We start from the raw sequence: 54707 nt of genomic DNA on the forward strand, positions 1-54707 counted from the left end.
GCGATTAGCTCAGCGGGAGAGCGCTTCCCTGACACGGAAGAGGTCACTGGTTCAATCCCAGTATCGCGCACGCAGAACAACCGAAGATCCGGTCCACATGGACCGTCCCGCGCGATTAGCTCAGCGGGAGAGCGCTTCCCTGACACGGAAGAGGTCACTGGTTCAATCCCAGTATCGCGCACGCAGAACAACCGAAGATCCGGTCCGCACGGACCGTCCCGCGCGATTAGCTCAGCGGGAGAGCGCTTCCCTGACACGGAAGAGGTCACTGGTTCAATCCCAGTATCGCGCACCACCAGGAAACCCCCGGCCGCATCTCGCGGCCGGGGGTTTTCTCGTCCCCGGTCAGGAGGAGAAGAGCATCCGGCCGAAGCCGCGCTGACGGTAGTGACCGCCGCCGTGGTGGCCGCCGTGCTGCGGGGCACCCCAGGCGGGGGCGGCCGGGGCGGGCTGCGCCGGGTAGGCCTGCGGGGCCTGCGGCGCGGGCGGGGCCGGCTGGACCCACTGCGACTCCAGGCGGGTCAGGGCCTCCAGCTCGCCGTAGTCCAGGAATATCCCGCGGCAGCCGCTGCACTGCTCGATCTGGACACCGTTGCGGTTGTACGTGTGCATGGCCGCATGGCACTTGGGACACTGCATGCTCGGCTCAACTCCCTGACATCGCCGTTCGAATGATGCTTCACCCTATGCGGACGCGGACGCGCCCCGGTCGGTTCGCTGTGCGGCGATACGGGCACAGGTGTCGATCATCACGCCCTCCACCTCGTCGAGCGGCCGGCCCTCGGCCGTCGACTTCGCCAGGGCCAGGGCGGCGGTCTGGACCGTCAGGGCGCGGGCGGGCACGTCGAGTCGGGGCCACGGGTCGGCCCCCACGGCCGGGCCGCCCGCCTCCTGGTACGCGCCGAGGAAGCGGGACCAGACCTCCGGCGGGAGGATGCCGGCGGCGAACCAGGCGGCGGGGCGGGCCAGATCCCAGGCCGGGTCGCCGAGGCCCGCGTCGTCGATGTCGATGAGCCGCCAAGGGCCGGCGTGCCCAGGCCGGGCGCCGGGAGCCGGTCCCCCGCCGCGGGCCGGCTCCCCGACGGGGGCGCGGACCAGTTGGCCGAGGTGGAAGTCGCCGTGGCACAGCATCCGGGGGGCCGCCGGGGCAGGGCCGGGTATCGACCGCCAGGCGGCAAGGACCGTCGCGAGGGCCGGGTGGCCTGGTGCCGTCCGGAGCATCCGGTCCACGGCGAGGCTCACCTTGACCGGGGCCCGCATCTCCGGGAGCCGGTCGGACCACCCGGGCGGCGGTGGAGTCCGGTGGAGCAGGGCGAGCAGCCGCGCCGCCTCCTCCCAGGGAGCGGCGTCGGGGTCCTCGGGGTCGACGGGTGGACCGTACGGCCAGACGGTCACGGGTCGGCCGTCGAGCTCGTCGGGCGCGGGCGCGGGCGGCGGGAGCGGCGGGAGCGGCGGGAGGAAGACACCGGCGACGTCCGGGTGGGCGGCGAGCGCCAGCCGTGCGCGGTGCGCCTCGGGGTCGGTGCCGGGGGCGTGCGCCTTGGCGACGAGCCGCCCGTGGCGTACGACGGTTCCGTCGTCCCGGTCGGCGAGCACGCCTACGGCACCGCTCGCGCAGCGGCAGGGCGCGCCCGGACCGTGGGCTGCGGCGGAGGCGAGGGCGGCGAGCCGGTCGAGCGGGGGCCGGGGGGTGGAGTCCACGGGTGGAGCGTACGGGGCGGGCGGACGGGTCCGTACGGGGCCGGGCACGCGGCCCGGCTTCCGGCGGACGCGCCCGTGCGAGGCGGGACGCAGGGGGAGGCCGGGCGCGGGGCCCGGCTTTCGGCGGACGCGCGGCGCCCGTACGGGGCGGGCTGCGGTTCCGGCTGTTCACGGACGTCCTGCGGGGAGGAAAGCGCGAGGGCCGGTCAGCTCCCCAGCTGACCGGCCCCACGCTGCCGTCCGCCGCACCCCCGTCCCCACGGGGTTGATGGCCGGATGTCCCGACCCGGGCCGCTCTCCCGGGTCCGGGGCGCTGCTCAGCGCCCCAGCATCACGCCCACGGACGACGCCTGTGTGACCACCGCGTCCCAGCCGCCGAAGACGACTACGAGCAGGGCCGCGAGAGGGAGGACCATGGCGGTGGCCACCAGGGGGTGACGCTGGCTCGAAGGCCGGGTGGTCGTCCGCGGTGCCGTGTAAGCCATGGTTCCTCTCCTGTCGTGAACTGGCGCGGCGGGTGCGTGACCTCGGGGGACGAGTGCTGCACCCGCCGCTTGACCTCAACACTAGGGAGCGCGGCGCGCCTGGGCGTCATGCCCTCGTACCGACTTGCGGGCCTCCCGGAGGATGACCCCCACCCACGCGGTGTACTCCCCTGGGTGGAGACGGAGGCCCGGAACCCCGGGTCTTCCCGGAGGGGTTCCGGCAGCAGGCCGGGACCCGGCCGGACGGGCGGCAGGGCGCGTGACATGGCTCACTTCGCCGGATGCCGCGCGAACGCCCTGCTCCGGGGCGTCCGGGCGCGCCCCTTGAGCCCGCTCACGGCGTTCTCGACCGTTCGTCAAATGGTGCGCCGCAGAAGGGGGTTGGGGTGCGCGCCGCGGACCGGCCTCCGGCCCCCGTCCCCCTCAGCACTGACAATCGATCCTGGCGCGAGGGCGCGGCCTATGAGCAGGCGCGGGCGGCACTACGTAAGCTGTGCCACGTCGAACGGACGAGGGGACGGACATGGCGATGATGCGGCTCCGGCGCGAGGATCCGCGGATCGTCGGGTCGTTCCGGCTCCACCGCAGACTGGGCGCCGGCGGGATGGGCGTCGTGTACCTGGGGTCCGACCGGCGTGGCCAGCGGGTGGCGCTGAAGGTGATCCGGCCGGACCTGGCCGAGGACCAGGAGTTCCGGTCGCGGTTCGCCCGTGAGGTGTCGGCGGCACGCCGCATCCGCGGCGGTTGCACGGCCCGCCTCGTCGCCGCCGACCTGGAGGCCGAGCGCCCCTGGTTCGCCACCCAGTACGTACCCGGCCCCTCCCTGCACGACCGGGTCGCCGAGGAGGGCGCGCTGCGCGCCGCCGACGTCGCCTCGATCGGGGCGGCGCTCTCGGAGGGACTCGTCGCCGTCCACGAGGCCGGGGTGGTGCACCGGGACCTCAAGCCCTCGAACATCCTGCTCTCCCCCAAGGGCCCGCGGATCATCGACTTCGGCATCGCCTGGGCCACCGGCGCCAGCACCCTGACGCACGTGGGCACCGCCGTCGGTTCGCCCGGCTTCCTCGCCCCCGAGCAGGTGCGCGGAGCGGCCGTCACCCCCGCCACCGACGTGTTCTCGCTCGGTGCCACCCTGGCGTACGCGGCGATGGCCGACTCCCCCTTCGGGCACGGCAGTTCCGAGGTCATGCTCTATCGGGTGGTGCACGAGGAGCCGCAGCTGCACGGGGTGCCGGACGCGCTCGCACCGCTGATCCGGGCCTGTCTGGCGAAGGACCCCGAGGACCGTCCCAGCACGCTCCAGCTGTCGATGCGGCTCAAGGAGATCGCGGCGCGCGAGGCACAGGGGCTGCCGGTCTCCCGGCCGCCCGTACAGCGGGAGCGGGCCGAGGAACGCAACACCGTACGGCCGACCGAGCGGTACACCGAGCGGGACGTGCCCGGCCGTGGCCAGGAGCGGGGTGCCGATCGGGCCGCCGAGCGCGGTGCCGGTGGCGGGGAGCGCGGCTCCGAGCGCGACCGGGGGCCGGGGCGTGGGCCCGGACCTTCCTCACGTCCTTCCGGCGGGCCGCGGACCGGGGGATCCCGGGGAACGCAGTCCCGTACCGGTGCCGGGACGAGGCCGGGTGGGCGCACGACGTCGACGGGCCGCCGTCCCGCCAACCCCCGGCTGCTGCGGCAGCGACTCTTCGTCTTCGTCGTGGTGACGCTCGTGGTGGCCCTGGGCATCGCCGCCGCCCAGGCCCTCCAGGGATAGGCCCCGACTCGTCGTGAGGACCGGCGGTCAGGCCTCCGGGCGGCCCGTCGCCACCGCGTAGAAGGCGACCGCCGCCGCCGCGCCCACGTTCAGCGAGTCGACGCCGTGGGCCATGGGGATCCGGACCCATTCGTCGGCGGCGCGCAGGGCCTGCGTGGACAGGCCGTCGCCCTCCGCGCCCAGCATCAGGGCCACCCGCTCCAGGCGGTGCGGGGCGGCCTCGTCGATGGAGGTCGCCTTCTCCGCGGGAGTGAGCGCGAGCAGCTTGAAGCCCGCCTCCCGTACCGTCTCCAGACCACGCGGCCAGGTGTCCAGGCGCGCGTACGGGACGGAGAACACCGCCCCCATGGACACCTTCACCGAGCGCCGGTACAGCGGGTCCGCGCAGTCCGGCGAGAGCAGTACGGCGTCCATGCCGAGGGCCGCGGCGCTGCGGAAGATCGCGCCGATGTTGGTGTGGTCGTTGACCGACTCCATCACGACCACCCGGCGGGCACCGACAAGCAGTTCGGCGGCGTCCGGGAGCGGCTTGCGCTGCATGGAGGCCAGGGCGCCCCGGTGCACGTGGTAGCCGGTGACGCGTTCCGCCAGGTCCGGCTGGATCGCGTACACCGGTGCCGGGACCTCGTCGATGACGTCCCGCATCACGTCGACCCACTTGGCGGAGAGCAGCATCGACCGCATCTCGTACCCCGCCTGCCTGGCGCGGCGGATGACCTTCTCTCCCTCCGCGATGAACAGGCCCTCGGCCGGTTCGCGTCTGCGGCGCAGCTCGACGTCGGTCAGGCCGGTGTAGTCGCGCAGGCGCGGGTCGTCGGGGTCGTCGATCGTGATGAGTTCGGCCACGAGGTGATACTGCCTTGTCCGGGGTGTGGTGCCAATGAGTGCGACGCGGGGGGAGGCGGGGTGGTCGCCGGCGGTTACTTCACCAGTCTGCCGGGGCCCTCGGTGACGACCTCTCCGATGACGATGACCGCCGGCGGGCGGACCTCCTGCGCCTTCACGGTCTCCGCGACCGTCGCGAGCGTGGCGTCCACCCGGCGCTGGGACGCCGTCGTGCCCTCCTGGACCAGCGCCAGCGGCGTCTTCGGGTCCTTGCCGTGGGCGATGAGCGCCTCGGCGATCTTCCCGATCTTGTCGACGCCCATGAGGATCACGAGGGTGCCGGTGAGCTTCGCGAGGGAAGCCCAGTCGACGAGGGAGCGCGGGTCGTCGGGGGCGACATGGCCGCTCACCACCGTGAACTCGTGGGCCACTCCGCGGTGCGTGACCGGGATGCCCGCCGCGCCCGGGACCGAGATCGAGCTGGAGATGCCGGGGACGACCGTGCAGGCGATGCCCTCGGCGGCGAGCGCCTGCGCCTCCTCCATGCCACGGCCGAAGACGAACGGGTCGCCGCCCTTGAGCCGGACGACGGACCTGCCGGCCTTCGCGTGTTCGATCAGCGCGTTGTTGATGGCCTCCTGGGCCATGAAACGGCCGTACGGGATCTTCGCCGCGTCGATGACCTCGACGTGCGGGGGCAGCTCGTCCAGGAGGTCGCGCGGGCCGAGCCGGTCCGCGATGACCACGTCCGCCTCCGCGAGCAGCCTGCGGCCGCGGACGGTGATCAGGTCCGGGTCCCCGGGGCCGCCGCCGACCAGGGCGACGAAGGGGGTACGGGAGCGGTGCGCCGGCGCGGCGATCGAGCCGTCGCGCAGGCCTTCGACGATCGCGTCGCGGACGGCGGCGGAGCGGCGGGGGTCGTGGCCGGTGAGCACCGCCACCGTGACGCCGGCGTCGCGGCCGGTCGCCGGGGTCCAGGCGGTGGCCGCCTCGGCGTCGTCGGCGCGGACGCACCAGGTCCTCGTCCGCTCGGCCTCGGCGGAGGCGGCGGCGTTCGAGGCCGGGTCGGTGGTGGCGACCAGGGCGTACCAGGCGTCCGCGAGGTCGCCGTCCTCGTAGCGCCGCTTGCTCCAGGCGATCTCGCCGGTCTCGGCCATCGCCTCCACCGAGGGGGTCGCCGAGGGGGAGATCAGGGTGATGTCCGCACCCGCGGCGATCAGAGCGGGCAGCCGTCGCTGGGCTACCTGGCCGCCGCCGAGGACTACTACGCGGCGGCCCGCCAGACGCAGGCCTACCGGGTAGGCGGGGTACGTCGTCGGCTGGGCGGTGTGATCGGCGTGCTCGGCCATGGGTGAGCGGCTCCTCGGAGGGCGGGTGCTGGCCGCTGCTGCGGTGAAGCGGCTGGTGGGACGCGGTGCGTGACCCCACGATATCGGTGACCTGCGGGGGGCAGGGTGTGATGGATGTCCCCCGGTGCTTGGACCGCGACGTGGGGGCCGCTCCGGGACCGTGTTCGGGACTGCATGATTTACGGCGCGCAGGTCCTTGGACGAGTGGCCCCTCAGTAGGCGCCACAAATCACGCTTTACGTCCCGAACACAGTCCCTGCGCGTCCCCCACTCCCGTGCGTGGTGGGGGACGCGTCGGTGGTTCTACTTCTCGGTGACGCCCGCCGAGTCGAAGGTGGCGACCTCGTGCATCACGCGGGCCGCGCTCTGCACCAGCGGGAGGGCGAGCAGGGCGCCCGTGCCCTCGCCGAGGCGGAGGTCCAGGTCGACCAGGGGGCGCAGGCCCAGCTTGTTGAGGGCCGCCACATGGCCCGGCTCGGCGCTGCGGTGGCCCGCGATGCAGGCCGCGAGCGACTCGGGCGCGATGGCCCGGGCCACGAGGGCCGCCGCTCCGGTCGACACGCCGTCGAGGATGACCGGGGTACGCAGGGAGGCGGCGCCCAGGATCAGGCCCACCAGGGCCGCGTGCTCCAGGCCGCCGACCGCCGACAGGACACCGATCGGATCGGCCGGGTCCGGCTGGTGCAGGGCGAGTGCGCGGCGGACCACGTCCACCTTGCGGGCGTGCGTCTCGTCGTTGATGCCCGTGCCGCGGCCCGTGACATCGGTCGGGTCCACGCCGGTGTAGACGGAGATCAGGGCGGCGGACGCGGTGGTGTTCGCGATGCCCATCTCGCCCGTGAGCAGGGCCTTGTTGCCGGCGGCGACGAGGTCGCGGGCTGTTTCGATGCCCACCTCGATCGCGGCCAGTACTTCTTCGCGGGTCATCGCGAGACCCGTGGTGAAGTCGCCGGTGCCGGGGCGGACCTTGCGGGGCAGGAGGCCGGGGGTGGCCGGGAGCTCGGACGCCACGCCCACGTCGATGACGCAGACCTCGGCGCCTACCTGGTTCGCGAAGGCGTTGCAGACCGCTCCCCCGCCGAGGAAGTTGGCCACCATCTGGCCGGTGACCTCCTGCGGCCAGGGCGTGACGCCCTGGGCGTGCACGCCGTGGTCTCCCGCGAAGATCGCGACGGCGGCCGGTTCAGGGATCGGGGGCGGGCACATACGGGAGAGGCCGGAGAGCTGTGCGGAGATGATCTCCAGCATCCCGAGGGCGCCGGCCGGCTTGGTCATGCGCTTCTGGCGCTCCCAGGCCTCACCGAGGGCCTTGGCGTCCAGCGGGCGGATGTTGGCGACCGTCTCCTGGAGCAGGTCGTGCGGCTCCTCGCCGGGCAGGGCGCGGCGGCCGTATGTCTCCTCGTGGACGACCCAGGACAGCGGACGGCGCTTGGACCAGCCCGCCTGCATCAGCTCGGGCTCCTCGGGGAACTCGTCGACGTATCCCACACAGAGGTACGCGACGACTTCGAGGTGCTCGGGGAGGCCGAGGGTACGGACCATCTCGCGCTCGTCGAAGAAGCTGACCCAGCCGACGCCGAGGCCCTCGGCGCGGGCGGCGAGCCAGAGGTTCTCGACGGCGAGGGCCGAGGAGTACGGGGCCATCTGCGGCTGCGTGTAGCGGCCGAGGGTGTGGCGGCCGCCCCGGGTGGGGTCGGCGGTCACCACGATGTTCACCGGGGTGTCGAGGATGGCCTCGATCTTCAGTTCCTTGAACTGCTTGGCCCGGGCCTTCGGCAGCGACTTGGCGTACGCCTCGCGCTGCCGCTGGGCCAGTTCGTGCATCGTCTGCCGGGTCTCGGCGGAGCGGATGACGACGAAGTCCCAGGGCTGCGAGTGGCCGACGCTGGGGGCCGTGTGGGCGGCCTCCAGGACGCGGAGCAGCACCTCGTGGGGGATCGGGTCGGAACGGAAGCCGTTGCGGATGTCGCGGCGTTCGCGCATGACGCGGAGGACGGCCTCGCGCTCGGCGTCGGCGTAGCCCGGCGCGGGCGCCGATTCCGCCACCGGCTGGCCGTCTTCCGTGTCCGCGTTCGTCGCGTCCTCGACCGTGTCCGCGCTCTGCTCGGGCTGCTCGGCGGGGGCCTGCGCCGGGTCCGCTTCGGCTGCCGCTTCCGGCGCCGCGTCCTCGGTCGCGTCGACCGCCTCGACCGCTTCCACGGGCTCCGAAAGAGTCTCCGCGGGCTCGGGCAGGGGCGCTTCGTCGGTGGGGGGCTGCTGTTCGGTGACCGTGGCCTCGGCCTCGGCCTCCGGGGTCGGCTCGGGCAGGGCCTCGGGGGCTTCCTCCCCCGGCACGAACGGGACCTCGTGGGCGTACGCCTCCACGGGGGCCCCTTCGGGGGCCGCCGTTTCGGGGGCCGCTGCCTCAGGAGCCGCTGCCTCGGGGGCATCCGCCTCGGGGGCCGCCTCAGTGGCCGCTTCGGGGGCCGTCGCCTCGGGGGTCTGCTCCTCCAGCGGGGGCTCGGCGGCCGTGACCGGCTCGGCCGGGGCCTCGGCCACGACGGGCGTCTGCTCCTCGGCCTCCGGGGCCTGCTCGGCCTCGGGGGCGGCGGCCGGCTCGGGCTCCGGGGTCTCGGCCGTCGCCGGTTCCGGGGCCTCGGCGGCGGGCTCGGCCTCGCGCGGCGCGGGGACGGTGGCCTGGGGTTCGTCGACCTGGGCCTCGACGGTCTCCACCGGGGTCGCCAGGGCCTCCGCGGGTGCGGCGGCGGGCTCGGCGACCGCCACGGGGGCCTCGGGGACCGCGGCCGGCTCTGCGGCCGGGACGGGCTCCGCGGCCTGGGCCGGCTCCGGCTGCGGGACCGGGGCCAGGTGCGGGGTCGTCGGGACGCTGCCCTCGACCTGGACGAACTGGCCGGACTGCGGGACGACCGTTTCTGCGGGGGAAGGCGCGGCCTGGGGTGCCACGGCCTCCTGCGGCTGCGCGGCCCACGGCTCGGCGCCCTGCGGCGCGACGTGCTGCTCCTGCGGGATGTCGAGGTACTCGGGGCCGGTGGTCGGCGGGCCCGGGTTACGGACCGGCACCGGCGCGGGGCCGGTGGCCACGAGCGACTCGTGCGCGGCGACCGGAACGGGCTGCGGGGCCGGGGCGGGTACGGCGGCGGGGCCGCGGTCGGCGAGCGACAGCACGACGCCGCCGGTGGCCTCGGGCACGGCCGGACCCATGTGCAGCGGGCGGCGGGCCGCCTGCGGTGCGGGCGCCACGGGAGGCGCGGGCACGCGGACGCCGCCGAGGTCCACGGAGCCGGAGTCGCGGCCGGCGGCCTCGTGGGCGCCGGTGTCGAGGATGCCCGGCTCGTAGCCGTGGTCGGTGTGGACCGGCTCCTGCGGGGCGACCGGGACGCCGTGGGCCGGGGTGCCCGCGTACTGCTCGACGGGAACGCCGTGCGCCGGGGTACCGGCGAACGGGACACCGTGCGGCGGCGTGCCGACGGGCGGACCGGCCGGGATGCCGTGGGCCGGGGTGCCGGCGAACTGCTCGACGGGCACACCGTGCGCGGGGGTCCCGGCGAGCGGGACGCCCTGCGGCGGCGTCTGGTTCTGCGGGGCCGTCAGGACGTCGCCGAGCGCGACGGAGTCCAGCGGGGCCGTGAGCGGGTCCGGCAGGGGGTCGGTCAGCGGGTCGCCCATCGGGATCTGTGCCTCCGGGGCAGGCGGGTGCGGGACGGCGGCGTGCGGGACGCCCTGCGGCGCCGCCTGGTTCGGGACCACGGGTGCCGCCGGCGGGGGCGGTACGGCGACCGGCGGCGCGGGCGCGACGCCCGGCGGGTGCTCGCTCCAGGCGCCCTGGGCGCCCGGCATCAGCAGCAGGTCGTCGTCCTCGGTGGTGTGCTCGGAGGGGTCCAGGAAGGTGTACGCGCCCGGAGCGGGGATGCCCGGCTGCTCGACCATGCCTGCGTTCTCCGGCAGCCCCTCGCCCGGGACCTGGCCGGTGTCCGTCATGCGTACCCCTCGCCCATCGCTTGTGCTTCCTTCAGACCTGCGCCCGTCGACAAGAACGAGCGCGCGCGCCGCGCGGCACGAAGGACGCGCGGACACCCACACATTGTCGCGGCCTCCGGCCGTCGTGGCAGGAAGATTCGCCACGGTGGGCTGTGGACTGCGCCACGTCGCGCGGTCCCCCCTTGTCGCGTACCACGTCAGCGGCACAAAGTGGCCACCAATTCGGGACATTGACGAACGAACCGCCGAACATCCGGATGCGGTACAACAATCGGCCAGCCTACCTGCCCGCTCGGGCGGCACGATCACGGGTGGGGGTGGTCGGTCCTGCGGCCGGACAGCAGGAAGACGACCGACCGCTCGCGTTCCGACCAGTCGCCGGGGTCGAGTCCGACGGTCTGGAGGAGGAGGCTCTCGACGGTGTAGCCGCCGTCGGCGAGGGCCGCGCCGACGGCCTCCGCCTCGTCGCGGGTGGAGGCGTGGGCGACGATGCGTTCCGGGCGCCGGTCGGTGCAGGCGGTGACGACGGGGACGCCGCCGGCGGCGATGCGTACGACATCGGGTTCTGGCAGGTCCTCCAGGACGTGCGGGGCCCGGCCCTGGACGGTCTGGAGGGGTACGCCGTGGTGGCGGGCCGCCTGTTCGGTGCGGGCGCAGGCCGTCGGGTCGGTGTCCACCGCGATGACGGCGGCGCCGAGGCGGGCGGCGTCGACGGCGAAGGCTCCGCCCGCGCAGCCGACGTCCCAGACGAGGTCGCCCACGCGGGGGCCGAGGCGGGCGAGCTGGGCGGCGCGCAGGGACGGGTCCTCGCCCGCGCCGGTCCGTGCCGACCGGTCGCCGGTGCCGTGCCCCCGGGGCTCGTACTCCTCCGAGGGCAGGGCCCAGCCGCGTACCGGGGGCGCTGACGGGTCCTGGCCCGACATCCAGGGGGCGGCGGGCGTGCCGCCGGTGGTGCCGCCGATGACGAGGACGACGTTCGGGTTGCGCCAGGTGTGGTCGGCGGCCTTGTCGGAGGTGAGGACGGAGACCTGCTCGCGGTCGGTGCCGAGTTCCTCGCAGACCACGAAGGTGCGGTGGACGCCGTCGAGGAGGAGGGCGAGTTCGGCGGGTCCGGCGCCGGGCGACGTGAGGACGGCGACCTTGGGGTGGGCGCGGCAGACGTTGACGGCGCGTCGCAGGGTGCGCTGGTGGGCGACGACGGTCCTGGCGTCCTCCCAGGGCATCCCGGCCCGTGCGAAGGCGGCGGCGACGGAGGAGACGGCGGGGACGACCTCGACCTCGAGGCCGTGCTCGGGGGCGCGCAGGGTGCGGACGACTCCGAAGAAGCCGGGGTCGCCGTCGGCGAGGACGACGGCGGTGCCGCGGTGGCCCGCGATGCGGCGGGCGGCGAGGTCGACGCTGCCGAGGCGGACGCGTTCGGCGCCGGGCGGCACCTCGGGTAGCGCCAGGTGGTGGGCGGCGCCGGCCACGAGGGTGGCGGCGGAGAGCGCGGACCGGCCCGCCGCGGTGAGGGGTGAGCCGTCCCAGCCGATCACCGTGACGCGGTCGGCCATCGTCGTCTGTCTCCTGGTGTCGTCGCAGGTCGCGGGCGTGCCGAGCGTACCCCGGGTTCGTTCCCCGGGCTCAGCTCCAGTCGGTGTACGAGGAGTAGCCGGCCTCGGCCATCTGGTCGGCGACGCCGTCGAGGTCCTCGGGGATGAGGCCCCAGACGATGAAGTCGGTGCGCAGTTCGGTCCAGTCGCCGTCCTCGGTGCGGGTGCGGGCTATGCAGGCGTTCCGCAGGACGCCTTCGCTGATGCAGCCGATCTTCTGGGCGACCTGCTGGGAGGCGGTGTTGTCGGCCGCGGTGCGCAGTTCGAGGCGTTCGAACTTCTGGTCGCTGAAGAGCCACTGGGCGGTGGCGAGGGCGGCTTCGGAGGCGTAGCCCTCGCCGCGGGCCCAGGGGGCGACGATGTAGGAGATCTCGGTGGAGCGGACGCGCCAATCGGTGTTGCCCAGTTGGATGAGGCCGACCAGGCGCTGGGTGAGGAACTCGACGACGGCGAGGTCGATGCCCCGTCCCGCGGCGCGTTCGGCGGGGGCGTACTCGGTGATCCAGGTGAGGGCGGCGGCCTCGGTGAGGGGCTGGGGCACGGCGGTCCAGGCGCCGACGAGTTCGTCGTTCATCATGGCGGCGAGAGCGGGGGCGTCCGCCTCTTCGAGCGCGCGCAGCACCAACCGGTCCGTGTTGATGGAGATGTCCGGAAAGGTGGTAGTCATGCTCAGCTCCATGCCGTGGACCGTCCGAATCGACCGTGAACGCACAGCATGCAGCATGCGGCGGCCCCCGTGCATGGCCGGGTCGGATGTGGCCGGGGTGCGACGAAGGCCCCGCGCACCGGACGGGGTGCGGGGGCCTTCGTCGCAACGAGCCTACTGCGGGACCTACTTGGCGACGGCGCCGAAGGCCGGGATGACCGAGCCCTTGTAGGTGTCCTCGATGTACTTCTTCACCTCGGGCGAGTTGAGGAGCTCGGCGAGCTTCTGCACGCGGGCGTCCTTCTCGTTGCCCTCCTTGACGGCGAGGAAGTTGGCGTACGGGTTGCCTTCGGCCTTCTCCAGGACGAGGGCGTCCTTCGCCGGCGAGAGCTTGGCCTCGATGGCGTAGTTGCCGTTGATGACGGCGGCGTCCACGTCGTTCAGGGCGCGGGGCACGGTGGCGGCCTCCAGCTCCTTGAACTCCAGGCCCTTCTTGTCGGTGATGTCGGAGAGCTTGGCGTTGGTGCCGACACCCGGCTTGATGGTGATCAGGCCGTTCTCGGCGAGCAGCTGGAGGGCGCGGCCGCCGTTGGTGGTGTCGTTGGGGACGGCGATGGTCTGGCCGGCCTTGATGTCCTTCACGGACTTCAGGCTCTTGGAGTAGAGGCCCAGCGGCTCCAGGTGGACGTTGACCACGGGGACGATGGTGGTCTTGTTCTTCTGGTTGAAGTCGTCGAGGTACGGCTTGTGCTGGAAGAAGTTGGCGTCGACCTGGCCGGACTGGGTGGCGGTGTTCGGCAGGACGTAGTCCGTGAACTCCTTCACCTCCAGCTTCAGGCCGGCCTTCTCGGCCAGGTTGTCCTTGACGTAGTTGAGGATGTCGGCGTGCGGCGTCGGGGACGCGGCGACGACGAGGGGCTTGTCGGCGGCGCCGGCCGTGTCCTTGGAGGAGGACGGGTCCGAGGAGGTGCCGCAGGCGCTGAGGCCGAGGGCGAGGGCGGCGGCGGTGGCGATACCGGCGGTGAGCTTGATGTTCTTACGCACGAAGAGTGCCTCTTTCCGGTGGTGCGGTGGACGCCTGGACAACAAGTCCGGGCTGTTCTTCGAAGGACGAAGTCTGGGTGGCCGGGGGGCCGTTACGCGGTACGGCCCCGGCGGGCGAGGAGTCGTACGACTCCGTCGCCGATGAGCTGGACGACGGTCACGATCAGGACCAGGACGACGACGGTGACCAGCATGAAGGTGGTGTCGAAGCGCTGGTATCCGTAGGTGACGGCCTTGGAGCCGAGGCCCTCGCCGCCGACCGCGCCGGCCATCGCCGAGTAGCCGATGAGGACGATGACCGTGGTGGTGACGCCGGAGACCAGCGAGGGCAGGGCCTGCGGGAGCAGCACCTTGCGGACGATGGTGGGGATGCCGCCGCCCATGGCCTGGACGGCCTCGACGAGTCCGTGGTCGACCTCGCGGATCGAGGTCTCCACGAGGCGGGCGAAGAAGGGTATGGCGCCGATGGCGAGAGGCACGATCATCGCGGTGGGGCCGATGAAGGTGCCGACGACGAAGGTGGTGAAGGGGATCAGGGCGATCAGCAGGATGATGAAGGGCAGCGAACGCCCCACGTTCACGATCGCACCGACGATCTTGTTCACGGGCCGGTTCTGCAGCAGTCCGCCCTTGTCCGTGAGGACGAGGAGGATGCCGAGCGGCAGGCCGCCGAGCACGGTGACGACGGTGGCCCAGAGGACCATGTAGAGCGTGTCGACGGTGCCCTGCTCCAGCAGGGGCTGCATCTCGGACCAGGTCACTTGGCACCTTCCTTGACCAGTGCGGTCGCGGCCGCGGCCGGCGCCTCCGCGTCTTCTTCCACGACCTCGACCTGGAGCCCCTGCTCGCGCAGGAAGCCGACCGGGACGACGTTGTCCTCGTACCGTCCGGGCAGTTCGATGCGCATCCGGCCGATCTGCCGGCCGCCGACGGTGTCCATCGCCGCGCCCAGGATCGAGATGTCGATGTTGTACGTACGGGAGAGCTGCGAGATGACGGGCTGCGTCGCGGACTCGCCGTGGAAGGTGACGTCGACGACCGTGCGGTCGGGGCCGGTGGCGGCGCCGCTGACCGGGAAGAGCTCGGCGGCCAGCTGGGAGCCGGGGGTGGCGAGCAGTTCGGCGACGGTGCCGGACTCGACGACGCGGCCGTGCTGCATCAGCGCGGCGGAGTCGCAGATCGTCTTCACGACGTCCATCTCGTGCGTGATGAGCAGGACGGTCAGGCCGAGCTGCTGGTTGAGGTCGCGCAGCAGCTGGAGGATGGAGCGGGTGGTCTCCGGGTCGAGGGCGCTGGTGGCCTCGTCGGAGAGCAGGACCTTGGGCTCGCCCGCGAGGGCGCGGGCGATGCCGACGCGCTGCTTCTGGCCGCCGGAGAGCTGGCCGGGGTAGGACTTGGCCTTGTCGGCGAGGCCGACCAGGTCGAGGAGTTCGAGGGCGCGGCGGGAGCGCTCGGCGCCGGAGACGCCGAGGATCTCCAGGGGGAGTTCGATGTTGTCCTTCACCGTGCGGGAGGACAGCAGGTTGAAGTGCTGGAAGACCATGCCGATGCTGCTGCGCGCCCGGCGCAGGTCCTTGCCCGCGCGGCGGCTCTTCCCGGCGAGGGCGGTGAGGTCGACGCCGTCGACGGTCACGGTGCCGGAGGTGGGGCGCTCCAGGAGGTTGACGCAGCGGATGAGCGAGGACTTGCCGGCGCCGCTCTGGCCGATCACGCCGAAGACCTCGCCCTCGCGGACGTGGAGGTCGACGCCGTCCAGAGCGGTGACCTGCCGGCCGCGCGACTCGTAGACCTTGGTCAGGCCCGAAGTGGTGATCACAGGGGTTTCCGTCACTGTCGAGTGCGCGACGCGGGGTCCGTCACGCACGGGGCATTCGTCTTCGGACAGTCAGGCGCACGGAGGCCGGTCCGGCGGGTGGCCGGGCACCGGTGGTGCGCGGGGCGGGCTCGGTCCGCCGCCTGTCGGCGGGAGGAACGGCGCGGCCGTCGGGTCTCGCTTCGGGGCGCGAAACTCAGGCGGGGGCCCTCAGAAGGCGCACATTCGACACATACAACGAGCACCGGGCGTCGTGATCGCCTCGGTCGCAAGGATGCGGCTGCTCGTCGTGGTCATGTCTGCAAGTAAAGCATGCGCAGTCGCGAACGAAAGGGGGCTGTCCGAATAGCGGACGCCCTTGAGACATCATGCGGACAGCGCGGAGGCTGCCGTTCCGCCCTGTTCCCCGGGCTTGGCCTGCGCGGAAGGACCCTGCGGACCGGCGCCCGTCACGGTCCCCGGCGGCTGGTACGGAGAGCGTTGTGGCCAAGGCCACGCTCCACTCGTCCGCCGTCGGCAGGGGGCGAGGGCATCGGGTCTTATCGACCGTAATACCCTCGGGCGCATGCTTGACGCCCTGACGGTCGCGGTCTCCGTGGCCGCGCTCGCCCTCGCCGCCTGGTGCGGCTTCGCCGCCCTCCGCGACCAGCCGACCAAGGACTGGCACTTCATCGGCATGGCCGTGGTGACCTTCCTGGTCCTCGTCCAGCTGGTCGTCGGGATCGTGCAGCTGGCGCGCGGCGAGAAGGCCGAGGAGGGCGCGACGATCTTCGTCGCCTATCTGCTCGGCGCGCTCTGCGCCGTGCCGATCGCCGGATTCATGTCGCTCGCGGAGCGCAGCCGGTGGGGCTCGGCCACGGTGGCGGCCGGCGCGGTCGTCCTGGCCGTGCTCGAAGTGCGTCTCCACGACATCTGGACGGTGGGCTGACCATGACCGCGACGCAGGACAGGGCGGCAGAGGGCGAGGCGCCCCGGGGCGCGAGGACCCGTCTCGTCTCGGGGCCCGGCATTCTGCTCGTCTGGCTGTACGGCGTGATGTCGGTCGGCGCGGTCTCCCGCTCGATCTACCAGATCGCCACCGAGTTCGACCGGGCGCCGCTCGCGTACACCCTGTCGGCGGTGGCCGCGGTCGTCTACGCCTTCATCACGTACACACTGGTACGCGGCGGGGAGAAGGCCCGCAGGGCGGCGCTGGTGTGCTGCGCCGCCGAGCTCGCGGGCGTACTTGTCGTCGGGACGTGGACGCTGATCGAGCCGGCCGCCTTCCCGGACGCGACGGTCTGGTCTGACTACGGCTACGGCTATCTGTTCATTCCGGTGCTGCTGCCGCTGACCGGCATCTGGTGGCTGCGGAGGTCCCGTACGGCCGCCTGAGTCAGGCGGCCTTCTCCAGGGTCACCAGGGTGAGTCGGGGACCGACCTCGCGGGTGCCGACCTGGGCGTAGCCCCTGCTGCGGTAGAGCCGAAGATTGCCGTCGCTGCGGTGGCCGGTGAAGAGCCGGAAGCGCTTGGCGGGCGCCTCCGACGGGGCCGCGTCGGCGGCGAAGTGGCGCTCGATGCCGTCGAGGAGCCGGCCGCCGAGACCGTGCCGCCGCATGCGCGGGTGGACGATGAGCTTGGCGATCCGTACCGTGCCGTCCTCGTCGAGACGGGCCCGCACGGAGGCGACGACCTCGTCACCGAGCCGCGCCACCAGACCGTGCCCCTCGTCCAGTTCGGCGCGCAGCTCGTCGAGCGTCTGCGTGAGCGGCTCGATGGACCAGTCCCCGTACAGCTCCGCCTCGCTCTGGTAGCAGAGGTACTGCAGCTTCAGGATGTGCTCCGCGTCCCGCGCGTCCGCCGCTGAGATGGTCACACTCAGGCCCATGTGTGCACGCCTCCCGCTCATCTGGTCGATCATCGGTTTACCGCACCCTTCCCCGTCGACCCGGGGCGGGAACCTCAGCAGCCAGCATTCTGCGCAGGCATCCCAGGCAACGGGAACGCATCGGCCCCAGACTGCCCTGTGAGATACCCAACTCCCCTGCGATTTCCCGGTAGGTGCGGTCCTCGGGATCAAGCATCGCGGTCAGCACCCGGGGGCAGCGGCCGGGCGTCCGGGTGACGGCGGCGCGCAGCGTACGGCGGCCCTCGGCGACCAGCAGCGAGTGTTCCGGGGAGCCGTGCGGACCGGGGCCGCCGGGGTCGTGGGCGGGCTCCTCGCGGTAGGGGCGTTCGCGGTCGCTGGTCCTGCGGGCGCGGCGCGCCTCCGACCGGACGGCCCGGCGGAGCCATTCGGCGGGCCGCTCGGGGGCGGTCCCCGTCTCCTGGAGCTGCTCCAGGAGACGGAGCCAGACGGCCTGTTCGAGGTCGCTCGGCTCCATGCCGGCGGCGGGCGCCTCGGCGTCCGACTCGGCGGCGAGCAGCGGGGCGAGGGCGGCGAGGAGCCCGGAGGTGGGGTCGGCGGGCGCCGGGGACGCGGAGCCGCGGGGGGACGCTGAGCCGCAGGGGGACGCGGTCTGCCGGGGGGTCTCGGGGGTGGTCATGACCGGCACGATGCCCGGGCACGCGGGCGTGGTTGCGGTGCGGGGCGTAAACCACCCGGGAGGAGGGCGTGCGGGCCCGGTCGCCGGGCCCGCACGGTCCTCGCCCGTCAGTCGCGGGCGGTGAGGTCCGCCGCGCCGAGCAGGGCGGTGTCCGGGTTGTCGGAGAAGAGGCCGTCGATGCCCGTCTCCAGGTACCGCTTCAGGGCCCCGAAGGAGTCGCCGTACGCCGTCGGGTCCGTGCCCCGGCGGAAGTCCGCGGGCAGGAAGGCGTTCTCGTTGCGGTGGGTGTACGGGTGGAGGATCAGGCCCTCCGCGTGCGCGTCGCGGACCAGGGTGGTCGGGTCGCCGAGCCGGCCGCTCGCGTCCTTGGGGATGACCAGGTCGAGGGTGGGGCCGATGCCCTTCGCGTACGAGGCGATCCAGCGCAGGCCCTCGGGCGTCACCAGATCGGCGACCGTGCGCGGGTCGCCGGCCTGGACGAAGTCCCAGGGGCGGCTGCTCGCGCCGGAGAGCAGGACGACGCCGGGCGAGTCCACCAGCTTCGCCAGGCGCTGGACGCTGCTCGGCTCGAAGGACTGGAGGAAGACCGGGGAGTTCGCGCGGTGGCGGCCGTACCGGCGCAGGAGCTTGGCGAGGCGCTCCTCCAGGCCGAGGCCGAGGGAACGGAAGTAGGTGGGGTGCTTGGTCTCGACGTGGAGCCAGATCTCGCGGCCCCGGCGGCGGCCCTCGTCCTCGGCCCAGCGCAGCACCTCCTCGAAGGTGGGGATCGTCCAGCGGCCGTCGTAGAGGGTGTTCTTCTGGCGGGTGCCGGGGATGCGCTCCTTGGCCCGCAGGGTCTTGAGCTCGGCGAGCGTGAAGTCCTCCGTGAACCAGCCGGTGTACGAGGTGCCGTCGACGCTCTTGGTGGTCTTCCGGGACGCGAACTCGGGGTGGTCGGCGACGTCGGTGGTGCCGGTGATGTCGTTCTCGTGGCGGCAGACGAGGTGCCCGTCCTTGGTGGGGACGAGGTCCTGCTCGATGACGTGGGCGCCGAGGTCGAGGGCGTGCCGGTAGGAGCCGAGGGTGTGCTCGGGGCGGTAGCCGCTGGCGCCGCGGTGGGCGATGACGGTGGGAACGGGCAGGGAGCGGTAGCCGCGGCCCCCGCCGTGCGCCCGGTCCGCCGCCGCGGTCCGCTCGTCGGCCGCCTGGGCGGTGCCGGTCCCGGCCGCGAGGGCCGTGGAGGCGCCGAGGACGGTGGCGCCCGCCGCTCCGAGAACCGTGCGCCGTGCCGTCGTCCGGCGTTCGCCCTGGGTCATGAGGTGTCCTCCTGTGTCATGTCCCGCACCTGTCGACGGGTGCCCCCGACGCTAGGCATCAACCCCCTCCGTCCGGCAGACCTCGGCCGAACATGGCGGAAACACACGTCAACACTGTGTATCCACTCGGTGAACCCGATGTGCGCGCGGTGGTGACCCGCGAGTATCGTCGCCAGCTGCACCGTCAGCTCGACTGACCCGCGTCCCACCGGAGGAACCGTTGTCCCGTCTCGCGATCATCAAGGCAGTGCTCGGGCCGGTCATGCGCCTGATGTTCCGCCCCCGCGTGGAGGGCGCAGAGAACATTCCGGGGACCGGTCCCGTCATCCTCGCGGGGAACCACCTGACCTTCATCGACTCGATGATCATGCCGATCTGCCTGGACCGTCCGGTCTACTTCATCGGCAAGGACGAGTACGTGACGGGCAAGGGCCTCAAGGGCCGGGCGATGGCCTGGTTCTTCACCAGCGTCGGCATGATCCCGGTGGACCGGGACGGGGGCCGCGGTGGTGTGGCGGCGCTGATGACCGGCCGCCGGGTCCTGGAGGAGGGCAAGGTCTTCTCGATCTACCCTGAGGGCACCCGCTCCCCCGACGGCCGGCTCTACCGGGGCCGTACGGGCATCGCGCGGCTCACCCTGATGACCGGGGCGCCGGTGGTGCCGTTCGCGATGATCGGTACCGACAAGATCCAGCCGGGCGGGGCGGGCTTCCCGCGTCCGGGCAAGGTGACGGTCCGCTTCGGCGAGGCCATGGAGTTCTCCCGGTACGACGGGATGGACCGCGACCGCTACGTGCTGCGGGCGGTGACGGACTCGGTGATGGCCGAGGTCATGCGGCTCTCGGGCCAGGAGTACGTGGACATGTACGCCACCAAGGCGAAGGCCGCGTAACCCTTCGTGTCGTGACGGGGCCCCGGACAGCACGGCTGTCCGGGGCCCCGTCGTCTTCGCGGGCCGTCAGTGCTCGACGGCGCCGTCCTCCAGCTTCTGGCCCCTGAGCAGGAACCAGGCCGCGACCGCCGTCGCGAGGAGGACCGCCGCGCCGACGCCGGCCGCGATCCGCAGACCGTCGACGAACGCCTCCTGGGCGGCCGACACCAGGGCCGTCGCCGTCTCGGGTGCGAGGGCGCCGGAGGCCTCGACGGCGCCGCCGAGCGATTCGTGGGCGGCGGACGCGACGCCGGAGGGGACACCGGCCGGGGTGGCGAAGTCCCGGTAGACACCGGTCACGATCGAGCCGAGCACGGCGATGCCGAGGGCGGCGCCCAGTTCGTACGCGGTCTCGGAGACCGCCGAGGCCGAGCCGGCCTGCTCCTTGGGGACGCTGGAGAGGATCACGTCGGCGGTGACGGTGAAGGCGAAGCCGGCGCCCACGCCGACGACGAGCAGGGCGGCTCCGAGCAGCGGGTAGCCGGTGTGCTGGTCGAGCGTCGTCAGGACGGCGAGGGAGAGGCCGACCGCCGCGAGACCGCCGGCCACCACGGACCGTACGGAGAAGCGGCGGGCCACCACGCCCGCGATCAGACCGGCCGTGACCGCGCCGACGGCGGCGGGCAGTTCGGCGAGTCCGGCTTCGAGCGGCTGACGGCCCTGGACCAGCTGGAAGAACTGGGACAGGAAGAACACCAGGCCGGAGAGGCCGAGGATGGTCAGCAGGTCGGCGAGGACCGCGCCGGAGAAGCCGCGGTGGCGGAACAGGCGCATGTCCAGGAGCGGCGCGGGCAGGGTCAGCTGTCTGCGGACGAACCAGGCCAGGGCGGCGGCTCCGGCGAGGGCGGCGAGGCCCGAGTCCAGGGACGGGCCGTGGGAGGCCAGCTCCTTGACCGCGTAGACGAGGCCGATCATGCCGACGAGGGAGAGCGCGACGCTGGGCACGTCCCAGGGCCCGGGGTTCGGGTTCTTCGACTCGGGGATCAGCTTGATGCCGACGAGGACGAGGACGGCCATCACGGGCAGGTTGATGAGGAAGACCGTGCCCCACCAGAAGTGCTCCAGGAGGAACCCGCCGACGACCGGCCCGACGGCGGCGCCGGCCGAGGCCATGGCACCCCAGATGCCGATGGCGAGGCTGCGCTCGCGCGGGTCGTGGAAGAGGTTGCGGATGAGCGCCAGGGTGGACGGCATGAGGGTCGCGCCGGCGACGCCGAGCAGCGCGCGGGCCACGATCATCATCTCGGGGCTGGTCGCGTAGGCGTTCAGGACGGAGACGGCGCCGAAGGCGGTGGCGCCGACCAGGAGCAGCTTCTTGCGGCCGATGCGGTCGCCGAGGCTGCCCATGGAGACCAGGAGTCCGGCGATGACGAAGGAGTAGACGTCGCCGATCCAGAGGAGCTGGGTGCCGGAGGGCTTCAGGTCCTCGGAGAGGAAGGGGGTGGCGAGTCCCAGTACCGTGGCGTCGACCGCCACGAGGAGGACGGCCAGGACGAGCACGGAGAGGGCGAGCCACCGGCCGGGGCGGCGCCCGCCCTCGGTATGGCTCGCGGTCCTGAGGGTGCTGGTGGTCACTTCTCCACGCTCCTGCGCGCTCCGCCGAGCAACAGCTCGACGATCATGTACTGGAAGTCCTTGGCGGCGACCCGGCCGTCCTGCACGGCCCAGGCGCCGGAACCGACGAGCCCGTAGAAGGCCTCGGTGAGCCAGGCGGGGGTCAGATCGATCCGGAAGACGCCGTTCTCCTGTCCGCGCCGGAAGAGCGCGGAGACCCGGGCGTCGAGGCGGGCCCAGCCCTCGTTGACCTGCTCGCCCTCGAAGAGCTGGTTCTCGGTGACGAGGAACGACAGCAGGGGCGCGACGGGCTCCACCTCGGCGACGAGCCGGCGTACGGCCGCGTCCTCGGGGCCCGCGTCGATCCCGGCGCGGTCGAGGGCCGCCTCCAGCTCCTGCAGCCCGAGCTCCTCCAGTGCCCGCACGAGGGCGTCCCGCCCGGCGAACTGCCGGTGCAGGGTCGCCCGGCCGATCCCGGCGGCCCGTGCGACCTCGTCCATGGTGGCGGTCGCCTTGCGGGTGAGCAGGGCGGCGGCGGCGCGGAGCACCTGGGTGCGGTCGACTGACATGAGACGACCATACACCGAATGAGACATCCATGTCTCATTCAATAAATCCACGCCTCACCGAGGCGGGAACGGAATGCTGTGAACATGACGAAGCCACTGCTGCTGATCGACGTCGACGGGCCGCTGAACCCGTACGCGGCGCAGCGCGAGCGGCGCCCGCAGGGGTACACGACGCACCGCATGCGACCGAGCGGCCGGCTGTTCGAGGCGAAGCCCCTGCGGGTGTGGCTGAATCCGGACCACGGGGGCGAGCTCCTCGCGCTGGCGAAGGCGTACGAGCTGGTGTGGGCGACGACGTGGAAGGGCGAGGCGAACGACTGGATAGGGCCGCACCTCGGGCTGCCCGAGCTGCCGTTCATCGACTGGCCCCAGATGCACGGGAAGGCCCCTCGCGGGACCTTCTGGAAGACGCAGTACATCCTGGAGTACGCGGAGGGGCGGCCGTTCGCCTGGGTCGACGACGACATCACCCCGTACGACCACGAGTACGTGGAGCAGAACCACCTCGCCGCCGCCCTGTTGCTGCACGTCGACCCCCGGATCGGACTGATCCGGCCGGACTTCGACGCGCTCGCGGACTGGGCGGCGGCGCTGTAGGGCTGCGCAGGACTACGGGTCGGTCAGTTCTTGGCGGTGGCCCAGGCGTGCTGGATGACCAGGTCCGCCTTGACCTCGACGAGCTGGGTGGCGACCGCCGAAGGGGCGGTGCCGCCACGGCCGTGGCGGGAGGCGAGGGCGCCGGGGACGTTGAGGACCGTGCGCACCTGGGGGGTGAGGTGCTCGGAGATCTTGGCGAACTGCTCGTCCGTGAGCTCGTCCAGCTCCTTGCCCTCCGCCTCGGCGACCTTCACGCACTCGCCGGCCACCTCGTGCGCCACCCGGAACGGCACGCCCTGCTTGACCAGCCACTCCGCGATGTCCGTCGCCAGCGAGAAGCCGGCCGGGGCCAGCTCCTCCATGCGCTCCCGGTTGACGGTGAGCGTGGCCATCATGCCGGTGAAGGCGGGCAGCAGGACCTCCAGCTGGTCGCAGGAGTCGAAGACCGGCTCCTTGTCCTCCTGGAGGTCCCGGTTGTAGGCGAGCGGGAGCGCCTTGAGGGTGGCGAGCAGGCCGGAGAGGTTGCCGATGAGGCGGCCGGACTTGCCACGGGCCAGCTCGGCGATGTCCGGGTTCTTCTTCTGCGGCATGATCGACGAGCCGGTGGAGAAGGCGTCGTGGAGGGTCACGAAGGAGAACTCCTTCGTGTTCCAGATGATGATCTCCTCCGCGATCCGGGAGAGGTTGATCCCGATCATCGCGGTGATGAAGGCGAACTCGGCGACGAAGTCGCGGGAGGCCGTGCCGTCGATGGAGTTGCCGACCGAGCCCCGCTCGAAGCCGAGGTCCTTGGCGACCGCCTCCGGGTCGAGCCCGAGCGAGGAACCGGCGAGGGCGCCGGAGCCGTACGGGGAGACCGCCGTACGGGTGTCCCACTGGCGCAGCCGCTCGGCGTCCCGGGAGAGGGACTGGACGTGGGCCAGGACGTGGTGGGCGAAGAGCACCGGCTGGGCGTGCTGGAGGTGCGTACGGCCGGGCATCGCGACGTCCGCGTGCGCCTCGGCGAGGCCGACCAGGGCGTCCTGGAGGTCGGCGACGAGGCCGCCGATGATCCGGGCGTGGTCGCGCAGGTACATCCGGAAGAGGGTGGCGACCTGGTCGTTGCGGGACCGGCCGGCGCGCAGCTTGCCGCCGAGGTCCGGGCCGAGGCGCTCCAGGAGGCCCCGCTCCAGGGCGGTGTGGACGTCCTCGTCGGCGATGGTGCCGACGAAGGAGCCGTCGGTGACGTCGGCCTCCAGCTCGTCGAGACCGGCGAGCATACGGGTCAGCTCGTCCTCGGTGAGCAGCCCGGCCTTGTGCAGCACGCGCGCGTGGGCACGGGAACCGGCGATGTCGTAGGGCGCGAGGCGCCAGTCGAAGTGGACCGACGCGGAGAGCTTCGCCAGGGCCTCGGCGGGACCGTCGGCGAACCGTCCGCCCCAGAGCCGGACGTCACCGTTGTTGCTGCTCACTGCTGCTCCTCGGAAGGTGGTGGACCGTGGGCCCTCGCGGCCCGGGCTCGGGACGGGAGGGCAGCCTGTTCAACGGGGGCGGGTCACGCCGGGGCCGGTGGCGCGGCCCCAGGCGTACTGTCGTAGGCATAACTATGCGATGCACCGTATGGTTTGTCAAAGCCTCGCGGGAGCCGAACCCCGGGGCCGGAAAACAAGGGGCGGCGCCACGACGCGACCACCTACGCTCCGGCCCATGCGGAACAGCGTGTTCGACGAGTGGGAGCAGCGCCTCGCCCGGGCCCTCGAAGGCGGCGAGACGGGCAGATGGGCCGAGCTCGACGAGCACATCCGGGCCGCGGTCCGGTGGGGCCCCGCCGTGCACGGCCTCACATGGCTCCCGGGCGGCACCGGTGGCCGACGACCGACCACCCCCGAGCTGGCCTTCGCCCTCTGCGGCCCCGACGGCCGGCTCAGGGAGGCCGCCCTCGCGTACGCGGCGGACGCCCCCGCGCTCCTGCCCCTCGTCGCGATCCGGTGCGCCGACTGGGCCGGGCCCGTACGGGAACGAGCCCGTGCCGTACTGCGGGCCGAGCTGCCGCGCCTGACGCCCGAGGCTCTCGGCCCCGTCGCCGCCGTCGCCCTCCGGGCTGCGCAGCGGGCGCACGGAGACGCGGCGCGTGAGCTGCTGTTCCAGGTGCTACGGGCGGGACCCGCGGCCGGAGTGGAGACTCTCCTCGCGAGTAGGGACCGGGCGGTGCGGCGGCTCGCCCACCGGATCGCCGTCGAGCGCGGGCTCCTCTCCCCCACCCGGCTTGCGACCATCGCCGCCCGCGACGCCGACGTGGTCGTCCAGGACCTCTGCGCGAACGCCGTACTCGCCACGGCCACGCCCGACCCGGCCGTCCTCGGCCTCCTGCTGGCCGCCCGGCCCGGCCGGATCCGGGCGGCGGGGGTGACGGGGCTGCGCCGGGCGGGCCGGGCCGACGAGGCTGAGCCGTTCCTGTACGACCGCTCGGCCCTGGCCCGCGCCTGCGCCCGGTACGTGCTGCGGCAGGCGGGGACCGAACCGCTGCCGCTCTACCGGGCGGCATGCGCGGCCGGGGACCGGACGCCCCACCACGCCCCCCTGGGGCTCGCCGAGTGCGGCGACCGGGCGGCGGACGTGCCGACGCTCTGGTCGCTCACCGGCCACGCGCTGCCGCAGGTGCGCGCGAGCGCCGTGGCGGGACTACGCCTGATGGACGCCGTCCGCCCCGGGCGTCTCGCGCCACTGCTCGACGACGGTTCTCCCCGGGTCGTACGGGAGACGAGGAAGGCGCTGTCCCCCTGGGCCTAGAGCGTGACGGCTCGGGGCTTGAGACGCGGACGTCCCCGGGGGACGGAGCGGGCAGAATGCGGCCATGGGAAAGACGTATGAGCGTATCGACGGGCGGCTTCGGGCCTTTATCGAGGCGCAGCCGGTGTACTTCACCGCCACCGCTCCTCTCTCCGCCGACGGCCACGTCAACCTGTCCCCCAAGGGGCGACGCGGCACCCTCGTCGTCATCGACGAACTGACCCTCGCCTACGTGGACTTCGGCGGGAGCAGCGCCGAGACCGTCGCGCATCTGCGGGAGCCCGGCAACGGGCGGATCACGCTCATGTGGACCGCCTTCTCCGGGCCGCCGACCGTCGTGCGGGTGCACGGGACCGGGGAGGCCGTGCTGCGGGACGACCCGCGCTGGAGCGAGCTGTTCGCGCGGTTCCCGGCGGACGCCGTCGAGGGGCAGGGCAGCGCGCGGGCGATCGTCCTGGTGCACGCGCGGCGGGTCAGCGACTCGTGCGGCTTCGCCGTGCCGTTGATGGAGTACCAGGAGGACCGGACGATGCACGCCGAGTACTTCAACCGGAAGACGGACGAGGAGTTCAACGCGTACTGCAGCAAGAAGGAGCACATCGCCACCAGCCTCGACGGGCTGCCCGCGCTGCCGCTCCCGCTGCCGCCGCTGCCCGCCGAATAGCCCCGTACGGCGCGCGGAAGCCTCCCCCGGGGCTCTAGCGTCGCGTCCATGCGCACCCTTCTCCTGCTCGGCGCCGCCCTGCTCTCCCTCGGCGCCGCCTCCGCCCCCGCCCCCGCGCCGCTGCCCGAGCGGATGGCGTACACGGGCGGCGGCTCGCAGTTGATCACCGCCGAGGCCGCCGACCCAGGTTCCACCACGGGCACGCTGACCTGGTGGGACCGGCGTGGGGGCCGGTGGGTCAAGGCGGGGGCCGCGCCCGCGCGGTTCGGGGCGAAGGGACTCGCGGAGGGCGGGCAGCGGCGGCAGGGCACGAACACCACGCCCACCGGGCTCTACCGACTGCCGTACGCCTTCGGCATCCGGTCCGCGCCGCCGGGGACCTCGTACCGCTACGCACGCGTGACCGACCGCTCCTGGTGGTGCCAGGACAACGACTCGCGCGCCTACAACCGCTGGGTCGAGGGGCTGCCCCGGGACTGCCGGGCCGCCGAGGCCGAGCATCTCGTCGCGTACCGCGAGCAGTACGCGCACGCGCTCGTGATCGGGTTCAACTACGACCGTCCGGTACGCGCGCGTGGGGCCGGCATCTTCCTGCACGTCAACGGGCTCGGGGCGACCGCCGGTTGTGTCTCCGTGCCGGTGGACGCGATGCGCGCGGTGCTCGCCTGGGCGGATCCCGCGCGCCGACCGCACATCGCCGTCGGAACGCGGGGCGGTCCGACGGCGATCACGCGCTACTGAGGTCGCGGCCTACTTCTGCGCCAGCATCAGCAGGTGGTCCGCGAGCGCCTGGCCGCCCATGGGGTCGCGGCTGATGAGCAGCAGGGTGTCGTCACCCGCGATCGTGCCGAGGATGGCCTGGAGTTCGGCCTGGTCGATGGCCGACGCGAGGAACTGGGCGGCGCCCGGCGGGGTCCGCAGGACCACCAGGTTCGCGGACGCCTCGGCGGAGATCAGGAGTTCGCCGGAGAGGCGCCGCATGCGCTCCTCCTTGGCGGACTCGCCCAACGGCGCCTGCGGGGTGCGGAAACCGCCCTCGCTGGGCACCGCGTAGATCAGCTCGCCGCCGGTGTTACGGATCTTCACCGCGCCCAGCTCGTCGAGGTCGCGGGAGAGCGTCGCCTGCGTGACGCTCAGCCCGTCGTCGCTGAGGAGCTTGGCGAGCTGGCTCTGCGAGCGCACCGGCTGCCGGTTGAGGATGTCGACGATCCTGCGGTGGCGTGCGGTGCGGGTCTGCGGAACGGACGGCCCGCCGTGCTCGTTTTCCTGCGCGTCGGTCATCGTCGTCTCATTCTCCGGTTCGTCCTTGCGCGTTCGCCACGTCGAGGACCCCGGGCAGGGCCCGGAGGAAGGCGTCCGCCTCGGCGTCGGTGAGGACCAGCGGAGGCATGATCCGTACGACATCGGGGGCGGGCGCGTTCACCAGGAGGCCGGCGTCCTGAGCCGCCTGCTGCACCTGGGGTGCGAGGGACTCCGTGAGCACGATACCCAGCAGGAGGCCCGCACCACGGACGTGGGAGACAAGCGGGTGCCCGAGACCCTCGATTCCCTGCCGCAGCCGCTCCCCGACCGCCTTCACGTGGTCGAGGGCCGCGTCGGCGCCGAGGGTGTCGAGGACGGCGAGCCCGGCGGCGCAGGCGACCGGGTTGCCGCCGAAGGTGGTGCCGTGGTGGCCGGGCGCGAAGAGGTCGGCCGCGGGCCCGAAGGCGATGGTCGCGCCGAGCGGGAGTCCGCCGCCGAGGCCCTTGGCGAGGGTGACGACATCGGGGTCGACGCCCTCGTGGGCCTGGTACTCGAACCAGTGGCCGCAGCGGCCGACGCCGGTCTGCACCTCGTCGAGGACGAGGAGGGTGCCGGTGGTGCGGGTGATCTCCCGGGCGGCCTTGAGATAGCCGGGGGGCGGGACGACGACGCCGTTCTCGCCCTGGATCGGCTCGATGATCACGAAGGCGGTGTCCTCGGTGACCGCGGCCCGCAGGGCTTCCACGTCGCCGTACGGGACGTGCGTGACGTCGCCGGGCAGCGGCAGGAACGGGGTCTGCTTGGCGGGCTGGCCGGTGAGCGCGAGGGAGCCCATGGTCCGGCCGTGGAAGCCGCCGTCGGTGGCGACCATGTGGGACCGGCCGGTGAGGCGGCCGATCTTGAACGCGGCCTCGTTGGCCTCCGCGCCCGAGTTGCAGAAGAAGACCTTGCCGGGCCGGCCGAAGAGGCCGAGGAGCCGCTCGGCGAGGGCCACGGGCGGCTCGGCGACGAACAGGTTGGAGACGTGGCCGAGGCTCTGGATCTGCCGGGTGACGGCCTCGACGACCGCCGGGTGGGCGTGGCCGAGGGCGTTGACGGCGATGCCGCCGACGAGGTCCAGGTACTCCCTGCCGTCGGCGTCCCAGACCTTGGCGCCCTCGCCGCGGACGAGGGGCAGCCGGGGAGTGCCGTAGTTGTTCATGAGCGAGCCCTGCCACCGCTGGGTCAGCCGCTCGTTGCCGGGCTCCGTGGTGCCGCTCATCAGTCCCCCTGTCCGTCCGGCACGACCATCGTGCCGATGCCCTCGTCGGTGAAGATCTCCAACAGGATGGAGTGCTGGACCCGGCCGTCGATCACGCGGGCCGTGGTGACCCCGTTCCGTACGGCGTGCAGACAGCCCTCCATCTTGGGGACCATGCCGCTGGAGAGCTCGGGCAGCAGCTTCTCCAGCTGGCTCGCGGTGAGCCGGCTGATGACCTCGTCGCTGTTCGGCCAGTCCTCGTAGAGGCCTTCGACGTCGGTCAGGACCATCAGCGTCTCGGCGCCCAGCGCCGCAGCGAGTGCCGCAGCCGCCGTATCAGCATTGACGTTGTAGACATGTCCGTCGTCCTGGGAACGGGCGATGGAGGAGATGACCGGGATCCGGCCGTCCTCCAGGAGCGCCTGGATGGCGCCGGTGTCGATGGCGGTGATCTCACCGACCCGGCCGATGTCGATCTGCTCGCCGTCGACGACCGGGCGGTGCCGGGTCGCGGTGATCGTGTGGGCGTCCTCGCCGGTGAGGCCTACGGCGAGCGGGCCGTGCTGGTTGAGCAGCCCGACGAGCTCGCGCTGGACCTGGCCGGCGAGGACCATCCGTACGACGTCCATGGCGTCCTCGGTGGTGACCCGCAGGCCCGCCTTGAACTCGCTGACGATGCCGTGCCGGTCGAGGGCGGCGCTGATCTGGGGTCCGCCGCCGTGCACGACGACCGGCTTGAGGCCGGCCTGGCGCAGGAAGACGACGTCCTGGGCGAAGGCCGCCTTGAGGTCCTCGTCGATCATGGCGTTGCCGCCGAACTTGATGACGACCGTCTTGCCGTTGTGGCGGGTCAGCCAGGGCAGGGCCTCGATGAGGATCTGCGCCTTGGGGAGCGCCTTGTGCTTGCGGGTCGGGTTCTGGCCCGTCTTGTCGCTCATGACGAGTACGCGCTGTTCTCGTGGACGTAGTCGGCGGTCAGGTCGTTGGCCCAGATGACGGCGGACTCGGTGCCGGCGGCGAGGTCGGCGGTGATGGTGACCTCCCGGTACCGCATGTCGACGAGGTCGCGGTCGTCGCCGACGGAGCCGTTCCTGCAGACCCAGACGCCGTTGATGGCGACGTTGAGTGCGTCGGGCTCGAAGGCGGCCTTCGTGGTGCCGATGGCGGAGAGCACCCGGCCCCAGTTGGGGTCCTCGCCGTGGATGGCGCACTTGAGGAGGTTGTTGCGGGCGATGGACCGGCCCACCTCGACGGCGTCGTCCTCGGTGGCCGCGTTGACCACCTCGATGCGGATGTCCTTGCTCGCGCCCTCGGCGTCGCCGATGAGCTGGCGGGCCAGGTCGTCGCAGACCTCCCGTACGGCCTGGGCGAACGCGTCCTGCGCCGGGGTGACGCCGGAGGCGCCGGAGGCGAGGAGGAGGACGGTGTCGTTGGTCGACATGCAGCCGTCGGAGTCCACCCGGTCGAAGGTGACGCGGGTGGCGCCCCGGAGGGCGCTGTCGAGACCCTTGGCGTCCACGTCGGCGTCGGTGGTGAGGACGACGAGCATGGTGGCGAGACCGGGGGCCAGCATGCCGGCGCCCTTGGCCATGCCGCCGACCGTCCAGCCGTCCTTCGTGACGACGGAGGTCTTGTGGACGGTGTCGGTGGTCTTGATGGCGATGGCGGCCTTCTCGCCGCCGTGCTCGGAGAGTTCGGCCGCGGCCTTCTCGACGCCGGGGAGCAGCTTGTCCATGGGGAGCAGGATGCCGATGAGGCCGGTGGAGGCGACGGCGACCTCGCCGGCGCCGACCTCGGCGCCCTTCGCGCTGAGGACCTCGGCGACCTTCTCGGCGGTGGCGTGGGTGTCCTGGAAGCCCTTCGGGCCTGTGCAGGCGTTGGCCCCGCCCGAATTGAGGACGACGGCGGTCAGTTCGCCGTCGGCGAGGACCTGCTGCGACCAGACGACGGGGGCGGCCTTGACGCGGTTGGAGGTGAAGACTCCCGCGGCGGCGCGGCGGGGCCCGGTGTTGACCACGAGGGCCAGGTCCGGGTTGCCGTTCTGCTTGATCCCGGCGGCGATGCCCGCTGCCGTGAACCCCTTCGCTGCGGTGACGCTCACGGAGCGACTCCAATCGTGGAAAGTCCAGTGACCTCGGGGAGTCCGAGGGCGATGTTCATGCTCTGCACCGCGCCGCCGGCGGTGCCCTTGGTGAGATTGTCGATGGCGCTGATCGCGATGATCCGGTTCGCCGCCGGGTCGTACGCGACCTGCACCTGAACGGCGTTGGAACCGTAGACGGACGCCGTCGCCGGCCACTGGCCCTCGGGGAGCAGGTGGACGAACGGCTCGTCCGCGAAGGCCTTCTCGTAGGCGGCCCGTACGGTCTCGGCGGTGACGCCGGGCTTCGCGGCGGCGGTGCAGGTGGCGAGGATGCCGCGGGGCATCGGCGCCAGGGTCGGCGTGAAGGAGACTGTGACCCGCTCCCCGGCGGGACCGCTGAGGTTCTGGATCATCTCGGGGGTGTGCCGGTGGCCGCCGACGCCGTACGGCGACATGCTGCCCATGACCTCGCTGCCGAGGAGGTGCGGCTTGGCCGCCTTGCCCGCGCCGGAGGTACCGGAGGCGGCGACGATCACGGCCTCGGGCTCGGCGAGACCGTTCTCGTACGCGGGGAAGAGCGCGAGCGAGACGGCGGTCGGGTAGCAGCCGGGCACCGCGACCCGCTTGGACCCTTCGAGGGCGGCGCGGGCACCGGGCAGTTCGGGGAGCCCGTAGGGCCAGGTCCCGGCGTGCGGGGAGCCGTAGTACGTCTCCCAGTCGGCGGGCTCCTCGAGCCGGAAGTCGGCGCCCATGTCGACGACGAGGACGTCGGGACCGAGCTGCTCGGCGACGGCGGCGGACTGGCCGTGCGGCAGGGCGAGGAAGACGACATCGTGCCCGGAGAGCTCGTCGGCGGTGGTGGGCACGAGGACGCGGTCCGCGAGCGGCAGCAGATGGGGCTGGAGCGCCCCGAGGCGCTGGCCGGCGTTGGAGTGGCCGGTCAGGGCGCCGATCTCCACATGGGGGTGGGCGAGGAGGAGTCGCAGGAGCTCTCCACCCGCGTATCCGCTCGCACCCGCCACTGCTACTCGTACCGTCATCGGAAACCCTCCTCATGGATGGCATGACTATACGTGTCGACGCACTTTTATGCAACGAGCCTCATTCGGCCACGCGGTCGACCACTCCATTCACCCATCGAGGGGCCGAGCTCCCGACCGGGGCGACGGGATGACCGCTACCCAGGACTCCGCGCCACGCAACCCCCAGGGAGTCGGAGAGGCGCGGACGGACGCCCCTTTGCATGACCATGCGAGATGATGCATACTCTTCCCATGTCCAAGGTCCTCACCTCCCTGCCCGCCGGCGAGCGCGTCGGCATCGCCTTCTCCGGCGGCCTCGACACCTCCGTCGCGGTCGCATGGATGCGCGACAAGGGCGCCATCCCGTGCACCTACACCGCCGACATCGGCCAGTACGACGAGCCCGACATCGCCTCGGTGCCCGGCCGCGCCAAGACCTACGGCGCCGAGATCGCGCGTCTGGTCGACTGCCGTGCGGCGCTGGTCGAGGAGGGTCTTGCCGCACTCACCTGCGGGGCGTTCCACATCCGTTCCGGCGGCCGCGCCTACTTCAACACCACCCCGCTCGGCCGTGCCGTCACCGGCACCCTCCTCGTCCGGGCGATGCTCGAGGACGACGTCCAGATCTGGGGCGACGGCTCGACCTTCAAGGGCAACGACATCGAGCGGTTCTACCGCTACGGTCTCCTCGCCAACCCGCACCTGCGGATCTACAAGCCCTGGCTGGACGCGGACTTCGTGACCGAGCTGGGCGGCCGCAAGGAGATGTCGGAGTGGCTGCTCGCCCACGAGCTGCCCTACCGCGACAGCACCGAGAAGGCGTACTCCACCGACGCCAACATCTGGGGCGCCACCCACGAGGCCAAGACCCTGGAGCACCTGGACACGGGTGTCGAGACCGTCGAGCCGATCATGGGCGTGCGGTTCTGGGACCCGTCGGTCGAGATCGAGGCCGAGGACGTCACGATCGGCTTCGCGCAGGGCCGGCCGGTGTCGGTCAACGGCAAGGAGTTCGCCTCCGCCGTCGACCTGGTCATGGAGGCGAACGCCATCGGCGGCCGCCACGGCATGGGCATGTCGGACCAGATCGAGAACCGCATCATCGAGGCCAAGAGCCGCGGCATCTACGAGGCGCCCGGCATGGCCCTGCTGCACGCCGCGTACGAGCGTCTGGTCAACGCCATCCACAACGAGGACACCGTCGCCCAGTACCACAACGAGGGACGGCGCCTCGGCCGGCTGATGTACGAGGGCCGGTGGCTGGACCCGCAGGCGCTCATGGTCCGCGAGTCCCTGCAGCGCTGGGTCGGCACCGCCGTCACCGGCGAGGTGACGCTGCGGCTGCGGCGCGGCGAGGACTACTCGATCCTCGACACCACGGGCCCGGCGTTCAGCTACCACCCCGACAAGCTGTCGATGGAGCGCACCGAGGACTCGGCGTTCGGCCCGGTGGACCGGATCGGCCAGCTCACCATGCGCAACCTCGACATCGCCGACTCCCGCGCCAAGCTGGAGCAGTACGCGGGCCTCGGCCTGATCGGCACCGGCAGCCCCTCCATCGGCGCCGCGCAGGCGGCCGCCACCGGCCTGATCGGCACCATGCCGGAGGGCGGCGCGGAGGCCATCGCGTCCCGCGGCGAGGTCTCAGGCGACGAGGAGATGCTCGACCGCGCCGCGATGGAGTTCGGCACGGACTAGTCACCCGTCGGGCGACGAGCTCGACACCCCGGAAGGCCGGCTCGACGCCCCCGCGTCGGGTCGGCCTTTCCGTGTGCCGGGCGGTGGCCGCTTCTGTCACATCCGGGCGGGTCCCCTCGTCAACGCGGTGACGGAACCGACGAGGAGCGAGGCGCCATGCACGACGACACCCTTCTGACCGCCCTGACCGGGCGCTTCGACGCGCACGAGGAACGACTGCGGCAGGTGGCCCTCCGGATGATGGGCTCACGGGCCGAGGCCGAGGAGGTGCTCGCGACGGCGCGGGCGGCGCTCGGCCGGACCGGCGGGGCTGCGGTACGGGCCTGGCTGACGGTCGCGGTGGGGCAGGCGTGCGTACGGGGACTCCAGGAACGAGGACCGCGAGGACCGCGAGGGACGCCGGGCGGTGGGACCCAGGGGGCCTCGGCGGCTCCGGGGGACGGCGGGGCGGCCGGCGTCGACTCCCTGTGGCTCGCACTGATCGTCGTACTCGACGCGCTCGGGGCCGAGGAGCGGCTCGCCTACGTCCTGCACGACGCGTTCGGGCTGCCGCCGTCCGAGACGGCACGGATCACCGGCGGCTCCCCCGAGGAGGTGACGCGGCTCGCCCGGCGGGCCAGGGCGCGCATCCGGGGCGGCGGGGCGGCCCGTTCCGAGGGTGACGCCGAGCGGCAGCGGGCGGTGGCGGAACGGTTCCTGGCGGCCGCACGCGCGCGTGACGCCCGTACGCTCGCCGCCGTACTCGATCCGGACGTGGTCGCCCACTCCGAACGCGGCCCGCTGCACGGCGCTCCGGCCGTCGCCGAGCGGGCGGAGGGCTTCGCGTGGTTCGCCGGCCTCGCCCGGCCCGCGCTCGTCGACGGGGCCGTCGGAGCGGTCGCGTACGCCGCCGGGCGGCCGGTCGCCGCCGTGGCGTTCGCCTTCCGCGGGGACCGCGTCGTCGGCCTCTCCTTCACCACCGGGGAGGACCGGGTGCGCGCGCTCGAACTCGTCTTTCCCGAGGCGGACCGGGTCGACGTGCCGCCGCCTAGTCTGAAGACATGATCATCGACGCGCAGACCCATGTACGAGTCGCCCGCCCCTCGCGGGACCTGGCCGCCGCCGAGCGGTTCTACGTCGACGGGCTCGGGCTCGACGTGCTGTGGCGGAGCACCGAGCGGGCCCCCGGCGAGCACGACCTGCTCATGGTCGGACCGAAGGACGGGGGCTGGCACTTCGAGCTGACCCGCGATCCCGAGCGTCCGCTGGAGCCCACGCCGACCGTCGACGACCTGTTCGTCCTGTACCTGGGGGCGCCCGTCGAGGAGGAGCAGGTGGAGCGGCTGGTCGCGTCCGGCGGGACCCGGGTGGCCGCGCACAACCCCTACTGGGACACCTTCGGCGTCACCGTCGCCGATCCCGATGGATACCGGCTGGTCCTGTGCTCGCGCACCTGGGGATGACGAGCGGGGTCCGGGCGGGCCCGAACGGCCCTGCCCGGACCCCGACAAGGCGTCCTCAGGCCGTACGCACCGCGCGCAGGACCACGAACTTCGCGTCGCTGGCGACGAGGTCGCTGTTGCCGAAGATCCGGCGGAGGGTGACGTGGTAGCCGAGGTGCCGGTTGCCGATGACCCACAGTTCGCCGCCGGGCCGCAGCGCGCGCCGTGCCTCCGCGAACATGCGGCGGGCCGTGCGGTCGGTGGTGGCCTGGTGGCTGTGGAACGGCGGGTTGTTGAGGACCAGGTCCACCGAGCCCTCGGGCAGGTCGCTCAGCCCGTCGCCGACGATGAACTCCGCCTTGCGCCCCTCGCCCACGTGGGTCCGGAAGTTCTCCTCGGCCGAGGCGACCGCCGGGTACGACTCGTCGGTGAAGACCAGTTCCGCGTCGGGCTCGGAGAGGGCGATGGCGAGGCCGACGACGCCGTTGCCGCAACCGAGGTCGGCGACGCGGGCCGTGCCGAGGTCACCGGGGAGGTTCGCGAGGAAGAAGCGGGTGCCGATGTCGAGGCGGTCGGCGCAGAAGACACCGGCGTGATTGGTGACGGTCAGTCCGGGCAGACCGGGCGCGGGGGTGTCCGCCGGGAGGTCGTACCGGTGCGGCCACGGGTTCGGGCGCGGGGTGATCGACGGATCGGGGGTGGTGTGGATCAGCCGGGCCTTCTTCACCGCGAGCGAGGTGCGGGTGGGCCCGATGATCCGCTCGAAGAGCCGGAGCGTGGAGGTGTGGATCTCCTTCACCATGCCGGTGCCGATGATCACGGTGCCCTCGTGCACGGCGGGTGCGAGCCGGTGCAGCTGGTCCTCCAGGAGCGCGAGGCTCTTGGGGACCCGGACCAGGAGGACGTCGATCCGCTGGGGTGGCGGGTCCTGGGTGGTGAGCAGCCGGACGGCGTCCGGGGCGGCCCCGGCGCGAGCGAGGTTGGCCCTGGTGGCCTGTTCGCCGAGGTAGGAGTCGGTGATCTGGACGAGCTCGCCGGTTCCGGCGGCGTGCAGCGCGGTGACGAGGGCTCCCCAGCGGTCGCCGAGGACGGCGACGGTACCGGACAGGTCGGTTCCGCTCTCGGCCAGGTGGCCCAGGAGGTATTCGTCGGCCGCGTCCCAGGCGCGCAGCTGGTCGCGCGGGTCCTCGGGAAAGCGGGTCAGCGTGAAGGCGCCCCATGACGTGGTCAAACGGTTCATCGTGCCTCCAGGCTAGCCGGTCGCGGCCGCCCGCTCTCCCGTCCCGCGCGGAGGCGGGGTCCTCGGCACGCCCACGGGGGTCCGCCGGTGCGGTGTCAGTGCGGTGTCAGTGCGGCGCCGCGGCGAGCTGGAGGTGCCAGAGGCCGGGGCGGCCGGTGAGGGTGACGGTGGAGAGAGGGCGGACGTCGACGTTCCAGTAGGTGGCCGGCGGTGCCTTCAGGGCGTACACGAGGGCGGCCCGTACGACGGACGGCTCGGCGACGGCGACGATGGCGCCGTCCTCGGCGGGGCGGGTGTCGAGCCAGTTCCCTATCCGGGTGATGAAGGCGAGCAGCGGTTCGCCGCCGTGCGGGGCGGTGCGGGCGTCGGTGAGCCACGCGTCGACGGCGGCCGGTTCGAGGGCGGCGACCTCGGCGAGGGTCAGGCCGCGCCAGCGACCCATGTCGCAGTCGCGCAGTGCGGGCTGGGCGAGGGGGGCGTAACCGAGGGCGGTGCCGGTGGCGCGGCAGCGCGGGGTCGGGGAGCAGTAGCGCAGTTCGGCCGCGCCGAGCGGGATGAGCGCGGGCGCGGCGAGCTGCACGTCGTACCAGCCGGCCTCGTCCAGTGGCCGGTCGTCGTCGAAGCGTTCGGCGAGCAGGGAGGAGCTGCGTGCCGCCGTGACGAGCGTCACCCGAAGACTCATGGGCGCGATCGTGAGGCCGGAGGCGCCGCAGGTCAAGGGGTCATTCCCCGGGGCGGGAGGGGCTCCGGCTCACTGCTGCCCGAGAGCCATCCACTTGTCCGGATTCTGCAGTGGCGTGAAACCGACCTTCTCGTACACCTCGTGCGCGTCGGCGGTGGCGAGCATGATGCGGCGCAGCCCGTACGACGCGAGGTGGTCGCGGACCGCGGTGACGAGCGCGGTGCCGAGGCCGCTGCCACGGGCCGGGCGGTCGACGTAGACGTCACAGAGCCAGGCGAAGGTGGCGTAGTCGGTGACCACGCGCGCGTAGGCGGCCATCTCGCCTGTCTCGCGGTGGTACGCGCCCAGGTTGAGGGATCCCTCGATGGCCGCGTCCTGCTTCTCCCGAGGTCGGCCGAGGGCCCAGTAGGCGTCCGTGGAGAGCCAGTGGTGGACGCGGGCCGCGTCGATCCGGGCGGGGTCGGCTGAGATCTCGTACGTCCCGTGCATGACGGGGCCGCCGGTGGTGGTGCTGTCGCTCATGACCGCAGGCTTCCAGTGGCACCGGGGCTTGTCAGGTGAATTTGCCCCGCCGCCGGACGGCCCGGATCGGGGCGGACCGGGGGCGGGGACGGCCACGGAGGGGCGGGCGGCCCGGACCCCGCGGTCAGGGGGTGAGTTCCTCGACCGCCATCCGCAGCCGGCGCACGCCCTCCACGATCTCCGTGGGACCCGCGACACCCGCGAAACTCAGCCGGATGTGTCCGGCGGGGGGTTCCGCGCAGAAGTACGGCCGGCCCGGGGCCGCGGCGACGCCGGCCCGCAGGGCGGCGGCGACGAAGGCGGCCTCGGGCAGCGTGTCGGGCAGGCGCGGCCAGAGGTGGTAGCCGCCGTAGGGGACGTACGGCAGGGCCAGCGTGGGCAGCTGATGGGCGACCGCCCTGGTCAGGAGGTCCCGGCGGGTCTTGAGTTCCTGGGCGACGGCCCGCAGATGGCGGTGCCAGGCGGGCGATCCGACGAGTTCGAGCGCGGCCTCCTGGAGGGGGCGGGGGACGAAGAAGCTGTCGACGACCTGGATGGCGCGGAGGCGTTCCAGGACGGGGCCGCGGGCGGCGAGGGCGCCGACGCGGAGGCTGGGCGAGGTGGCCTTGGTGAGCGAGCAGACATGGACGACCACCCCGTCGGGGTCGTCCGCGGCGAGCGGGGCGGGGAGCGGCGGGGCGTCCTCGTGGACGAGACGGCGGGCGAAGTCGTCCTCGACGACGAAGGCTCCGGCGGCCCGGGCGATGCGGACGACCTCGCGGCGCCGCTCCGGCGCGAGCACGGCGCCGGTCGGGTTCTGGAAGAGCGGCTGGCAGACGAAGACACGGGCTCCGGTGGCGCGGAACGCGGCCTCGAGGAGCTCGGGGCGCACTCCGTCGGCGTCGACGGGGACGGGCACGGGGCGCAGTCCCGCCGCGCGGGCGACGGCCAGCATGCCCGGGTAGGTGGGCGACTCGACGAGGACGGGGGTGCCGGGCGGGGTGAGGGCGCGCAGGGCGGTGGTGATGGCGGACTGTCCGCCGGCGGTGACGAGGAGGTCGGCCGCGGTGACACTGCCGCCGATCTCGCGGGCGAACCACTCGCGCAGCTCGGGCAGGCCGTCGGTGGGCGGTCTGCTCCAGGCGCCGGGGCGGCGTCCCGCGCGGGCGAGGGCGGCGGCGAGCGCCCGCTCGGGCTGGAGGGAGGCGTGGAGATAGCCGCCGTTGAACTCGACCACTCCCGGTGGTGGCGCGGCGAGGGTGACGAGGACGCCGGAGGCGTCGACGGCCCGGGGGACGAGTTCCGTGGCGGAGTCGGCGCTGAGGGCGAGCTCCTGCCAGGAGGTGTCCCCGGCCACGGGGGTGGCGGTGCGGCGCTCGGCCCGGAACGCGCCGGCGCCGGGCCGGGTGACCACGAGCCCTTCGGCGGCGAGCTGGGCGAGGGCCCGGGTGACGGTCACCGGGGAGACCCGGTAGCGCTCGACGAGCGCACGACTCGACGGCAGCTTTCCACCTGGAGAGTAGCGGTTCAGCTCACTCCGCAAGGAATGCGCCAGTTCTGCGACACTGCTACGCTCGTTCATGACAGCAAAGGATAGCGCTACTGCCTCCAGCACGATAGCGGTCACCGCCTCCGCCGGTAGCACCGATACCGGAACCGCCGCGGGCGCCGACCCCGGAGCGAGTACCGGACCCGGCGCGAGCATCGGCCCCGGCGCGAACAGCGCCGCCGCCCGGACCGCCACCGATCCCCTCCCCCGCGGCACCCTGCTCGCCGGTCTCGGCGTGGTCGCGTTCTCGCTGACCTTCCCGTCGACCGTCTGGGGCCTGGAGAGCTTCGGCCCCTGGTCGCTCGTCGCCGTGCGCTCCACCCTCGCCGCCCTCATCGCGGGGGCGTTCCTGCTCGTCGGCCGGGTTCCGCTGCCGGAGCGGCGCCACTGGGCGGGCCTCGCCGTCGTCGCCGGCGGCGTCGTCATCGGCTTCCCGCTCCTGACGACCCTGGCCCTGCAGACCTCCACCACCTCGCACGCCGCCGTCGTGGTGGGCCTGCTGCCGCTCACCACGGCGGCCTTCGCCGCGGTGCGGACCGGACGGCGCCCCTCCCGCACGTTCTGGTTCGCCGCCGTGTCGGGCGCGGTCGTGGTGATCGCCTTCACGCTCCAGCAGAGCGGCGGGGCCGTCTCCCAGGGCGACCTGTACCTCTTCGGCGCGCTCCTGGTCTGCGCGGCGGGCTACACCGAGGGCGGTCGCCTCGCGCGGCTCATGCCCGGCTGGCAGGTCATCGGCTGGGCCCTCGTCCTGTGCCTGCCGCTGATGGCCGTCGGCTCCGCCGTGGCGCTGTCCACGGAGCCGGTCCACCTGACCGCCCACGGCGTGATCGGCCTGGTCTGGGTGGCCGCCGGTTCCACCTTCTTCGGCCTGTACGTCTGGTACCGGGGCATGGCCGCGATCGGCATCCCCAAGGCGAGCCAGCTGCAGCTGGCGCAGCCGCTCCTCACCCTGGTCTGGGCGGTGTTCCTGCTCGACGAGAGCCTGCCGCTCGCCGCCCCGCTCGCGGCGGTGGCCGTCCTGGTCTGCATCGCGGTCACCCAGCGGGCGAAGAGCTGACGCGACGGATCGGGGTGACCCGGGTCACAATGGCAGGCGTAGGGTCCGAAGCAGGACAAGCCGGTAGGACAGGCCCGGTCGCGAGGAGGCCCCGATGCAGGCGAGCGTGGGCGACAAACTGCTGGTGCACGGCCGGACCGTCGGTCATCACGACCGCACGGCGGAGGTGCTCCAGGTCCTGGGGGAGAACGGCACTCCCCCGTACCGCGTGAAGTTCGACGACGACGGTCACGAGGCCCTGATGTCGCCGGGCCCCGACACCGTCGTACGCCCTCACCCGGAGGCGGGGGCCCGCTGAGACCTCTCCTCCGGGGGACGGACCCTGGTCGGGTAGTGGTCGGCCACCACGGCGGCCATCGCCCCGATCCGGTCCGTGGCGACCTCCGTCGCGGCGAAGAAGCAGTGGCCACCGACCGCCGGGTAGCGGGCGGCGAGTTCCAGGTGGCGTGACAGCTCCCGCGGATCCTGCCAGGCCGCGGGCTGGGCGGGGTCGCCGGCCTTGTAGAGCGCCTCGCCGAGGTAGAGGCCGACGCCGGTCCCCCGGACCACCGCGTCCCACCAGGGCAGCAGCTTGGCGTAGTCGACGGCGGGCAGGCCGATGTTCCAGTACAGCTGGGGCACCACGTAATCGATCCAGCCCTCCCGGATCCACTTCCGGACGTCGGCGTACAGGTCGTCGTAGGTCTGGACACCCGCGTCGGTGTCCGAGCCCTCCCGATCGGTGGCTCTGTTCCGCCAGACACCGAAGGGACTCACGCCGAAGGCCACATCCCCCTTCACGTCCTTGATCCGGGCGGACATCTCGGAGACGAGCAGATCGGTGTTGTGCCGCCGCCAGGCCGCCCTGTCGGGAAAGTCACCGCCGTACCGCGCGTAGGTGTCGTCGTCGGCGAAGACCTCCCCTGCCACCGGGTAGGGGTAGAAGTAGTCGTCCCAGTGCACGGCGTCGATGTCGTAGCGACGCAGCGCGTCCAGCATCGCGTCCTGGACGAAGCGGCGGACCTCGGGCAGCCCCGGGTCGTAGTAGAGCTTCCCGCCGTAGGGCAGCACCCACTCCGGGTGCACCCGGGCCGGATGGTCGGCGACGAGCCGGCCCGGGTCCGTGTGATTCGCCACTCGGTACGGGTTGAACCAGGCGTGCAGTTCGAGGCCCCGCGCATGGGCCTGCTCGACGGCCGTGCCGAGCGGGTCCCAGCCGGGGTCGCGGCCCTGCGTCCCGGTGAGGCACTGCGCCCACGGCTCGTACGGCGAGGGCCAGAGCGCGTCGGCGGTGGGCCGGACCTGGAGGACCACCGCGTTGAGCCGGCGCTCGACCGCCCTGTCCAGGTGGGCCAGGAGCTCGGCCCGCTGCTCTTCGGCGGTCAGCCCCGCGCGGGAGGGCCAGTCGCGGTTGAGGACCGTGGCGATCCACATGCCGCGGAACTCCTGGCGCCGATGCGGTCCCGCCCGTACCGGGGTCTCGTCCCGGGCTGACGCCGGACCTGTCGTTCCCGTCACGGCGAGCGCCGCCCCGGTGGCTCCGGCCACGAACCCTCTTCTGCCGATAGGCCGCACTTGTACCCCTCCTCTGTCGGATACGTCACACCCACCCGGACAGCATGCCCGCCCCGGACGATCGATCATCGGTTAATGAGCGGTAACGTCGTGGGGGTCGAGGCGGACGCACCGGAATCACACGGGGCCCGCCGCAGAGAAGAGCGAAAGGCACGAGGTGACGGACTCCATGGCCGACATTGAGCGCGTCGGAGTGGTGGGCTGCGGCCAGATGGGCGCGGGCATCGCAGAGGTGTGTGCCCGGAGCGGCCTTGAGGTGAAGGTCGCCGAGACCACCGGCGAGGCGCTGGAGATCGGCCGCACACGGCTCTACAACTCGCTGGCGAAGGCCGCCGAACGCGGCAAGATCAGCGAGGAGGAGCGGGACGCCACGCTCGCTCGCCTCAGCTTCACCACCGACCTGGGCGAGTTCGCCGACCGCGACCTCGTCATCGAGGCGGTCGTGGAGAACGAACAGGTCAAGACCGAGATCTTCCAGGTGCTCGACCAGGTCATGACCCGGCGCGACGCGATCCTGGCCTCGAACACCTCGTCCATCCCGCTGGTCAAGCTGGCCGTGGCGACCTCCCGCCCCGACCAGGTCATCGGCATCCACTTCTTCAACCCGGCCCCGGTGCAGAAGCTCGTCGAGCTGATCCCGGCCCTCACCACCTCCGAGGGCACCATCAGCCGGGCCCAGGCCTTCGCGGAGAAGACGCTCGGCAAGCACGCGATCCGCGCGCAGGACCGGTCCGGCTTCGTGGTCAACGCGCTGCTCGTGCCGTACCTGCTCTCGGCGATCCGGATGTTCGAGTCGGGCATCGCGAGCCGCGACGACATCGACAACGGCATGGAGTTCGGCTGCGCCCACCCGATGGGCCCGCTGAAGCTGTCCGACCTGATCGGTCTGGACACCATCGCCTCGATCGCGGACTCGATGTACGCGGAGTTCAAGGAGCCGCTGTACGCCGCTCCGCCGCTGCTGCAGCGCATGGTGGACGCCGGCCGGCTCGGCCGGAAGACGGGCTGGGGCTTCTACCCGTACGCCTGATCCGCCGCACCACCCCCGATCACCGGACGGCCCGTTCTCTCGCACAGGTACGGGCCGTCCGGCGTTTTCACGCCAGGTGGTCAGCCGAGGCGCAGATGGCGGAGCATCAGAAGCCCGGCGGCCATGTTGGCGGCCGGGATCTCGCCCCGGGCGATCATGTCCGGGATCTCCTTCAGCGGGATCCAGGCCCGCCGCGAGGACTCGAAGGCGTCCTCGGGCGGTCCCGTGTACGTGGCCTGCTCCGCCCAGTAGAGGTGGTGCCGGGCGTCGGTGAGGCCGTTGGACGGTTCGACGGTGAGGAGATGGCGCAGCGGCCCCGGCCGCCAGCCGGTCTCCTCCTCCATCTCCCGGGCGGCGGCGGAAGCGATCTCCTCGCCGTCCTCGACGACACCGGCGGCCAGTTCCCAGCCCCAGCTGTCGGTGATGAAGCGATGGCGCCAGAGCATCAGGACTTCGTCGGCGTCGTTGACGGCGGTCGCGACGGCGACCGGACGGAGCCGGATCAGATAGTGGTCGAGGTGGCGGCCGTCGGGGAGTTCGACGTCCGCGAGGTTCACCCGGAACCAGCGATTCTCATAGACAGAGCGTTCGCTTAGTTTCGTCCACTGCACGTTCTTGCCACCTTCCGACTGGTCGGTGCTTGTTTGGTGGCAATATCGCAGCAGCCCGGCGCTCATAGGGGAACGCGCAGCGCCCCGTCGATGAGAGCCGCCGCGTCCCGGGCCTCCCCTCCGCCGCTCGCCATGAGATGTTCCCGCACCTGCCGCAGCCGGTCCCGCAGCCGCCGCGACTCCATCCCCCGCGCCCGCTCGGTCATCTCCACCGCCGTACGCGCCGCCCCGTCGGCCGCCCCCTGCCGCAGCTCGATCTGGCACAGCATGGCGAGCCGGTGCACCCGCCCCCGGTCGTGCGAGGGCGTCCCCACCGCCATCGACGCGTGCTCGTGCGCCGCCGCGAGATCACCCAGACTGAGGAGCGCCTCGGCGACCTGGACGTTGACGAGTCCCGGCTGCACATAGCCCGTCTCGGCCGGTTCCTCCCCCGGGCTGATCCGCTCCGCCGCCGTCTCCGCCCGCCGGATGCACGCCAACGCGGCCGCCCCGTCCCCCAGACGCGCGTACGCCTTCGCCTGCATCGCCGTCAGATCCGCCGCGAGCGCCGGGGTGATCTGCCGCCCCGCGGCCCGCAGCGCCGCCTCCGCGAACGCCACCGCCTGCCGGTACTCCCCCATGAACAGCGACTGGTTGACGAGCAGCGCGATCACATAGGCGCCGAGCCCCCGGTCACCGCTCGCCTTCGCCAGCCGCAGTGCCTGGTGGAAGTAGCGCTGGGCGAGACCGTGCGCGTCCGCGTCGTACGCGCAGATGCCGGCCACCGCCACGAGTCCGCCGGTGGCCCGGTGCAGCCTCCGGCCGAGGGCGTCGCTGTACGAGCCCCGCAGCAGCGGCGCGGTCTCCGTGGTGAGGAAGCCGACGATCCGGGCCCTGGTCGCGATGCCCCCGGCCTTGCGGTACATCTGCTCGTAGTGGGACCGGGCGGCGCCCAGCACGGCGATGTCCGCGGCCGAGACCGACGCCCGTCCCTTACGGGAGACGTCCCCGTCCTCGGGCGGGTTCTCCCACTCCCACACGGGCATCACCGCGGGAGTGCCGGTCACGGCCGGCGCACCGACTATGTGCGGCCGCTGCTGTTCGTCGGAACGCCACAGGGCGGGCGCCCGCTCCACGAACCCCGACAGGGGCGAACCGGCCGCGGGAAGCGGCCCGCCCGGCACCCCGAAGCCGATGTCGTCCAGGGTCACCTGCCGGCGCAGCCTCGCGGCGAGCACCTCGCAGATCAGGTCCGGCACCTGGCCGCGCGGCCGCTGCCCCTTCAACCACCGTGCCACGGCGGTGTGTTCGTAACGCAGGGCGAGGCCCCTGGCCCGGCCGGCCCGGTTCACATGGGCGGCGAGGCCTGCGTGGGAGACGCTCGCTTCGTCGAGCAGGGCGTCGAGCAAGGTGTTGGGCTGCATGGCCGCTCCGGTCACTCCGGTCGCTCCGGTCGCTCGGTGAACTCAGCGTAGCGGTGGCTGATTTCGTACGGACCGAACCACTGCGGAGGGCCCCCTTCGGGTCAACTCCGACCGGACGATTTCGCACGGGGTGTGAACGAAGTACTCGTTCTTCCGGTCCGCGCGCTCTGCCGCACTCGTCCCCGCACCGGTTGACTGTGCTTCTCGCCGCAAGGCGACGACCGGGCCGCCGGCTCCCCCCTCAACAGTGCGGCCGCCCGGTCCGCGTCGCCCGCCCCGCTGATCTGCCCGACACTCCGTGGCGGGGCGGGCGACGCCGACCCGCCCCCTCCCCTCAGCAGTGGGAGGAGGGGGCGGGCCGGGAACGGCGCAGCCCGGGTTCGGCGGGCTGCGCCGGCACCCGGACCCGGTCGTTGCGTACGGCGAGCAGCGCGACGTCGTCGGTGAGCCGGCCGCCCGTGTGGTGCAGGAGGGCCGCGTGGACGCGGCGGACGAGCGCGGCGGGCACCTCACCTGACATCCCGGCCAGCGCGGTGTCGAGCGCGAAGAACCGGCCCCGGTGGTCACGGGCCTCCTCGGCGCCGTCCGTGTGGAGGACCAGCGTCTCCCCCGGCAGCGGTCCGGCCACCGTGTGCGGGACGAGCACGGCGGGCAGCGGCAGGACCCCGAGCGGGGGAAGCGGGTCGCCGACCGGAAGCCGCTCCACCGTCCGCCCGAGGAGGTACGGGCCCGGGTGGCCGCAGTTGAACACCGAGAGCCGCCCGTCGGGCCCGAGCTCCAGGAGCAGCAGGGTCACGAACTCCTCCGCGGCCGGATGCTCGGGATCCGTCCCGCTCCGCGCCGGGTGCTCGTCCCGCGCCCGCTCCCGCAGATGCCGCTCCAGGGCACGCTCCAGACGCCGCAGCACCCCGCCGAGTTCGGGCTCGTCATGGGCGGCCTCGCGGAAGCTGCCGAGCACCGCCACCACCGCGCCGAGCGCGGCGAGCCCGTGGCCCCGGACGTCTCCGATGACGATCCGCACCCCGTACGCGGTGGCCACCGCCTCGTACAGATCGCCCCCGACGGACGCGCCCCGCGAGGCGGACAACTGCCCCGCGGCAAGGGACAGTCCGTCGAGCCGGGAGGGGGGCGGACGCAGCAGCACCTGCTGGGTGGCGACCGCGACGGCCCGCACCCGGGCCAGCTCGCGCACGAGCCCGCGCCGGAGACCGAGGACCATGCCGATGCCCACGGTGAGGAAGACGACACTGGTGGCGATCCTCATCGGCAGCCCCGGCTGCCGGGCCAGCGGACAGCCGAACTTCCATGCCACGGCCACCCCACCCCACACGGTGGGAAGAGCGAGCGGGGCCAGCCGGCGGAGCCGGGAGCCATCGGAGACCAACGACCTCATACGGATCATGCACGGCCCTTCCCGAGCCCCGACAGCGCCCGAGGGCCCTGCGGCACACAGGTCCGCCCCTGCGGCCGGGTCGATTCTGTCGAGCCCACGGCCCACCGGGGAACACCGCCCGACGATCTCACCCGAAGGAGTGAGAACCCCCGGCGCGCCGCCCTTCGCCAGGGCTCCGCCATGCGCACGGACGGACGGATCCCGTATGTGCATGCGTCTCTTGGGGCGGGAAACGGCGGAGGGCCGCCCCGGGGAATCCCCGGGGCGGCCCTCCTCGCTCGTACTGGCCGTGCGTCAGGCGCCGCGCAGGACGGCGCCCGTCCGGTCGGCGGCCAGGGCCACGGCCGCGTCGCGGGCGGCGCTGGCCTCGTCGACCGTGAGGGTGCGGTCCGTGGCGCGGAACTTCAGTGCGTACGCCAGGGACTTGGTGCCCTCGTCCAGCTGGTCGCCGGTGTAGACGTCGAACAGGCGGATGGACTCGAGGAGTTCACCCGCGCCCTCGGCGAGAGCGGCCTCGACCTCGGCGGCCGGGACCTCCGTGGCGACGACCAGGGCGACGTCCTGCGTGGCGACCGGGAAGGAGGAGATCCGGGGGGCCTTGAGCGGGCCCTCGTTCGCCTTCTCCAGGAGGTCCAGGTCGATCTCCATCGCGCAGCTGCGGGCCGGAAGACCGAACGCCTTCACCACGCGCGGGTGGAGTTCGCCGGCGTGGCCGACGAGGACCTTCTCGCCGTCCACCTCGACGTGGAACGCGGCGCAGCGGCCCGGGTGCCAGGGGGCGTGCTGGTCGGCGCTGATGATCAGCTCGACCCCGGCCTCCGCGGCCACGGTCCGGCCGGCCTCGACCGCGTCGGCCCAGTCGGCCGGACGGCCCTTGCCCCACCAGCCGGCCTGCTCGCGCGCACCGGCGAGGACGACGGCCGCGCGGCGCGGCTGCGCGGGCAGCGCGGCGTTGACCTGGGCGATCTCCGCGTCCGTGGGACGGCGGTCGACGGGCAGCCGGACGGCGACGCCGGGCTGTCCCTCCGGCCGGAAGACCAGTCCGGTCTCGAAGAGCGCCAGGTCGTGGCTGCCGCGGCTGTCGTTGCGGCGGAGCGCACCGAGCAGGCCGGGGAGCAGCGTCGTACGGAGCGCGGGCTCCTCGTCCGAGAGCGGGTTGACCAGCTTCACAAGGAGGCGGCGGGCGTCGTCCGCGTCGAGGCCGAGGTTGTCGAGGGCCTGCTCCCCGATGAACGGGTAGTTCAGGGCCTCGACGTAGCCGGCGCCGGCGAGCGCGCGGCCCACCCGGCGGTGGACGCGCTGGCGCTCGGTGAGCCCGCGGCCGGCCGGGGGCTTCGGCAGCGTGGAGGGCAGGTTCTCGTAGCCCTCCAGACGGATGACCTCTTCGGCGAGGTCGTTCGGCGCGCCCAGGTCGGGACGCCACGAGGGCACGGTGACGACCAGTTCGTCCTGGCCGTAGACGTCGCAGCCGACCTCCTGGAGACGGCGGACGACGGTCTCGCGGCCGTAGTCGACGCCCGCGATCTTGTCCGGGTGGTTCGCCGGCATGGTGATCGTGCGCGGCGCGGACGGGGCGACGATCTCGGTGACGCCGGCCTCGGCCGTACCGCCCGCGAGCAGCACGAGCAGGTCGACCGTCCGCTGCGCGGCAGCGGCGGCGGCCTGCGGGTCGACACCGCGCTCGAAGCGCTTGGACGCCTCGGAGGACAGCTTGTGGCGGCGGGCCGTGCGGGCGATCGAGATCGCGTCGAAGTGCGCGGCCTCGATGACGACCTCGGAGGTGCCGGTGACGAGACCGGTCTCGGGATCGGTCACCGGGTCGGCGATCTCCGTGTTGGCGCCGCCCATGACGCCCGCGATGCCGATCGGGCCGCGGTTGTCGGTGATGACCAGGTCCGCGGCGTCCAGGACGCGCACGGTGCCGTCGAGGGTGGTGATCTTCTCGCCGGCCTCGGCGCGGCGGACCCCGATGGGGCCGTCGAGCCGGGTGCGGTCGTAGGCGTGCAGCGGCTGGCCGAGCTCCAGCATCACGTAGTTGGTGACGTCGACGGCCAGCGAGATCGGGCGCATGCCGGCCTTCTGGAGGCGGCGCCGCAGCCAGATCGGGGAGCGGGCCTCGGGCGCCAGACCGACGACGGTGCGCGCGGTGAAGCGGTCGCAGCCGATCGGGTCGGTGACCTGGACCGGGTAGCCGTACGAGTTCGGCGCGGGCACGTCGAGGAGCGCCGGGTCGCGCAGCGGCAGGCCGTACGCGATGGCGGTCTCGCGGGCGACACCGCGGATCGAGAGGCAGTAGCCGCGGTCCGGGGTGACGGCGATGTCGAGGACCTCGTCGAACAGCTCCAGGAGGACCGTGGCGTCGGTGCCGATCTCGTGCTCCGGCGGCAGCACGATGATGCCGTGCGTACCGTCGTCGCCCATGCCGAGCTCGTCGCCGGAGCAGATCATGCCCCGGGAGACCCGGCCGTACGTCTTGCGCTCGGCGATCCGGAAGTCACCGGGGAGCACGGCGCCGGGCAGCGCCACGACGACCTTGTCGCCAGCGGCGAAGTTCCGGGCGCCGCAGATGATCTCCTGCGGCTCACCGGTGCCGTTGGCCTGGCCGACGTCGACGGTGCAGAAGCGGATGGGCTTCTTGAACTCCGTCAGCTCCTCGATGGTGAGGACCTTGCCGACCACCAGCGGGCCGGTCAGGCCGGCGCCGAGCTGCTCGACGGTCTCGACCTCGAGGCCTGCCGAAATGAGCTTGGCCTGGACGTCGCGGCCGGTCTCCGTCGCCGGCAGGTCGACGTACTCCCGCAGCCAAGAAAGCGGGACCCGCATCAGATCTCCATCCCGAACGGCCGGGTGAACCGGACGTCACCCTCGACCATGTCTCGCATGTCGTCGACGTTGTGGCGGAACATCAGCATCCGCTCGATGCCGAACCCGAAGGCGAATCCGCTGTACTTCTCGGGGTCCACACCGCAGGCGACGAGCACCTTCGGGTTGACCATGCCGCAGCCGCCGAGCTCGATCCAGCCCTCGCTGCCGCAGGTGCGGCAGGGGCGGTCCGGGTTGCCGATGGACTCGCCGCGGCAGACGTAGCAGAGCATGTCCATCTCTGCGGACGGCTCGGTGAAGGGGAAGAAGTTCGGGCGGAGCCGGGTCTTCATGTCCGGGCCGAAGAGTGCCTGGACCATGTGGTCCAGGGTGCCCTTGAGGTCGGCCATGGTCAGGCCCTCGTCGACGGCGAGCAGCTCGATCTGGTGGAAGACCGGGGTGTGCGTGGCGTCGAGCTCGTCGGTGCGGTAGACGCGGCCGGGGCACACCACGTAGACCGGGGGCTCCCGGTCGATGAGGGTGCGGGCCTGGACCGGCGAGGTGTGCGTGCGGAGTACGACGCCGGACTCGTCGCCCGTCGTTCCCTCGGGGCCCTCGACGAAGAAGGTGTCCTGCATCTGGCGCGCCGGGTGGTCCGGGACGAAGTTCAGGGCGTCGAAGTTGAACCACTCCGCCTCGACCTCGGGGCCCTCGGCGACCTCGTACCCCATGGAGACGAACACGTCGGCGACGCGCTCCATGAGGGTGGTCAGCGGGTGGCGGGCACCGGCCGGGACGCGGTCGTACGGCAGGGTGACGTCGACGGCCTCCTCGACGAGGACGCGGGCGTCTCGCTCGGCCTCCAGCTCGGTCTGGCGGGCGGCGAGCGCCTTCGAGACGGCGCCGCGGGCCTGGCCCACGACCTTTCCGGCGGCGGCCTTGGCCTGCGGAGGCAGGGCGCCGATCTCCCGGTTGGCGAGCGCCAGCGGCGAGGTGCCACCGGTGTGCGCGGTCTTCGCCTGCGCGAGCGCGTCGAGGTCGCCCGCGGCGGCGAAGGCGGCGAGCGCCTCGTCCCGCATGCGCTCGATCTCTTCCGGTTTCAGTGCCTCGACCTCAACCGGGTCGTACGACTTATTGGGTGCGGACATCTCTTCCCGTGCTTCCGTTGGCTGGCTGGGCGGCCCCGCTCGACGTCAAGGGCGCAAACGTGCCAAAGGACGAGTCTAACGGGGTGGGGGGACGCGAATGAGCCCGTGGGCAGGCCGGACGGCTCCTGATCTCTCGTGGTCTCGTCAGGTGAGACGTCAGAGGAGATGGGCCGGGGTGCCGACGGGCAGGATAAATCGGAACTCGGCCCCGCCCCGGGGGCCCCTTCCGACGGTGATGGTTCCGCCGTGGGCCTCGACGACGCCCTTGACGATGTAGAGCCCGAGCCCGGTGCCGCCGCGTTTGCTGCCTCGCCAGAAGCGGGTGAAGACGCGGCTCATCGACTCCTCGGGGATGCCGGGTCCCTCGTCGCTCACGGTGACCTCCGTCCCCTCTTCTCCGTCGTCGCCCGCCCTGGCGGGTGCCACCTCGATGGTGACGGTTCCTTCGCCGTGGCGCACCGCGTTTTCGAGGAGGTTGCCGAGGATCTGGTCGATCTTGTCGGGATCGGCCCAGAGGTCGGGCAGTTCGGGCCTGATCCGTACGAAGAAACGGTCCGGGGACTGGCCGCCCGTGGTGTGCACCTGGATGTGGCGGCCGATGGCGGCGGCGATGTCGACGGGCTGGCGGCGGACTTCGAGCCGGCCGGAGTCGATCCTGGAGATGTCGAGGAGTTCGGCGATGAGCCGCTTGATGCGGCCCGCGTCGGCGTCGACGGTCTCCAGCATCAGCCGCTTCTGCTCGTCGTTGAACCGCTCCCACTTGCCGAGCAGGGTGGCGGTGAAGCCCTTGACGGAGGTGAGCGGGGAGCGCAGTTCGTGGGCGACGGTGGCGATGAGCTCGGCGTGGCTGCGCTCGGTGCGGCGGCGCGCCTCGGTGCCGCGCAGCGAGACGACGACCCGGCGGACCGGTCCCGTGGGGCGCTCGCGGACGTACGTGGCGGAGACGAGGACCTCGCGTCCGCCGGGCAGCAGCAGGTTGCGCTCGGGCTGGCCGCGGCGGATGGCGAGGCCGCCGTACGGGTCGGTCAGGGTCCACCAGCGGCGGCCCTTGAGGTCTTCGAGGGGCAGCGCCTGGTCGAGGGGGAGGCCGAGGGCGCGGTCGCCGGGGACGGCGGTGATGCGGCCGGCGGCGGCGTTGAAGCAGATGACGCGGCCGGTCTCGTCGGCGACGACGAGACCGTCGGGCAGGTCGTCGGGGTGGAGTCCCCCGAACCCGGCGTCCTCGCCGGGACCGGTGCTCCCGGCGGGGCCGGGTGCGGCCTCCGCGCGCGGGTCCTCGGGCTCCGGGGCGCACGGCGGAGCGGTGCTCCGTGCCTGTGCGGGACTGTCCGTGCCGACCGTCATCCCCGTACCCCACCCCTCCGTGTAGCGCAGTGGGCCCCCGAGTGCGTCACTCTACTGGGCGGGGCGGACGGAGGGGGCCTTCAGGCGGAGGTTCGGGGGCGCTGGGCGCGGGCGGAGGCGTACAGGCAGACCGCGGCGGCGGTGGCGAGGTTGAGGCTCTCGGCCTTGCCGTGGATCGGGACGCGGACGACGGCGTCGGCGAGGGCCCGGGTCTCCTCGGGAAGCCCCCAGGCCTCGTTGCCGAAGATCCAGGCGGTGGGCCCGCCCATGGTGCCGGCGTCCAGCTCGGCGTCGAGGTCGTCCTGGCCGGCCCCGTCGGCGGCGAGGATCCGTACGCCCGCGCTCTTCAGTCCGGCGACCGCCTGCTCGACGGGGACGCCGACGGCGACGGGCAGGTGGAAGAGGGAGCCGACGGAGGCGCGTACGGACTTGGGGTTGTACAGGTCGACGGAGGCGTCGGTGAGGACGACGGCGTCGGCGCCGGCCGCGTCGGCGCAGCGCAGCACGGTGCCGGCGTTCCCGGGGTCGCGTACGTGGGCGAGGACGGCGACCAGCTTGGGCTTGGCCGCGACGATCTGCTCGAACGGCGAGTCGAGGAACCGGCAGACGCCGACGAGCCCCTGCGGGGTCACGGTCTGGGAGACCTCGGCGAGGACGGCGTCGGACGCGTGGTGGACGCGGGCACCGGAGGCGAGGGCGGCCTCGATGATCGGGGCGTAGCGCTCGGCGGCCTCGACGGTGGTGAAGAGCTCGACGAGGGTCGGCTCTCCGGTGGAGCCGCGGTGCTCGACGGCCTCGCGGACGGCCTGCGGGCCCTCGGCGATGAAGAGGCGGTCCTTGCCCCGGAAGTTGCGCTTGGCGAGCCGCCGGGCGGCGACGACACGCGGCGAACGCGGGGAGATCAGCTCGGGGGTGACCATGAGGTGCGGCGGTTCTCTCTATCGAGGGGGACGGCGGCATCGGGGGCCGACGCACCCGGACCCGCAGGCGCACGCGCCTGCGGGTCCGGGCAGAGGTACTGCGGCCTGGAAGATCAGGCAGCGGCCTTCGGGGCGTTGACGTCGGCCGGCAGAGCCTTCTGCGCGACCTCGACCAGCGCGGCGAACGCGTTGGCGTCGTTGACGGCCAGCTCGGCGAGGATCTTGCGGTCCACCTCGATGTTGGCGGCCTTCAGACCCTGGATGAGGCGGTTGTACGTCATGCCGTTCAGGCGGGCAGCGGCGTTGATGCGCTGGATCCACAGCTGACGGAAGTCGCCCTTGCGCTTCTTGCGGTCGTTGTAGTTGTAGACCAGCGAGTGGGTGACCTGCTCCTTGGCCTTGCGGTACAGGCGCGAGCGCTGACCGCGGTAGCCGGAGGCCGCCTCGAGGATCGCCCGGCGCTTCTTGTGGGCGTTGACTGCCCGCTTGACGCGTGCCACTTGTTAACTCCTTGTAGCGGGGTCGTGGTTGGACTCACACGACCCGAAAAACGAATGGGTCCCGGACCTGGCCGGTAGCCCTCGTCGCCGAGGGCGGGTGATCAGATCAGATGCCCAGCATCTTCTTGATCTTGGCCGCGTCGCCCGGGGCCATCTCGGCGTTGCCGGTGAGGCGACGCGTCAGCTTGGACGACTTGTGCTCGAGCAGGTGGCGCTTGCCGGCGCGCTCGCGCATGATCTTGCCGGTGCCGGTGACCTTGAAGCGCTTCTTGGCACCGGAGTGCGTCTTGTTCTTCGGCATCGCGCCGTATCTCCTCGTCAGTGGCGCTCCCCCGGTGTGGGTACCGGACAACCGGGAGCGTCAGTTCTTCGTCTGGTGGGTCCGGGCGGGCCCCAGGGCTGCCTGGGTGGCAGCCCGTCGGGTCACGCCTCGGGGTTCTCGGCCGGAGCCTCGACCTCGGCCTCGGCGACCGGAGCCTCGACCTCGGTCTCGTCGGCCGGGGCCTCGGACGTCTCCTCGGAGGTGACGCCCTGGCGCTCGGCCTTGCGTGCGGCCTGAGCCTCACGCGCCTCGGCCATGGCCTCGGTCTTCTTCTTGTGCGGGCCGAGAACCATGATCATGTTCCGGCCGTCCTGCTTCGGGTTGGACTCGATGAAGCCAAGCTCCTCGACGTCCGACGCCAGCCGCTGCAGCAGCCGGAAACCAAGCTCGGGACGGGACTGCTCACGACCACGGAACATGATCGTGATCTTGACCTTGTCACCCTGCTTGAGGAACCGGACGACGTGACCCTTCTTGGTGTCGTAGTCGTGCGGGTCGATCTTCGGCCGGAGCTTCATCTCCTTGATGACCGTGTGCGCCTGGTTCTTGCGCGCCTCACGGGCCTTCATGGCCGACTCGTACTTGAACTTCCCGTAGTCCATGAGCTTGCACACGGGCGGACGGGCGTTCGCCGCGACCTCGACCAGGTCGAGGTCGTACTCCTGTGCGAGCTCCAGGGCCTTGGCAAGCGGAACAATCCCGACCTGCTCGCCGCTGGGTCCGACAAGTCGCACCTCGGGAACGCGAATCCTGTCGTTGATGCGGGGCTCGGCGCTGATGGATCCTCCTAGGTAGCACCACGCGACCGCCTGGCGGACGGACGCGCAACGTCTGTTTCTGAGACCAACCGAGCCGGCACGTGAAAAACGCCCCGGACGGGACACAGGCGGGGCTCCAGGGGAATACCGGAACACCGCCGCGGTCAACCGCGGGGCGCACATCGGGCGGCTCCATCGTCCGTACGGAACGATGGGCGCCACCTGACCGGTGACCCGCCACCCGCGAGGGTGGTCAGGTGGGAGTTCGGAGCCTCCACTTGTGGGCCGGGCACACACGTGTCCGGCCGGTCGTTACACAAGGTTAGCAGGACCCGGCGGTCTCCGCTAACCGAGGACCGGCATATCGTATGAGGCATGAGCGAGACGCCCCAGAACGAGTCCGCGGACTCCCCCGACGCCCCTGACTTCGACGCCATGACCCGCGACATCGCGGAGGTCCCGGCGGTCGAGGTGATCGTGACGGTCGCCGTCAACCTGATGAGCGCCGCCGCGGTGAAGCTCGGGCTCACCGAGGAGGGCGACAAGTACAAGGACCTCGACGAGGCGCGCAAGCTGGTGCACGCGCTCGCGGGTCTGCTCGACGCCGGCGCGACGGAGGTCTCCTCCTTCCACGCCGCTCCCCTGCGGGACGGCCTGAAGTCCCTCCAGCTCGCCTTCCGCGAGGCCTCCCTGATCCCGGACGAGCCGGGCCAGGGCCCGGGCGAGAAGTACACGGGGCCGGTGTACGGCTAGGGGTTCGGGGGTACGGGGGTCGCCCCCCGGAGGAGAACAGTCACGGGGCCGGTGTACGGCCAGGACTTCTCTTACTTTCTTACGTAGAAGGGCTCGCCCGGAGGCGTGGCCGAGGCCGGCAGGAGTGCCAGGTCGAGGCCCCGCACCAGGCGGGCCCTCAGTGTTTCGTCGGCGGCCAGGGCACGGGCCACGCGCTGGGCGGCCTCCGCCGGGGCGGCGTCTTCCGCGAGGACCAGGGCGAGGGTGCCGTCGGCGGCGCCGGGGCCCAGGTGGGCGCGGAGCACCGCGGGCTCGGCGGCGACGGCTGCCCGTACCGCTTCCCGTACGGCCGGGTCGTCGAG

At 72.7% G+C, this 54707-nt stretch carries 53 protein-coding genes and 3 tRNA genes (1 of these 56 cut by a window edge); 18 read left to right on the forward strand and 38 right to left on the reverse strand.

Annotated features, from left to right (window positions below):
* From ACIA8N_RS20375 to ACIA8N_RS20385, 3 genes are all read left to right on the forward strand, one after another.
* Positions 1–70 (forward strand) — tRNA-Val (locus ACIA8N_RS20375).
* A gap of 39 nt (positions 71–109) precedes the next feature.
* A tRNA-Val gene (locus ACIA8N_RS20380) sits at positions 110–181 on the forward strand.
* 39 nt (positions 182–220) lie between these two features.
* A tRNA-Val gene (locus ACIA8N_RS20385) sits at positions 221–295 on the forward strand.
* A 50-nt stretch (positions 296–345) separates the two neighbouring features.
* On the opposite strand, the gene ACIA8N_RS20390 is transcribed toward ACIA8N_RS20385, so the two are convergent.
* The 3 genes from ACIA8N_RS20390 to ACIA8N_RS20400 form a co-directional block, all read right to left on the reverse strand.
* Positions 346–639 (reverse strand): zf-TFIIB domain-containing protein, encoded by a 294-nt coding sequence (locus ACIA8N_RS20390; protein WP_030551815.1) that lies wholly within the window; start codon positions 637–639, stop codon positions 346–348.
* Between the two features lie 45 nt (positions 640–684).
* Positions 685–1701: an aminoglycoside phosphotransferase family protein gene (locus ACIA8N_RS20395; RefSeq protein ID WP_365785055.1), complete on the reverse strand. Its 1017-nt coding sequence runs from the start codon at positions 1699–1701 to the stop codon at positions 685–687.
* 317 nt (positions 1702–2018) lie between these two features.
* Positions 2019–2186 carry a hypothetical protein gene (locus ACIA8N_RS20400; RefSeq protein WP_030551813.1) on the reverse strand — a complete coding sequence of 56 codons (168 nt, stop codon included), beginning with the start codon at positions 2184–2186 and terminating at the stop codon, positions 2019–2021.
* 523 nt (positions 2187–2709) lie between these two features.
* On the opposite strand from ACIA8N_RS20400, the gene ACIA8N_RS20405 reads away from it, so the two are divergent.
* On the forward strand, positions 2710–3942 hold the full coding sequence (locus tag ACIA8N_RS20405) for a protein kinase (protein ID WP_365785053.1): 1233 nt from the start codon (positions 2710–2712) through the stop codon (positions 3940–3942).
* Between the two features lie 27 nt (positions 3943–3969).
* Here the strand turns inward: ACIA8N_RS20405 and ACIA8N_RS20410 are convergent, their stop codons facing one another.
* From ACIA8N_RS20410 to ACIA8N_RS20445, 8 genes are all read right to left on the reverse strand, one after another.
* Positions 3970–4788, reverse strand: coding sequence for an RNA methyltransferase (locus ACIA8N_RS20410; RefSeq protein WP_365785051.1), 819 nt, complete (start codon positions 4786–4788; stop codon positions 3970–3972).
* A 74-nt stretch (positions 4789–4862) separates the two neighbouring features.
* Positions 4863–6116 (reverse strand): uroporphyrinogen-III C-methyltransferase, encoded by a 1254-nt coding sequence (cobA, locus tag ACIA8N_RS20415; RefSeq protein WP_365785049.1) that lies wholly within the window; start codon positions 6114–6116, stop codon positions 4863–4865.
* Positions 6117–6419: 303 nt separating this feature from the next.
* Positions 6420–10094, reverse strand: coding sequence for a nicotinate-nucleotide--dimethylbenzimidazole phosphoribosyltransferase (gene cobT / locus ACIA8N_RS20420; RefSeq protein ID WP_365785047.1), 3675 nt, complete (start codon positions 10092–10094; stop codon positions 6420–6422).
* A 305-nt stretch (positions 10095–10399) separates the two neighbouring features.
* Positions 10400–11647 (reverse strand): precorrin-6y C5,15-methyltransferase (decarboxylating) subunit CbiE, encoded by a 1248-nt coding sequence (cbiE, locus tag ACIA8N_RS20425; protein WP_365785045.1) that lies wholly within the window; start codon positions 11645–11647, stop codon positions 10400–10402.
* Between the two features lie 70 nt (positions 11648–11717).
* Entirely contained in the window at positions 11718–12353 is a 636-nt protein-coding gene (locus tag ACIA8N_RS20430; RefSeq protein ID WP_365785043.1) for a GNAT family N-acetyltransferase, read from the reverse strand.
* A gap of 165 nt (positions 12354–12518) precedes the next feature.
* Positions 12519–13376 (reverse strand): MetQ/NlpA family ABC transporter substrate-binding protein, encoded by an 858-nt coding sequence (locus tag ACIA8N_RS20435; protein ID WP_030551803.1) that lies wholly within the window; start codon positions 13374–13376, stop codon positions 12519–12521.
* Positions 13377–13468: 92 nt separating this feature from the next.
* Positions 13469–14137: a methionine ABC transporter permease gene (locus ACIA8N_RS20440; RefSeq protein WP_030204624.1), complete on the reverse strand. Its 669-nt coding sequence runs from the start codon at positions 14135–14137 to the stop codon at positions 13469–13471.
* Positions 14134–15192: an ATP-binding cassette domain-containing protein gene (locus tag ACIA8N_RS20445; protein ID WP_365785040.1), complete on the reverse strand. Its 1059-nt coding sequence runs from the start codon at positions 15190–15192 to the stop codon at positions 14134–14136. The genes ACIA8N_RS20440 and ACIA8N_RS20445 overlap by 4 nt, the downstream gene beginning before the upstream one ends.
* A gap of 562 nt (positions 15193–15754) precedes the next feature.
* Here ACIA8N_RS20445 and ACIA8N_RS20450 point away from each other — a divergent pair.
* Both ACIA8N_RS20450 and ACIA8N_RS20455 read left to right on the forward strand, forming a co-directional pair.
* Positions 15755–16117, forward strand: a complete 363-nt coding sequence (locus ACIA8N_RS20450; RefSeq protein WP_365785038.1) for a hypothetical protein — start codon at positions 15755–15757, stop codon at positions 16115–16117.
* Between the two features lie 2 nt (positions 16118–16119).
* Entirely contained in the window at positions 16120–16563 is a 444-nt protein-coding gene (locus tag ACIA8N_RS20455; protein WP_365785036.1) for a hypothetical protein, read from the forward strand.
* A 1-nt stretch (position 16564) separates the two neighbouring features.
* Here the strand turns inward: ACIA8N_RS20455 and ACIA8N_RS20460 are convergent, their stop codons facing one another.
* The 3 genes from ACIA8N_RS20460 to ACIA8N_RS20470 all read right to left on the reverse strand — a co-directional run bounded on the left by ACIA8N_RS20460 (position 16565) and on the right by ACIA8N_RS20470 (position 19009).
* Positions 16565–17056: a GNAT family N-acetyltransferase gene (locus ACIA8N_RS20460; protein ID WP_365785034.1), complete on the reverse strand. Its 492-nt coding sequence runs from the start codon at positions 17054–17056 to the stop codon at positions 16565–16567.
* 37 nt (positions 17057–17093) lie between these two features.
* Positions 17094–17714, reverse strand: coding sequence for a sigma-70 family RNA polymerase sigma factor (locus ACIA8N_RS20465; protein ID WP_365785032.1), 621 nt, complete (start codon positions 17712–17714; stop codon positions 17094–17096).
* A 107-nt stretch (positions 17715–17821) separates the two neighbouring features.
* Complete coding sequence (locus tag ACIA8N_RS20470; protein WP_365785030.1) at positions 17822–19009, reverse strand: glycerophosphodiester phosphodiesterase; 1188 nt, start codon at positions 19007–19009, stop codon at positions 17822–17824.
* 220 nt (positions 19010–19229) lie between these two features.
* On the opposite strand from ACIA8N_RS20470, the gene ACIA8N_RS20475 reads away from it, so the two are divergent.
* Positions 19230–19901, forward strand: a complete 672-nt coding sequence (locus ACIA8N_RS20475) for a lysophospholipid acyltransferase family protein (RefSeq protein WP_030204643.1) — start codon at positions 19230–19232, stop codon at positions 19899–19901.
* A gap of 66 nt (positions 19902–19967) precedes the next feature.
* Here the strand turns inward: ACIA8N_RS20475 and ACIA8N_RS20480 are convergent, their stop codons facing one another.
* Positions 19968–21515, reverse strand: a complete 1548-nt coding sequence (locus tag ACIA8N_RS20480) for an MFS transporter (RefSeq protein ID WP_365785028.1) — start codon at positions 21513–21515, stop codon at positions 19968–19970.
* A complete protein-coding gene (locus tag ACIA8N_RS20485) occupies positions 21512–22063 on the reverse strand; it encodes a helix-turn-helix domain-containing protein (RefSeq protein WP_365785026.1) in 552 nt (183 codons plus the stop codon). Before ACIA8N_RS20485 ends, ACIA8N_RS20480 begins: the two co-directional genes overlap by 4 nt.
* Before the next feature lie 84 nt (positions 22064–22147).
* Between ACIA8N_RS20485 and ACIA8N_RS20490 the strand changes: the two genes are divergently transcribed.
* A complete protein-coding gene (locus ACIA8N_RS20490; RefSeq protein ID WP_365785024.1) occupies positions 22148–22660 on the forward strand; it encodes an HAD domain-containing protein in 513 nt (170 codons plus the stop codon).
* 23 nt (positions 22661–22683) lie between these two features.
* On the opposite strand, the gene argH is transcribed toward ACIA8N_RS20490, so the two are convergent.
* A complete protein-coding gene (argH, locus tag ACIA8N_RS20495; RefSeq protein WP_365785022.1) occupies positions 22684–24111 on the reverse strand; it encodes an argininosuccinate lyase in 1428 nt (475 codons plus the stop codon).
* Positions 24112–24346: 235 nt separating this feature from the next.
* On the opposite strand from argH, the gene ACIA8N_RS20500 reads away from it, so the two are divergent.
* From ACIA8N_RS20500 to ACIA8N_RS20510, 3 genes are all read left to right on the forward strand, one after another.
* Positions 24347–25429 carry a hypothetical protein gene (locus ACIA8N_RS20500; RefSeq protein WP_365785020.1) on the forward strand — a complete coding sequence of 361 codons (1083 nt, stop codon included), beginning with the start codon at positions 24347–24349 and terminating at the stop codon, positions 25427–25429.
* A gap of 64 nt (positions 25430–25493) precedes the next feature.
* Complete coding sequence (locus ACIA8N_RS20505) at positions 25494–26093, forward strand: pyridoxamine 5'-phosphate oxidase family protein (RefSeq protein ID WP_365785018.1); 600 nt, start codon at positions 25494–25496, stop codon at positions 26091–26093.
* 48 nt (positions 26094–26141) lie between these two features.
* On the forward strand, positions 26142–26834 hold the full coding sequence (locus tag ACIA8N_RS20510) for a L,D-transpeptidase family protein (protein ID WP_365785016.1): 693 nt from the start codon (positions 26142–26144) through the stop codon (positions 26832–26834).
* A gap of 9 nt (positions 26835–26843) precedes the next feature.
* On the opposite strand, the gene ACIA8N_RS20515 is transcribed toward ACIA8N_RS20510, so the two are convergent.
* Genes ACIA8N_RS20515 through argC form a run of 5 tightly spaced genes read right to left on the reverse strand, consistent with a single transcriptional unit; the run spans position 26844 to position 31698 of the window.
* Positions 26844–27374: an arginine repressor gene (locus ACIA8N_RS20515; protein WP_030204657.1), complete on the reverse strand. Its 531-nt coding sequence runs from the start codon at positions 27372–27374 to the stop codon at positions 26844–26846.
* A gap of 7 nt (positions 27375–27381) precedes the next feature.
* Positions 27382–28596, reverse strand: a complete 1215-nt coding sequence (locus tag ACIA8N_RS20520) for an acetylornithine transaminase (protein ID WP_365785014.1) — start codon at positions 28594–28596, stop codon at positions 27382–27384.
* Positions 28596–29513 carry an acetylglutamate kinase gene (argB, locus tag ACIA8N_RS20525; RefSeq protein ID WP_030551770.1) on the reverse strand — a complete coding sequence of 306 codons (918 nt, stop codon included), beginning with the start codon at positions 29511–29513 and terminating at the stop codon, positions 28596–28598. Before argB ends, ACIA8N_RS20520 begins: the two co-directional genes overlap by 1 nt.
* Positions 29510–30676 carry a bifunctional glutamate N-acetyltransferase/amino-acid acetyltransferase ArgJ gene (argJ, locus tag ACIA8N_RS20530; RefSeq protein WP_365785011.1) on the reverse strand — a complete coding sequence of 389 codons (1167 nt, stop codon included), beginning with the start codon at positions 30674–30676 and terminating at the stop codon, positions 29510–29512. The genes argB and argJ overlap by 4 nt, the downstream gene beginning before the upstream one ends.
* Positions 30673–31698, reverse strand: coding sequence for an N-acetyl-gamma-glutamyl-phosphate reductase (gene argC / locus ACIA8N_RS20535; RefSeq protein ID WP_365785009.1), 1026 nt, complete (start codon positions 31696–31698; stop codon positions 30673–30675). The genes argJ and argC overlap by 4 nt, the downstream gene beginning before the upstream one ends.
* Positions 31699–31932: 234 nt before the next feature.
* Here argC and argG point away from each other — a divergent pair, with 234 nt between their 5' ends.
* The 3 genes from argG to ACIA8N_RS20550 all read left to right on the forward strand — a co-directional run bounded on the left by argG (position 31933) and on the right by ACIA8N_RS20550 (position 34820).
* Positions 31933–33378: an argininosuccinate synthase gene (gene argG, locus ACIA8N_RS20540; RefSeq protein ID WP_365785007.1), complete on the forward strand. Its 1446-nt coding sequence runs from the start codon at positions 31933–31935 to the stop codon at positions 33376–33378.
* Positions 33379–33534: 156 nt separating this feature from the next.
* Positions 33535–34422: a sigma factor-like helix-turn-helix DNA-binding protein gene (locus ACIA8N_RS20545; RefSeq protein WP_365785005.1), complete on the forward strand. Its 888-nt coding sequence runs from the start codon at positions 33535–33537 to the stop codon at positions 34420–34422.
* On the forward strand, positions 34419–34820 hold the full coding sequence (locus tag ACIA8N_RS20550; RefSeq protein WP_365785003.1) for a VOC family protein: 402 nt from the start codon (positions 34419–34421) through the stop codon (positions 34818–34820). Before ACIA8N_RS20545 ends, ACIA8N_RS20550 begins: the two co-directional genes overlap by 4 nt.
* A gap of 55 nt (positions 34821–34875) precedes the next feature.
* On the opposite strand, the gene ACIA8N_RS20555 is transcribed toward ACIA8N_RS20550, so the two are convergent.
* The 4 genes from ACIA8N_RS20555 to ACIA8N_RS20570 form a co-directional block, all read right to left on the reverse strand.
* Positions 34876–36039 (reverse strand): methyltransferase, encoded by a 1164-nt coding sequence (locus tag ACIA8N_RS20555; RefSeq protein ID WP_365785001.1) that lies wholly within the window; start codon positions 36037–36039, stop codon positions 34876–34878.
* 106 nt (positions 36040–36145) lie between these two features.
* On the reverse strand, positions 36146–36721 hold the full coding sequence (locus tag ACIA8N_RS20560) for a histidine phosphatase family protein (protein WP_365785000.1): 576 nt from the start codon (positions 36719–36721) through the stop codon (positions 36146–36148).
* Positions 36722–36790: 69 nt separating this feature from the next.
* Positions 36791–37243, reverse strand: coding sequence for a GNAT family N-acetyltransferase (locus ACIA8N_RS20565; protein WP_365784998.1), 453 nt, complete (start codon positions 37241–37243; stop codon positions 36791–36793).
* A 124-nt stretch (positions 37244–37367) separates the two neighbouring features.
* Positions 37368–38804 carry a PLP-dependent aminotransferase family protein gene (locus ACIA8N_RS20570; protein WP_365784996.1) on the reverse strand — a complete coding sequence of 479 codons (1437 nt, stop codon included), beginning with the start codon at positions 38802–38804 and terminating at the stop codon, positions 37368–37370.
* Between ACIA8N_RS20570 and ACIA8N_RS20575 the strand changes: the two genes are divergently transcribed.
* Together ACIA8N_RS20575 and ACIA8N_RS20580 are read left to right on the forward strand one after the other, a co-directional pair.
* Positions 38803–39828, forward strand: a complete 1026-nt coding sequence (locus tag ACIA8N_RS20575) for a DMT family transporter (RefSeq protein ID WP_365784994.1) — start codon at positions 38803–38805, stop codon at positions 39826–39828. The genes ACIA8N_RS20570 and ACIA8N_RS20575 overlap by 2 nt on opposite strands.
* A gap of 94 nt (positions 39829–39922) precedes the next feature.
* A complete protein-coding gene (locus ACIA8N_RS20580) occupies positions 39923–40126 on the forward strand; it encodes a DUF1918 domain-containing protein (protein WP_365784992.1) in 204 nt (67 codons plus the stop codon).
* Here the strand turns inward: ACIA8N_RS20580 and ACIA8N_RS20585 are convergent.
* Positions 40102–41355 carry a family 10 glycosylhydrolase gene (locus ACIA8N_RS20585; protein WP_365784990.1) on the reverse strand — a complete coding sequence of 418 codons (1254 nt, stop codon included), beginning with the start codon at positions 41353–41355 and terminating at the stop codon, positions 40102–40104. The two genes, ACIA8N_RS20580 and ACIA8N_RS20585, sit on opposite strands and share 25 nt — an antisense overlap.
* 196 nt (positions 41356–41551) lie before the next feature.
* On the opposite strand from ACIA8N_RS20585, the gene ACIA8N_RS20590 reads away from it, so the two are divergent.
* Positions 41552–42412 (forward strand): 3-hydroxybutyryl-CoA dehydrogenase, encoded by an 861-nt coding sequence (locus ACIA8N_RS20590; RefSeq protein WP_365784988.1) that lies wholly within the window; start codon positions 41552–41554, stop codon positions 42410–42412.
* Positions 42413–42492: 80 nt separating this feature from the next.
* Here ACIA8N_RS20590 and ACIA8N_RS20595 read toward each other — a convergent pair whose 3' ends face one another.
* The 10 genes from ACIA8N_RS20595 to infC form a co-directional block, all read right to left on the reverse strand.
* On the reverse strand, positions 42493–43023 hold the full coding sequence (locus ACIA8N_RS20595; RefSeq protein WP_365784986.1) for an NUDIX hydrolase: 531 nt from the start codon (positions 43021–43023) through the stop codon (positions 42493–42495).
* Positions 43024–43085: 62 nt separating this feature from the next.
* Positions 43086–44426: a transcriptional regulator gene (locus tag ACIA8N_RS20600; RefSeq protein ID WP_365784984.1), complete on the reverse strand. Its 1341-nt coding sequence runs from the start codon at positions 44424–44426 to the stop codon at positions 43086–43088.
* Between the two features lie 334 nt (positions 44427–44760).
* Complete coding sequence (locus tag ACIA8N_RS20605) at positions 44761–45828, reverse strand: PP2C family protein-serine/threonine phosphatase (RefSeq protein WP_365787796.1); 1068 nt, start codon at positions 45826–45828, stop codon at positions 44761–44763.
* Between the two features lie 285 nt (positions 45829–46113).
* Entirely contained in the window at positions 46114–48642 is a 2529-nt protein-coding gene (gene pheT / locus ACIA8N_RS20610) for a phenylalanine--tRNA ligase subunit beta (RefSeq protein ID WP_365787794.1), read from the reverse strand.
* The gene (pheS, locus tag ACIA8N_RS20615; RefSeq protein WP_030551732.1) at positions 48642–49769 is read right to left on the reverse strand and encodes a phenylalanine--tRNA ligase subunit alpha; all 1128 of its coding nucleotides are present in this window, start codon (positions 49767–49769) and stop codon (positions 48642–48644) included. Before pheS ends, pheT begins: the two co-directional genes overlap by 1 nt.
* 156 nt (positions 49770–49925) lie before the next feature.
* Complete coding sequence (locus ACIA8N_RS20620) at positions 49926–51113, reverse strand: ATP-binding protein (protein ID WP_365787792.1); 1188 nt, start codon at positions 51111–51113, stop codon at positions 49926–49928.
* Positions 51114–51193: 80 nt separating this feature from the next.
* Entirely contained in the window at positions 51194–52033 is an 840-nt protein-coding gene (locus ACIA8N_RS20625; RefSeq protein ID WP_365787790.1) for an RNA methyltransferase, read from the reverse strand.
* Between the two features lie 113 nt (positions 52034–52146).
* Positions 52147–52533 carry a 50S ribosomal protein L20 gene (gene rplT / locus ACIA8N_RS20630; RefSeq protein ID WP_015032398.1) on the reverse strand — a complete coding sequence of 129 codons (387 nt, stop codon included), beginning with the start codon at positions 52531–52533 and terminating at the stop codon, positions 52147–52149.
* A gap of 106 nt (positions 52534–52639) precedes the next feature.
* Positions 52640–52834: a 50S ribosomal protein L35 gene (rpmI, locus tag ACIA8N_RS20635; RefSeq protein ID WP_024760685.1), complete on the reverse strand. Its 195-nt coding sequence runs from the start codon at positions 52832–52834 to the stop codon at positions 52640–52642.
* Between the two features lie 122 nt (positions 52835–52956).
* Positions 52957–53634, reverse strand: coding sequence for a translation initiation factor IF-3 (gene infC, locus ACIA8N_RS20640; protein ID WP_078623348.1), 678 nt, complete (start codon positions 53632–53634; stop codon positions 52957–52959).
* 354 nt (positions 53635–53988) lie between these two features.
* Between infC and ACIA8N_RS20645 the strand changes: the two genes are divergently transcribed.
* Entirely contained in the window at positions 53989–54366 is a 378-nt protein-coding gene (locus ACIA8N_RS20645) for a DUF1844 domain-containing protein (protein WP_365787788.1), read from the forward strand.
* Positions 54367–54437: 71 nt separating this feature from the next.
* Here ACIA8N_RS20645 and ACIA8N_RS20650 read toward each other — a convergent pair whose 3' ends face one another.
* Positions 54438–54707 carry the end of an SseB family protein gene (locus ACIA8N_RS20650; RefSeq protein WP_365787786.1) on the reverse strand. The gene runs 462 nt beyond the window's last position, so only the last 270 of its 732 coding nucleotides appear in the window; its start codon lies off the right edge, out of view; it ends in the stop codon at positions 54438–54440.

It is taken from the genome of Streptomyces sp. NPDC051822, assembly GCF_044452745.1.
GTDB lineage: Bacteria > Actinomycetota > Actinomycetes > Streptomycetales > Streptomycetaceae > Streptomyces.

What these genes read in the sequence shown, in the direction of transcription:
- ACIA8N_RS20390 (WP_030551815.1), bottom strand. Translation starts at nt 639, where the DNA reads ATGCAGTGTCCCAAGTGCCATGCGGCCATGCACACGTACAACCGCAAC.
- ACIA8N_RS20400 (WP_030551813.1), bottom strand. Translation starts at nt 2,186, where the DNA reads ATGGCTTACACGGCACCGCGGACGACCACCCGGCCTTCGAGCCAGCGT.
- ACIA8N_RS20405 (WP_365785053.1), top strand. Translation starts at nt 2,710, where the DNA reads ATGGCGATGATGCGGCTCCGGCGCGAGGATCCGCGGATCGTCGGGTCG.
- cobA (WP_365785049.1), bottom strand. Translation starts at nt 6,116, where the DNA reads ATGGCCGAGCACGCCGATCACACCGCCCAGCCGACGACGTACCCCGCC.
- cobT (WP_365785047.1), bottom strand. Translation starts at nt 10,094, where the DNA reads ATGACGGACACCGGCCAGGTCCCGGGCGAGGGGCTGCCGGAGAACGCA.
- cbiE (WP_365785045.1), bottom strand. Translation starts at nt 11,647, where the DNA reads ATGGCCGACCGCGTCACGGTGATCGGCTGGGACGGCTCACCCCTCACC.
- ACIA8N_RS20430 (WP_365785043.1), bottom strand. Translation starts at nt 12,353, where the DNA reads ATGACTACCACCTTTCCGGACATCTCCATCAACACGGACCGGTTGGTG.
- ACIA8N_RS20450 (WP_365785038.1), top strand. Translation starts at nt 15,755, where the DNA reads ATGCTTGACGCCCTGACGGTCGCGGTCTCCGTGGCCGCGCTCGCCCTC.
- ACIA8N_RS20455 (WP_365785036.1), top strand. Translation starts at nt 16,120, where the DNA reads ATGACCGCGACGCAGGACAGGGCGGCAGAGGGCGAGGCGCCCCGGGGC.
- ACIA8N_RS20460 (WP_365785034.1), bottom strand. Translation starts at nt 17,056, where the DNA reads ATGGGCCTGAGTGTGACCATCTCAGCGGCGGACGCGCGGGACGCGGAG.
- ACIA8N_RS20465 (WP_365785032.1), bottom strand. Translation starts at nt 17,714, where the DNA reads ATGACCACCCCCGAGACCCCCCGGCAGACCGCGTCCCCCTGCGGCTCA.
- ACIA8N_RS20470 (WP_365785030.1), bottom strand. Translation starts at nt 19,009, where the DNA reads ATGACCCAGGGCGAACGCCGGACGACGGCACGGCGCACGGTTCTCGGA.
- ACIA8N_RS20485 (WP_365785026.1), bottom strand. Translation starts at nt 22,063, where the DNA reads ATGTCAGTCGACCGCACCCAGGTGCTCCGCGCCGCCGCCGCCCTGCTC.
- ACIA8N_RS20490 (WP_365785024.1), top strand. Translation starts at nt 22,148, where the DNA reads ATGACGAAGCCACTGCTGCTGATCGACGTCGACGGGCCGCTGAACCCG.
- ACIA8N_RS20500 (WP_365785020.1), top strand. Translation starts at nt 24,347, where the DNA reads ATGCGGAACAGCGTGTTCGACGAGTGGGAGCAGCGCCTCGCCCGGGCC.
- ACIA8N_RS20505 (WP_365785018.1), top strand. Translation starts at nt 25,494, where the DNA reads ATGGGAAAGACGTATGAGCGTATCGACGGGCGGCTTCGGGCCTTTATC.
- ACIA8N_RS20510 (WP_365785016.1), top strand. Translation starts at nt 26,142, where the DNA reads ATGCGCACCCTTCTCCTGCTCGGCGCCGCCCTGCTCTCCCTCGGCGCC.
- ACIA8N_RS20515 (WP_030204657.1), bottom strand. Translation starts at nt 27,374, where the DNA reads ATGACCGACGCGCAGGAAAACGAGCACGGCGGGCCGTCCGTTCCGCAG.
- ACIA8N_RS20520 (WP_365785014.1), bottom strand. Translation starts at nt 28,596, where the DNA reads ATGAGCGGCACCACGGAGCCCGGCAACGAGCGGCTGACCCAGCGGTGG.
- argB (WP_030551770.1), bottom strand. Translation starts at nt 29,513, where the DNA reads ATGAGCGACAAGACGGGCCAGAACCCGACCCGCAAGCACAAGGCGCTC.
- argC (WP_365785009.1), bottom strand. Translation starts at nt 31,698, where the DNA reads ATGACGGTACGAGTAGCAGTGGCGGGTGCGAGCGGATACGCGGGTGGA.
- argG (WP_365785007.1), top strand. Translation starts at nt 31,933, where the DNA reads ATGTCCAAGGTCCTCACCTCCCTGCCCGCCGGCGAGCGCGTCGGCATC.
- ACIA8N_RS20545 (WP_365785005.1), top strand. Translation starts at nt 33,535, where the DNA reads ATGCACGACGACACCCTTCTGACCGCCCTGACCGGGCGCTTCGACGCG.
- ACIA8N_RS20550 (WP_365785003.1), top strand. Translation starts at nt 34,419, where the DNA reads ATGATCATCGACGCGCAGACCCATGTACGAGTCGCCCGCCCCTCGCGG.
- ACIA8N_RS20555 (WP_365785001.1), bottom strand. Translation starts at nt 36,039, where the DNA reads ATGAACCGTTTGACCACGTCATGGGGCGCCTTCACGCTGACCCGCTTT.
- ACIA8N_RS20560 (WP_365785000.1), bottom strand. Translation starts at nt 36,721, where the DNA reads ATGAGTCTTCGGGTGACGCTCGTCACGGCGGCACGCAGCTCCTCCCTG.
- ACIA8N_RS20565 (WP_365784998.1), bottom strand. Translation starts at nt 37,243, where the DNA reads ATGAGCGACAGCACCACCACCGGCGGCCCCGTCATGCACGGGACGTAC.
- ACIA8N_RS20575 (WP_365784994.1), top strand. Translation starts at nt 38,803, where the DNA reads ATGACAGCAAAGGATAGCGCTACTGCCTCCAGCACGATAGCGGTCACC.
- ACIA8N_RS20570 (WP_365784996.1), bottom strand. Translation starts at nt 38,804, where the DNA reads ATGAACGAGCGTAGCAGTGTCGCAGAACTGGCGCATTCCTTGCGGAGT.
- ACIA8N_RS20580 (WP_365784992.1), top strand. Translation starts at nt 39,923, where the DNA reads ATGCAGGCGAGCGTGGGCGACAAACTGCTGGTGCACGGCCGGACCGTC.
- ACIA8N_RS20590 (WP_365784988.1), top strand. Translation starts at nt 41,552, where the DNA reads ATGGCCGACATTGAGCGCGTCGGAGTGGTGGGCTGCGGCCAGATGGGC.
- ACIA8N_RS20600 (WP_365784984.1), bottom strand. Translation starts at nt 44,426, where the DNA reads ATGCAGCCCAACACCTTGCTCGACGCCCTGCTCGACGAAGCGAGCGTC.
- ACIA8N_RS20605 (WP_365787796.1), bottom strand. Translation starts at nt 45,828, where the DNA reads ATGATCCGTATGAGGTCGTTGGTCTCCGATGGCTCCCGGCTCCGCCGG.
- pheT (WP_365787794.1), bottom strand. Translation starts at nt 48,642, where the DNA reads ATGCGGGTCCCGCTTTCTTGGCTGCGGGAGTACGTCGACCTGCCGGCG.
- pheS (WP_030551732.1), bottom strand. Translation starts at nt 49,769, where the DNA reads ATGTCCGCACCCAATAAGTCGTACGACCCGGTTGAGGTCGAGGCACTG.
- ACIA8N_RS20620 (WP_365787792.1), bottom strand. Translation starts at nt 51,113, where the DNA reads ATGACGGTCGGCACGGACAGTCCCGCACAGGCACGGAGCACCGCTCCG.
- ACIA8N_RS20625 (WP_365787790.1), bottom strand. Translation starts at nt 52,033, where the DNA reads ATGGTCACCCCCGAGCTGATCTCCCCGCGTTCGCCGCGTGTCGTCGCC.
- rpmI (WP_024760685.1), bottom strand. Translation starts at nt 52,834, where the DNA reads ATGCCGAAGAACAAGACGCACTCCGGTGCCAAGAAGCGCTTCAAGGTC.
- ACIA8N_RS20645 (WP_365787788.1), top strand. Translation starts at nt 53,989, where the DNA reads ATGAGCGAGACGCCCCAGAACGAGTCCGCGGACTCCCCCGACGCCCCT.